Raw genomic sequence first — 57,671 nt, forward strand, 5'->3', positions numbered from 1 at the left:
GGTCTTCTTCTCCTGTTTCCCTTTTGGGGTGTGGAGGTGGGAGGCCTGCGTCGTTGTGGACTTCCCCAACGTGGGGACGCCCAAGCTCTCCCTCCCCCCCCCCCCCCCCCCCGCCCCCCCCCCCACCGGCCTCAGTGGCCGCGCAGCCGGCCCATTGCCTCCAGCGTCCGTGCCGCCGCGCCGGCCAGGCGGGGCCGGCCGCGGACGAAGCGACGGGCGGCCCGGGCGGGCTCCCGGCCTAGCCAGTGGGCGGCTCCGCCCGGCACCGGGCGCACCACCGCCCCTTCGTGGACCCGCAGGTCACGGGTCTTGAGCGAATCCTTGTAGCGGGCCGGTCCGCTACCCAGATCGACCGTAAGCACTCCGTCGGCAGCCGCGGCCTCCAGCATTCTCAGCTGCAGCACCAGACCGGGGGAGTACTTGGCGTACGCGCGGTCGTACGCCGGGAACCACCAGGACAGCACGGTGCGCGAGCGCAGACCGAAGTGCGCGGCCACGGGCCGGTCCGCGGCGTACAGCACGGACAGCACCCCGCGGCACTCCGGCTCCTCGCTCTCGCCGAGCAGTCCCACGAGCCGGGTGATCCACTCCTGCGCGAAGCGGTCCCGCCGGCCGGTGCGCCGGTACTGCGCCGACTTCCACTCCATCAGCGCCCGCAGCGCGCCCGGGTCCCGGACGTCGTACACGAACCGCACCTCGCCGACCTGCCGGGCCAGCCTGCGCTCCTTGGCCAGGGTCTGTCTGAGGAAACTCGGCGAGTTCTCCCGCAGCCACTGCGTGTACCGCTCGAACCCCCCGCCGATGTCGACGACGGGCGAGGCGAGCTCCTCGACGGCGTGCGGCACGAACACGTCCTGACCGGCTTCGAGATTGTCGAACTCCCAGGACGACAGCCCGCAGGCCCGTAACAACCGGCGGGCGTCGAGGCGGATGCCGGGACGTAACACGGCCCCCTGACTGTCCGACACCCCGAGCCCGATGGCCCGGCCCCGTCCCAAGGCCCCACTCTCGTACGGGAAGAATCCGGCGGGGGAGCCGTCGTCCTGCAGCACCGCGACTCTGGCCCCCGGCCTGACCTGCCCCACGGCCAGGGTGAACACCGGGTCGAGAAAGGGATTGGCCGGCGCACCGGACTCCGTCCGGATCTCCCGCCACATCTTCTGGTCGCTCTGGCTCAGTTGGTCCGGCCGCAGAACGAGAACGTGCTTTCCAGGCAACTCTGCCTCCTGTGTCGTCGGCATGGGACACACGAAGGCCTGCACATCACCGCGTACGGGCGCCCGGCGGTACTCGGGCCGCACGGCGCAGGCCTTGATCGGTACCGCCGTTCTCAGCAGCGGAACGTCCGCAGCCCGACGGCGTCCGGGGCCGTTCCGGCCACCCCTGGACACCGCACCGCTGTCGCCGCCCGGACGTCCGCGCCACCCCGGTCCGCCCCGGGCGCCCCGGCTGCGACGGCACCCGCCCCGGCCGCCCCCGCGGCTCGCGGCGTTTGCGCCAGGAGCCGCCGGACCGACGGTTCCTCCGTGAACGGACACGGCTCCCCGGCCTCTTCGGTCTCGCCGCCGGCAGCCGCGCCGGTGACTGCCGCGCCGGTGACTGCCGCGCCGGTGGCTGCCGCGTCCGCCACCGTGACGGCCACCGCCGCGCGCCCGTCGGCCGCGAGCCCCCGGCACGAGGGGATGCGGCACCAGCAGGCAGGCCACGATCCCCACCGCCGCCGCCCATCTTCGCCGCACCATCAGACCCCTGACCTGCGTCCCGGTGGGGGAGTACGGAGCGGACACGGCCCCAGGACCGGCACCGGACCAGACCCCCCACTCGGCCGGCTGCGCCTTCCAGTAGGCCGAGCGCATCCCGCCCAGTCAAGCCCCGGTGAGACGATTCGACCGACTCGGCCGAGCGCATCAGGAATGCGACGGAAAGCGCTCTCGCCGGAGAGGACGTCAGCCGACCGCCCACGCCCACGCTCAGCACCTCCCCCTAGGCACGGAGCCTACCGGCGGGCCTTCGCGCCGAGTGCAACTGACTGCGAGTGCCTGCCTGCCTGCGTGGGCGGAACCGCGCCGGTGGCGCCGCGTACGCTACCGATGGCTCCGCTCGCGCGGATCTTCACGTCCGACGAGCCCGTCGGCGGGGGAGCCGGCAGGGGTGGCAGTGGCCGAGCCGACGGGTCGGCGGGCACCATGTTCACGGCCGGGCGCGAACGCGAAGGTGGCGCCCGCGCCGGCCTTCGAGCGGAGGAACGCGATGGGATCGGCGATGAGCGAGCGGTTTCACCGCCGGCAGAGATGGGCGGCCAGGGGTGCCCTGGCCGCGGCCGCCCTGGCGGCGTTGCTGCCCCTCTTCTCCGGCGGCCTGCGGGGGTTGCTGCTGCTCGTGTCCGCCCTGGCGGGCCTCGCCCTGGCCGCGGCCGCGTTCTGGTGGGTCCTGTCCCGGCGGGGAGCGGCCCGCATCGCGGCCGCCGCGCTGGCCGTCGCCGCACCCGTCGGCCTCGTCACCCTCTTCGCCACCGCGAATCTGCTCTGGGTGGTCTTCCTGTCCCTGCTGCTGTGGTGCGGGGCGGTCTGGAGCGGCCGCTACGCCCTGCGCAGCACGGGCCTGCGGTCCGTACGGGTCAAGGAGTACCGCACACCGCCGCCGTCGCGCCCCTTCCTGCTGCTCAACCCGCGATCCGGCGGCGGCAAGGTCGAGAAGTTCCACCTCCGGGAGAAGGCCGAGGCGCTGGGCGCCCAGGTCGTCCTGCTCGACCCGGAGCAGCACCAGGACGTCACCGTCCTGGCCAAGCAGGCAGTCGCCGACGGAGCCGACCTGCTGGGCGTCGCGGGCGGCGACGGCACCCAGGCCCTGGTCGCCGCCGTCGCGGCGGAGCACGGCCTGCCGTTCCTCGTCATCGCGGCCGGCACCCGCAACCACTTCGCCATGGACCTCGGCCTGGACCGGGACGACCCGGCCACCTGCCTGGACGCCCTCACCGACGGGGTCGAGCTCCGCGTCGACCTCGGCTTCGCCGACGACCGCCCGTTCGTCAACAACGCGTCGTTCGGTGTGTACGGATCCGTGGTCCAGAGCCCCGGCTACCGCGACGACAAGGTGGGTGCGGCGCTGGAGCGGCTGCCCGAACTCCTCACCCGGCAGAGCGGCCCGCGTCTGACGGCCAGGGCCGACGGCACCACCATCGCCGACCCGCAGGCGATCCTGGTGAGCAACAACGCGTACCGCATGGACGACCCGTTCGGTTTCGGCCGGCGCGAGCGGCTCGACTCCGGGCGGCTGGGCGTGCTCGCCCTCCGCGTCGACAGCGCCGTGGAAGCGGCCGAACTCCTGCTGTCGCCCAGCCCCGAGGGGCTCACGGTGCTCACCGCCCAGCACGTCGTCGTCGAGGCCGACGAACCACAGCTGGAGGTGGGCCTGGACGGCGAGGCGCTCACCCTGCCCGCCCCCGTCCACTGCCGTATCGCACGCCGGGCTCTGCGGGTCCGGGTGCCCCGCAACCGCCCCGGAGTCCCCGAGGCGCCACCCCGCCTGGACTGGCGCCGGCTGCGCAAACTGGCGGCCGCGGTCGGCCGTACCGCCGCACCCGCGCGCTCCCGGCGCACCTGAGCGCCGCCCCGCCCCCCTGTGCGAGGTCCCCCGCGCTGGTGCGCGCACGGGGGACCTCGCGTGTGTACCGCGGCGGGTCAGGCGCCCTTCGGCCCCGCCTGCTGCACGACCTCGAAGGACCACAGGGTCGAGCCGCTCGCCGCGGGCCTGGGGCGCTCGCCGCCCTCGCCGCCGCCCTGGTGAGCGGCCTTCATCGGGCCCTCCATCCAGGCCTGGAAGGACGCCTCGTCACGCCACCGGGTGTAGACGAGGTAGGTGTCGGTGCCCTCCACCGGGCGGAGCAGCTCGAACCACTCGAAGCCGTCGGAGTTCTCCACGGCGTGCGCGCGGGAGGCGAACCGCTTCTCCAGCGTCTCCCGCTGCTCGGCGGGCACGGTCAGTACGTTGATCTTGACTACGCTCATGGGCCCCATCTTGCCCGATGGCGCATCTGCGCAGGCCGAGTCCCACGCCCTGGAAGTTTTGAACGCGTTCAAATGTGAGCTAGGATCACTCCCGTACGTCGAGGGGGAGACCTTCATGAAGATCGTGATACCCGGCGGGACCGGACAGGTCGGCACCGTCCTGAAGCGTGAGTTGAGTGCCGCGGGGCATGACGTCGTGGTGCTCAGCAGGCGCCCTACGGGCCAGGGCGAAGTGCACTGGGACGGCACGACCCTGGGGCCCTGGGCGGGGGAGGTCGACGGCAGCGACGTCGTGATCAACCTGGCGGGGCGCAGTGTGAGCTGCCGCTACACCCCGGCCAACCTCCAGGACATGATGGACTCGCGGGTCCACTCCACCCAGGTCGTGGGCGAGGCGATCGCCGCGGCCGCCCGGCCGCCCCGGGTGTGGCTGCAGATGAGCACCGCGACGATCTACGCCCACCGCTTTCGACGCGCCCCACGACGAGGCCACCAGGGTGATCGGCGGCACCGAACCCGACGCCACCAACTACTGGGCCTACAGCGTCGACATCGCCAGGGCCTGGGAGCGGGAGCAGGAGACGGCCCGCACCCCGCACACCCGGAAGGTGGCCCTGCGCGCCGCCATGGTGATGAGCCCGGACCGCGGCGGCGTCTTCGACATCCTGCTGCGGCTGGCCCGGTTCGGCCTCGGCGGCCCCGTCGCCGGCGGCGCACAGTACGTGTCTTGGATCCACGACCGGGACTTCGTCCGGGCGGTCGAGTTCCTCGTGGCCCGGGACGACATCACCGGGCCGGTCAACCTCGCCGCTCCCGGGCCCCTGCCGCAGCGCACCTTCATGCGTGAACTGCGCGCCGCCCGAGGTGTCCGGTGGGCCTGCCCGCGACGCGCTGGATGGCCGAGATCGGAGCCCTCGTCCTGCGCTCGGACACCGAACTGCTGCTGAAGAGCCGCCGCGTCGTCCCCGGCCGCCTCCTCGAAGCGGGTTTCACCTTCGACCGGCCCAACTGGCCGACGGCCGCGGACGACCTCGTGCGGCGGCTCCGCGGCCGTGGCGTGAGCTGAACTCGCCTCAGCCCTGCCGCTTGCCCTGTTCGAGGGCCTTGCCGGTCATGTCGGTGACCTGCCCGGCCGGCGGCTCCTCCGCCTCGACCTCGGTACCGAAGTCGGAGAAGTCCATGACGGTGCGCACCGTGACCTTCCCGGGCGAGGACGAGGCGTCGCTGGAGGACCGTTCCGCCGACTGCGGGGCCTTGACGGTCATGTCGATCTGCTGCCGCCGCATCCGGCCCTCGTCGTCGAGCCACACGTCCATCGGCAGGGCCGGGCCGACCTGCTTGCGCAGGGTGTCGCCGCCCGGCAGTTCGGCGACGTCGACGCTGACGCGGTAGTGCGTGGTCCGCACGCCGTCGATCGTGGCCGTGCCCTTCCTGGTCACGTCCTTGTCGGTGATCGCCTTGGCGTACGCCGCGGACCGTGCCGGGTCGCTCATGCTCTGGTCGCCGGCACCCTGCTGGGCGGCTACCTTCCCCAGGTCGATCTTGATCCAGGGCTTGCCGCCCGGCGCCTGACCCTTCGGCATCCTCTGGTAGAGCACCTGGTCGATCACGCGCTGCTCGATCCGCTGCCCCTGTACCGTGAGCGTCATGACGCTGTCGCCGTCGTCCAGGTCCACGGCGCCCTGCCCGTTCGCGCTCTCCGAGCGGCCCTGGGCCGAGGTCTGCACCCGCAGCTCGACCTTGGCGGTGTCCTCCTCGGCCGTCCGGTCGTAGGCCGAGCGCACCGCCTGCGTACCTTGCTCCTCGGCCCCGGCGCTCGTTTTCGCCGAGGAGGCCCCCGCCCCGTCCTTCGTGTCGCCGTCGTCGCCGCAGCCGACCAGCACCGTGCCGGCCAGGACACCGGCGACACCTAAGGCACCGAGCTTCCTGCCGTTGCCTGCCCTGTGCATCGAACCAGCTCCTCTCAGGTGTGCGATGCGACCCAAGTGCCCAAGCCGGGCATGAACACACCTGTGGGTACGAGGAGTTGGATACCGGGAGGAACGGTCCTTCCGGTCAGTGGCGGCGGCCGCCGCGGAGTTTGCCGAGCAGGCGCTGTGCCTGAGCCCGCTTGCGCGGGTCGGACGCGGCCCGACGGGCCTGCTCCGCGGCCCGCCGCCCCTGCGGGCTCCGGGCGAACTGCTTGATGCGGTTCAGCATTCCGGCCATGACGCACCTTCCTTCGTGTCGGACTGGGTGTGTGTCTGTAGCCCGCCTACCCCTTCGACGCGGTGCTCAGGCACGCACCGCCCGGTCGGCGCGCGACCGAACGTGTTTGCCGCCGGAGTGAGAGGCAAAGCGGTGTCACATGACTGAAGAGAACAAGCGCACGAATCAGAAGCCGACGACCGTACGGGCGACGGAGTCCAAGGCCCGCCGCACCGCGGACAAGGCGACCGCGCCGGCGTCCCAGGCTGCGAAGGGCGCGGCGGACAAGGCCGGTGACGCGGCGTCGGCGGCCAAGTCCGGCGCCGAACGCTCCGCCGAGACGACGAAGGCCGCCGCGCAGACCGCGGCCAAGGGCGTCGAGGCGGGCCGCCAGGCGGTCGTCACGGCCTCGGGTCACGTCGCCACCACGGCGAAGACGGCCTGGACGGTCATCGCCCAGCGCAAGCTCGTCGCCGCGGGCGTCGGAGCAGGTCTGACCGCCCTGAGCGCCGCGTCGTACGCCGTGGGCCGCCGCGCGGAACGCGGCGCGCACGGCCCGCTCACCCGGCTCACCGGCGGCCGGATCTGACCACGGCCGGCGCGCGCGGCGTGCCGGCCACGAGGGGAGCAGGCGGCGCGGCGTATCACCGGGCGTCCCGGTGGTCCGTAGCGCCGCCCTCTCGTGTGTGTGAGGTGTCCGCGTGCGTGGCCTGGCGCGCATCCGCCCCACACCGTGATGCCCCCCCCTCGCGCGGCACCGCTGTGACGAGGAAGGATGAGACCGCAAGCGAAGGATCAACCCATGCGGAGGAGCGGGCCCATGCAGCACGAGCGAGCGGGCAGTCCGGCCGGACCCGAGGATCTCGTCGACGTCGCTCGGCTGGTCACCGCGTACTACGCGCTCCACCCGGACCCCGACGATCCGGGGCAGCGCGTCGCGTTCGGGACGTCCGGACACCGTGGATCGTCACTGGCGAGCGCGTTCAACGACGACCACATCGCCGCGACCAGCCAGGCCATCTGCGAGTACCGCGCCGAGCAGCGCACCGACGGGCCCCTCTTCCTGGGCGCCGACACCCACGCCCTGTCGGAGCCGGCGCGTGTCACCGCCCTGGAGGTGTTCGCCGCCAACGAGGTGACGGTGCTGATCGACGACGCGGACGGCTACACGCCGACCCCGGCCGTCTCGCACGCCATCCTCACGCACAACCGTGGGCGTACCACCGGCCTCGCCGACGGCGTCGTCGTCACGCCCTCGCACAACCCGCCCGCCGACGGGGGCTTCAAGTACAACCCGCCCAGCGGCGGCCCCGCCGCCTCCGACGCGACCTCCTGGATCCAGGACCGTGCCAACGACATCATCCGGGGCGGCCTGAAGGACGTACGGCGCGTCCCCTACGCCCGGGCCCTCGCCGCTCCCACCACCGGCCGCTACGACTTCCTCGGCACCTACGTCGGCGACCTGCCCGGCGTCCTCGACCTGGACGCCATCCGCGGCGCCGGGCTGCGCGTCGGGGCGGACCCGCTGGGCGGCGCGTCCGTCGCCTACTGGGGCCGCGTCGCCGAACAGCACGGCCTCGACCTGACCGTGGTCAACCCGCACACCGACCCCACTTGGCGGTTCATGACGCTGGACTGGGACGGCAAGATCCGCATGGACTGCTCGTCTCCCCACGCGATGGCCTCGCTCATCGAGCAGCGCGACCGCTTCCAGATCTCCACCGGCAACGACGCCGACGCCGACCGGCACGGCATCGTCACCCCGGACGCGGGCCTGATGAACCCCAACCACTACCTGGCCGTCGCCATCTCCTACCTGTACTCCCACCGCGACCGCTGGCCGGCCGCCACCGGCGTCGGCAAGACCCTGGTGTCCTCCGCCATGATCGACCGGGTCGCCGCCGACCTGGGCCGGGAGCTGGTCGAGGTGCCCGTCGGGTTCAAGTGGTTCGTGGAGGGGCTGGCCGGCGGCACCATCGGCTTCGGCGGGGAGGAGTCGGCCGGGGCGTCCTTCCTCCGCCGGGACGGCTCCGTGTGGACCACCGACAAGGACGGCATCCTGCTGGCGCTGCTCGCCTCGGAGATCACGGCCGTCACCGGCAGGACGCCGTCCGAGCACTACGCCGGCCTGACCGCCCGCTTCGGCGAGCCGGCGTACGCGCGGATCGACGCTCCGGCGTCCCGCGAGGAGAAGGCCCTCCTCGCCAAGCTCTCCCCGGCCCAGGTCAGCGCGGACACCCTGGCCGGGGACGCGGTCACGGCGGTGCTCACCGAAGCCCCCGGGAACGGCGCGCCCATCGGCGGCATCAAGGTGACGACGGACAACGCATGGTTCGCGGCCCGCCCCTCGGGCACCGAGGACGTCTACAAGGTCTACGCCGAGTCGTTCCTCGGCCCCGATCATCTCCGCCGGGTCCAGGAGGAGGCCAAGTCCGTGGTGCTCGCGGCTCTGTCCGGCTGAGCCCTCCGGGCACGGCACGGCCCGGGCCACCGTCGCGTGGCCCGGGCCGCACGGGCGTCAGCTGCGCAGGCTGTGCGGGCAGCACGACGCGCACCGCCGACGTGAGCACGTCCTCGTCGGAGGTGAAGGCGGCCAGCCTCTCGACGTCCCCGGGTTCGGCGCCCTCCGGCCACGGTCGGGTGGTGATGATGAGGTAGGCGCACCCGAGTTCGGCCACGGCCTCCAGCCAGGTCTTCGGGGGACGAACTGGGACTTGAGGTGCTGGATGGTGAGGACGGCCGACCCGGGCACGACGAGCAGGCTGACCGGCAGGCTCGGCCGCTGGGTCGCGTGGACGAGGCCCTCGCCCAGCGGGAGCCCGGCGCCGGTCAGCAGCTCTTCGATGGCCTTCGCGGTGGCCTCCGGACCGTTCGCACCGTCTCCGAGGGAGCAGACCAGGAGGTAGGGGGCGTACCTGTCGGGGGTGGTACCCCGCCAGGACTGGACGACGAGGGAGCCCAGGTCGTCGGTGTGCGCGGACTGCGTTTCGGGTGAGATCGAGGTCACCGCGGCACCGTATCGGCGAGTTCGCCGGCAACCGGCCCGCTCACCCGCTTGGACCACGCGCGGCCGGGCTCTCCACACGAACGAGGGGCACGCGCTCCGGACATGCCCGCGATACAGGACACTGGATGAAGATCCGACCCGGGAGGACCGACACATGATCATCTTTGGCACCAAGGGATACCTGTACCAGCTGGCGATACTGACGCTGGTCTGCGGCCAGTGCGGCAACCCCGCCGCGCACACGCTCAGGAAGCGCGTCACGAAGTTCACGCTGTTCTTCGTGCCGCTGTTCCCGGTCTCGACGAAGTACCTGACGCAGTGCACCTTCTGCGGAGCGGAACAGAAGGTGACCGAGGAACAGGCGGAGCAGTTGCAGGCACAGGAGGCGGGCGGGCAGGGCGGCCAGGCGTACGGGCAGCCCCAGCAGCACCACCGCTTCTGATCCCGACGGCCGACCGGGTCCAGCCGATCGTCAGTATCTCGTCAGCCAGGAACGGGTGCCGCCGGAGGGCGTCCCGTCCCGGGCCCGTCCGCCGGACGACGCGTGAACTGTCGCCGTCCACCGGCCAGGACGCCTCCAGCGCCCGATGGAGGAGGGCGGCGGCCACCGCGCCCGCCGCCCGACCCGCGGCGCGGCCGATGGGCATGCCCCGGACCGGATACGGCGATCAGTTCATCGGCCGGTCGCGGTCGCCGGTGCGCCGGCCCTGCGGCGGTCGAACCGCAGTGCGGCAGCCGTCGCGACCGCCCCCAGGCCTTCCCACACCCCGACGCCGACGAAGGCGCCCGGTGCCCGTCCGCTGAGTGCGGCGACGACGAAGACCGTGCAGGTGAGCAGCCGGAACGGCACGGTCCACCGGAAGAAGGCCCGCCAGTCGGCGAGCGCGGCCAGCACGTAGTAGACGCCCATGTTCAGGGCCGCCATGGACGATGCCGTCATGAATGCGGGGGTGAAGTCCCCGGCGGCGCGCTCGTCCGGAGCGGCGAGACCGAGCAGCGACAACTGGGCGGCCGGCGAGACCAGGCCCAACGTCCCGAGGCCGGCGGCGAGCACGCCGAAGACGGCCATGGTCCAGCCCGGGGCGGAGCGGGGAAGGCGCACGGCGGGAGCGTATCCATGGCCGCCCGGCGCGTGCGGCCGGTTTCCGTCAAGGATTCCGTCCAAGGCGCTACTGATCACATCCTATGTGGCAACCGCGGCATCCCGGGTACTCGTCCGCCGCGGGCCCGGACCTGTGTGGGCCGATGGGCCTCCTGCAGTCGATCAGAGAAAACGGAGGCATACGCATGAGCACCATCAAGGAAACCGTGGAAGTCGACGTCCCCGTCCATACCGCCTACAACCAGTGGACGCAGTTCGAGGAGTTCCCGAACTTCATGGAGGGCGTCGAGGAGGTCAGGCAACTGGACGACCGCCGCAACCACTGGACCACGAAGATCGGCGGAATACGCCGCGAGTTCGACACCGAGATCGTCGACCAGCTCCCCGACGAGCGCGTCACCTGGCGCACGACCAGCGGAGACACCAACCAGCGGGGATCCGTCCGCTTCGAGCGCGTGGACGACACCCACACCAGGGTGGAGCTCGTGCTGGACGTCGAACCCAGCGGCATGGTGGACAAGGCCGGGGACATGGCGGGCACGATCGACCGCCGCGTCAAGGGCGACATGCAGCGCTTCAAGCAGTACATCGAGGAGCGCGGCGCCGAATCCGGCGCCTGGCGCGGCCGTGTCCAGCCGGGCGGCGGCAGCGGCGCCACCGCCTGACACCCACGGCTCCACAGGGACCCGGCCTCCACGAGGGAGGCCGGGTTCTTCTTTGCCCGCATGTCCCCGCCGCGGGGAGAGTGCGTGAAGTTTCGGCCATCGTCGTGTCATGCACCTGTCCATATTGGCCTCCTGGTGGCACGCTGCCCTCTGACTGTCCGCAGTGACACCCCTGCCTGACCGGGTGGACGGCTCTCCCGCCGCCCGGCCCCCACAGCAGAAGGAGACCGCGTGATAGGAAGACCCCGCAGCCTTCGCTCCCGCAGCAGCGCCTCCGTACGCCGCACCCTCCTGGGCGCACTCGCTGGCGTCGCCGCACTCCTGGCGACCGGCGTCACCGCAGCACCGGCGAGCGCCGCACCGGAACCGGGAATGATGACCCCCTCGGCGCAGGAACGCGCCCTGGCCTACTGGACCCCGCAGCGGATGCGCGCTGCCACCCCGCTCGACGTCCTTACCGTGGACCGCTCCGACGTGCGGGCCTCGGACATCCGCAAGGGCAAGGCGACGGTGGTGGCGCCCAGCACGCCCGCCTCCGACCTCGGCCCCCTGGCGCTCCCGCACGGCGGCGGCCCCTGGACCGGCGGGGGAGCGGTGACCAAGACCGCGGGACGGGTGTTCTTCACCTACCAGGGACGCACCGCCTCCTGCTCCGGCAACGCCGTCACCAGCGCCAACAAGAGCACCGTCATCACCGCGGGCCACTGCGTGAAGATGCAGGGCGCCTGGCACACCAACTGGGTGTTCGTGCCCGGCTACCACGACGGACAGCGCCCGTACGGCACCTGGACCGCGTCGAGGATCCTTTCCACGCCGCAGTGGACGGCCAGTGAGGACATCAACTACGACATCGGCGCCGCCGTCGTCGCCCCGCTGGACGGCAAGAAGCTGACCGACGTCGTCGGCGGCCAGGGCCTGGCCTTCAACACCGGCTACAACAAGGCCATGTACTCCTTCGGCTTCCCGGCCGCCGCGCCGTACGACGGCGAGAAGTTCATCTACTGCAGCGGCACCACCTTCCGCGACTTCCTGCTCTCCAGCGACCACGGCCTGACCTGCAACATGACCGGCGGCTCCAGCGGAGGTCCCTGGTTCACCCAGTTCGACGAGGCCACCGGGACCGGCCTGCAGTCCTCGGTGAACAGCTTCAAGTACAACTTCCTGCCGAACGCCATGTACGGCCCCTACTTCGGCGCGGACGCCCAGAACCTGTACCAGAGCGCCCAGTCCTCCTGATCCATCGCCCCTGATCCATCGCTCCACCGGGAGCCGGGTCCTCCGCCGAGCCGTGGCGGAGGACCCGGCTCCCGGCATCCGCACGACGGCCACAAACCCGTTGCCCGTCCCGCCGGTTCCGACGCCGACGCGCCCCTCCTCCACGACGAGCCCGACTCCGGCTGCCGGGGCGTCAAGGCCGGCCGTGGCCGGAACCGGACCGGCCGTCTCCTGGAACTCGTGCGTTCCGAAATCCTCGCCAAGCAGGCGGGTATGGCGACCATCCTGCGGATCCGGCCGTCCTTCCGGCTCACCTCCCCGGCACCGCGGCCCCAGGCCGTGGTCACGGTCAAACCGGACCGCCTCACCATGGAGTTGCGCCGGACGACGGCCAGGGCGCAGCGGGGGCGCGGCAACCCGGCCCGCCGCGCGGTGGCCCCGGACCCCGACACGGACACCAGGCCGTCACCGTCCGCCGGTTGACGCCGAGGACCGATCGCGGCACCCCACGAGACGAGTACACCCGGCAGGACGTACGGCACCTCCCGCCGCCTGGACGACCCGCACGGGCCGTCCGCTACCAAGTCGTCCTCGGCCCCGGACGCTGGGCGGAGGCCACCGGTCCGCTGCCGCCGGGCGGCGAGCAGGCTTGCAGCCGGCTGAGCGTGCTCACGACGGCTCCCCACGGTTGCGCCAGGCCGCCACCCGCCGCTTCGACCCCTGGACGGCGGAGCGGCCGACCGGGCCCGTGGTCGGCCGCCCCGGTCGCTCCTCCACCGCACCGGCGAATCTCGGGCACGTCCGGCCGTACGCGGTGTGTCGCCCGCCCGGCCGGTCCACACTGGGACCCATGCGGGTGGTGATCATGACAGCGGGATCGCGCGGTGACGTCGCGCCGTACGCCGGGCTGGGCGCGGGCCTGGCGCGCGGCGGGCACGAGGTCACGCTCGCCACTCACGGGGTGTTCGAGTCCCTGACCGCCGGTACCGGGGTGCGGTTCCATCCGACCCCGGTCGACCCGCACGCCGTGTCCCACTCCGACCGCGGCCGCACCCTGCACGCCAGCACCACTGGAATCGGCAAACTGCTGCGCGCGGCGTCGATGGCCCGCTCGGTGGCCGAGGAGATGACCGACGCCCTGGTGCAGGCGGCCCGCGACGCGGACGTCGTCCTTGCCGCCGGTGCCGTGGCACCGCTGGGCCGCGCCATCGCCGAAGGACTGCGGCTGCCCAGCCTCGGCCTGTTCCTCCAGCCCCAGCACCCCACGCGCGCGTTCGGAGCGCCCATGCTCGGCGGGCGCTCGCTCGGTACCGTGGCCAACCACCTCGGCGGACGGGCCGTCATCGCCGCCGTCGACGGGGTGTTCACACAGGCCGTGCGCAGACTGCGCACCCGGCACGGCATGCCCCTGCGCGGCCCCGCCGCGATCCGCCGGGCCCATGAGCGGTCCCACTGGCCCGTGCTGCACGGGTTCAGCGAGCTGGTGGTGCCCCGCCCCCGGGACTGGCGGCCCGGTCTGGAGATGGCGGGGTACTGGTGGCCGCACGACACCCGTGCCCTGCCCGCGGAGGTGGAGGAGTTCCTCGCCGCCGGGCCGGCGCCGGTGTTCATCGGGCTGGGCAGCGCCACCGTGCCCGAACCCGAGCGGGTCAACGGAGAGCTCGTGCGTGCCCTGCGAGCGGCGGGGATGCGCGGGATCGTCCAGCAGGGATGGGCGGGACTCGCCGTACGGACCGACGACGTCATCACGGTCGGGGACGTGCCGCACGCGCTGCTGTTTCCCCGTACCGCCGCGGTGGTTCACCACGCGGGGGCCGGCACGACGGCCGCCGGCCTGCGCGCGGGTGTCCCGGCCGTGCCGGTGCCGGTGCAGTTCGACGGAGGTTTCTGGGCGGCGCGTCTGGTCGCCCTGGGGGCCGCTCCGTGCGCGGTACCCCTGCGGTCCCTCACCGCCGAGGCACTCGCCTCCGCCCTGCGCCGCGCCACCGGCGACCCCGGTCCCCGCGGCCGGGCCCAGGAGCTGTCACGCCGCCTGGCCGAGGAGGACGGCGTGGCACCGGTCCTGGGCGCGCTCGACCGGCTCGCGTCGTGAGCGGCTCCGGGACGGCGGCGCCGCGAATCGGCTGACCAACTGTTCACGGAGCACGGCCCGCGCCCCCGCGGTCGCCGTCCACTCGGCACCGGGTCATGCCCCGGTGCCGGCTCGTGACCTGGCTTCCGGCTCATGACCCGGCACCGGCCATGTCCCAGCCCGCCGCCGAGCCTCCCGAAGCGGCGTCCCAGGGCCGGGGGCCGGTGCCGTCCGTCCAGGCCTGCAGGGCCTCGCGGCCGGCGCACACGATCCCGCACTGGTCGGCGTACTCCACCGCCGGCGCGGTGAAGTCGCTCGTCGTGACCAGCACGGCGACGTCGGCCTCGTGGACGGTGAAGCACGTGCCGCCGAAGCGCTGGAGGTCCTGAGAACCGACGCGGTGGGAGTCGCCGTAGTGCTTGCACTGGATGACGACCCGGAGCCCGTCGGGAGTCACGGCCACGACATCGGCGCCCAGGTCGCCGGCGCCTCCCACGACCTCTACGGCAGAGCAGCCGTCGCGTTCGCAGAGAGCGGCGATCGCCTCCTCGAACTCCTCGGGCGTCAGGGCGTCGTAGTCGATGGCGGCCTCAACCGCCGGGCGCTGTACGGGTATCGACACCGCCTCCAGCTCGTCGGCGGCTTCCCTGGCCGCGTCGTCGAGCGCTGCCGCGGCCCGCCGCGCCGCTCTCGCCAGGTGCACACGGCGCCCCAGACCCGCGAACCCCGCGACACCGACCACGACCAGCACGAACACCCAGACGGGGCGCCGCTCGGCGGCGTCGGCCACCATACGGGCCGCGAGGCCAAGGACGCACACGGCCACGGCGAGAAAGACGAAGAACAGCGCGGTCGAACGAAGGTCGAAGCCACGCCGGCGGTTCACACGCGGTGCGGGACGCGCGGGTGCGGTCACGAAGAGTCCCCCCTCATGGGATCAAGGTAAAGATCGTCTCCACCGTCTTCCCAGCATCGGGATCTTCATCGTTCCCTCCGCCGCGCGGAACCCAGGGACGCGTGATCCGTGGCGTGTGAGCGCTTCGAAATCGCCAAAACCAGACCGGAAGTCGTCTAGACCACTCTTCCGTTCTTGAACGCGCCCGTCCGGTTCTGCTTGGGTGACGGACCAATGGCTGCCGTCCGGCGGCGTATTGGGGGGAATGGTTTCTGTGCTGGTCCGGCATCAGGGCATGAACACGCCGTGCGGCGGCGGTGCACACCGACACGCCTGCGGGCGACCGTGCCCGGGCCCGCCGGCCGCCCGGACCCCGTCTCGCCCCTGAGCGGACGGGCAGGGCGCCGGATGTCCCGTCACTCACCCCCTTCATGCGGACCAGAGGAAGGTGCATGAGGTACTTCCGTCTGCTCGTCCTGGGCAACGGCATCTCGGCGTACGGCAGCTACCTGAACATGGTCGCGCTGAACGTCTTCGTCTACGACGCCACCGGCAGCGCGCTGGCCGCCGGCCTCTTCATGGCCGTACGCCTGGCGACCAGTGTCGTGTCGGGCTGGGTGAGCGGCCGGCTCGTCTCGCGCTTCGACCGCAAGCGCCTGATGGTCGGCGCCGACCTGTGCCAGGCCGTCGCCCTGCTGACGCTGCTGCTCGCCCCCGACGGCGTGCGCCCCGGGCTGCTCTACGCCCTGGCCGTGGTCACGGGCGGCTGCTCCACGCTCTCCCAGGTGGCCCTGCGCACCAGCATCCCCGAGATCGTCGGCGCGGAACACCGGATGCGGGCCAACGCGCTGCTGGTGACGGGACGTTCCCTCGCCATGATCGCCGGCTTCGCCTCGGCGGGCGTGGTCGTGGCGCGACTCGGCTACTCCGCGGCCTTCGCGCTGGACGCCGCGACCTTCGTGGTCTCGGCGACGGTGCTGTTCCTGCTGCCCGTCCGCACCAGGGCGGCCGCCGCCACCGCCGCTGCCGGGGGCGGCTCGGCGAAGGCTGCCGGCGCCGATCGCTGGACGGTCCGGGTACTGCTGGGCACGGCCCCGCTGCTGATGGCGATGATCGCCATCCGGGCGGTGGACGGTCTCGGCTCCTCGTCCCACAACGTTGCCCTGCCCATCTACTCCAGCGGCCTCGATCCCGATCATCCGGCCACGTTCATCAGCCAGTTCTGGGCGACCTGGGCCATCGGCAACATCGTCGCCCAGCAGGTGATCGGGCGGGTCACCAAGAGGACCGGGCGGACACCGGGGGAGCGGGCGTTCGCGCTCGGCGCCTGTGTGATGTCGGCCGGATTCATCGTGGTCTTCAGCGGACTGCCGACCGCGCCCGCCGTCATCGCCGCGCTCGTCGCCGGAGCCGCCGACGGGTTCACCGAGATCGTCTACGTGTCGAGACTGCAGACCGCCCCCGACGACCAGCGCGGTCGCCTCTTCGGGCTCTCCGCCTCGGCCGAGAACACCGGATTTGGCCTCGGCATGCTCGTCAGCGGCGCGCTCCTGGAGACCTTCTCGCCGCTGCAGGTGGTGGCGGCCTTCCACGGCCTCGCCATCGTCCTCTGCGTGGGGCTGCTCCTGATGCTGGTCGTCCGCGGCAGGAGACCCCCCGCCCCGCCCGCGGAGGACCGGGCCGGGCATGACCCGTCGACGGTGACGGAGGGACGCGGCTGATGGCCACGAGCGACACGGACCCGAGGATGGCCGTCATCGGCATGGCCTTCCGGCTGCCCGGCGCCGACACGCCCGAGGACTTCTGGCGGATCATCCGGGACGGCACCGACTGCGTCACCCGCTTCACCGACGAGGAACTCGCCGCCGCCGGAGTCCCCGCCGAGGAGTACGAGGCGGAGGACTTCGTCGGCGCCTCCGGCGTCCTGGACGACATCACCGGCTTCGACGCCCAGCACTTCGCGATGAGCGCCCGCGAAGCCCGGCTCACCGACCCGCAGCAGCGCATGTTCCTGGAGTGCGCCCAGCACGCCCTGGAGAACGCCGGCTACCCGGAGGAACGGGACGGCACCCGCGTCGGCGTCTACGCCAGCGCCGGATACCACCTGTACACCCTGCAGAACTACCTCCTGAACAACGTCCTGGCCGGCGGGCCCCCGTCCGACTGGATGACGGGCATGCAGATGACCGTCGGCAACTACGCCGACTTCACGGCCACCCGTGTCGCCTACCGGCTGGGCCTGACCGGCCCCGCGGTCACCCTCCAGACGGGGTGTTCCAGTTCCCTGGTCGCCGTCCAGACGGCCGCGCAGTCGCTGCTCATGGGCGACTGCGACATCGCCCTCGTCGGCGCCACCGCCGTCCACGTGCCGCAGGTCCTGGGCTACCGCTACGTCAAGGGCTCGATCCTGTCCAAGTCCGGCCGCCTGCGGGCCTTCGACGCCGGAGCCGACGGCACCGTGGGCGGCACGGGCGTCCTGGCCGTCGTACTGAAGCCGCTGGCCCGGGCCGTCGCCGACGGCGACACCGTCCACGGCGTCATCCGCGGCTGGGGCATCGGCAACGACGGCGCTCGCAAGAGGGCGTTCACCGCCCCGAGCGCCGAGGGCCAGCACACGGCCGTCCGGCAGGCTCTGCGGCGCGCCGGCGTCGGCGCGGACACCATCGGCTACCTGGAGACCCACGGCACGGGCACCCTCAAGGGCGACCCGATCGAGTTCGACGGCGCGGCCCGCGCCTACCGCGAGGACACCGACCGCACCGGCTACTGCGCCCTCGGCTCGGCCAAGGCCAACATCGGCCACCTCGACGCCGCCTCCGGCCTGGCGGGTCTCGTCAAGGCCCTGCTGGTCCTGCGGCACGGCGTGATCCCGCCGATGGCGAACTTCACCGAGCCCAACCCCCGCATCGACCTCGATCACAGCCCCTTCTACATCCCCCGGACCGCCGAGCCCTGGCCGGCCGGCGACGTACCGCGCCGCGCGGGCCTCACCTCACTCGGTGTCGGTGGCACCAACGTCCATCTGATCCTGGAACAGGCCCCCGAACCGGCGCCCAGGACGGACGCGGCTCCCCCTCCGGACGTGCTGCTGGTCTCGGGCAGCACCCCCCAGGCTCTCGCGGACAACGCCCGCGCCCTCAGCGACCGGTTACGCCGGTCACCCGCACCGCACCTGGCCGACCTCGTCACCACGGCAGCCCTCGGCCGCACCCACGGCCGCCACCGCCTCGCCGCCCGCGGCTCAGCCCCGGCAGCCCTCGCCGACGTCCTAGACGCCTGGCTCGCCGGAACCGCCCGAGCGGCGGTGACCACAGGGACGGCACCCCCGGAGGGCGCCCCGCGCGTGGTCTTCCAGTTCACCGGCCAGGGAAGCCAATACCCCGCCATGGCGGCCGCCCTCTACGCGCGCTTCCCCGCCGTACGCGAAGTCCTCGACGCGTGCGAGCACCACTACCGCGACCTCACCGGCGAAGCGCTGCTCGCGGCGCTGACCACGGAGAACGAACCGGGGGAGGGGGCCGCAGGGGACACGGACACCGCGCAGCCCGCGCTGTTCGCCCTGCAGTGCGCCCTCGTCCGGCTCTGGCACGACACCGGCGTCGCACCGTGCGCCGTGACCGGACACAGCGTGGGGGAGTACGCCGCGCTGTACGCGGCCGGTGCCCTGTCGCTCGAGGACGGTCTGCGCCTCACCACCGAACGCGGCCGGCTGATGCGGCAGCGCTGCGCGCCGGGCGCGATGGTGGCCGCACCGATCGACCGGGCGGCCGCTCTCGCTCTGGCCGCCGAGGTCCCCGGCCTGGAGCCGGCCGTGACCAACGGGGAACGCGCGCACGTGCTCGCCGGGCCGGTCGAAGCCGTCGAGAGGGCATGCGCCCTGCTGGACGCCCGCGGCACCCCGGGGCAGCGGCTGCCGGTGAGCCGCGCCTTCCACACCGCCTTGATGGAACCGATGCTGGAGGAGTTCCGGAAAGCCCTGGACGACGTGGAGTTCAGCCCGGTGCGGATCCCGTTCGTCAGTGCCCTGGACGGTGCGACCCGCCCGCCCGGCTGGATCCCCGGCACGGACTACTTCCTACGGCACACCCGCGAGCCCGTCCGCTTCGACGAGGCGATGCGGGGCGTCGGTGCCGGGCGGCCCGACGTCCTGCTCGAGATCGGGCCGCACACCACCCTCAGCGGCCTGGCCCGCCGCGCCCTGCCCGGCGTACTGGCGTGGCCGTCCCTGCGGCGCGGCGCGGGGCTCGGCGCCCTCTGGGGTGCGGCCGCGGGACTGCACTGCGCCGGAGCGGACCTCGGCTGGGAGCCGCTCCTGGCAGGCAGCGGCGGCAGGCGCATCCCGCTGCCCGGATACCGATTCCAGCATCAGGACCACTGGACGGGGCCGCAGCCCACGCCCCTCAGCACGGGAACAGCAGCGAGAAAGGGAGCCGAAGTGGTTCAGCAAGAGACAGCCGTCGCGCGCGCACTGCACAGCATCGTCGAGGCGACCGCCCGGCACCTCGGCGGCGATCCGTCGGCGATCCCCGGCGACGCGAACTTCTTCGACCTCGGCGCCGACTCGCTGCAGATGATCAGCGTGCTGCGGGAACTGGAGCAGCAGCACCAGGTCAGAGTGACGATGCGTCAGCTGTTCGAGGAGACGGGCACGCCGCGGCGGCTCGCTGAGTTCATCGTGGCGCGCATGCCGGGGGCGGCCGGGACGGCGCCGGCCGAACCCCCGGTGGAGCGGACCGGGGTAGCGGAGCCGGTCGCGCCCGGGCCCGCGGCCCCGCCCGCACCGGGCCCCCAGCCTGCGTCCGCGCAGTCTCCCCGGCCTGCACCCGCCTCGGACTGCCAGCCCGTGCCCGGGTCGGACCTCCGGTCCGCATCCGCGCCCGCATCCGCGCCCGAGTACGCGACCCGGGAGGAGCTGGAGGATCTCGCTGACAAGATCCAGCAGATGTCGCGGATACAACTGCAGATGATGTCCCAGCTCTCCCAGCTGCTCGCGCTCCAGACGGCCTCGGTGACGGACCGGCTCAACGGCGAGGTGGCGAAGTGACCGGGCTGGACGGCATATCCGCCGCGCTGGACCGGGACCTGGCGGAGATGACGGAACTCTCGCAGCGCATCGCGGAACAGATGGGCGGCAGCGGGGCAACCGCTCCGGCCCCCAGGACGCCTCACGTCCACGGGCCCCGGGTGACGGTCGGGCGGAGTTCCGGCATGGTGCGGGACACCGCCCCGCACTCCCAGCAGGAACACCTGGACGACCTCGTCCGCCGCTACACCGCCCGGACCCCGGCCTCCAAGCGGATCGCCCAGCGCTACCGCCGCGTCCTGGCCGACAGCCGGGCCGTCGTCGGCTTCCGCAGCGGCACGAAGGAGATGCTGTACCCGATCGCGGGCCGCAGGGCGAGCGGGGCGCGGCTGGAGGACGTGGACGGCAACGAGTACGTCGACATCACGATGGGCTTCGGTGTCCTCCTCTTCGGCCATGAGCCGGACTTCGTCACCGAGGCTGTGCGCGAACACCTCTCGCGCGGTATCCAGCTCGGCCCCCGCGCCATCGAGACCGGCGAGGCGGCCGAACTCCTCGCCGGCATCACCGGGCTGGAGCGCGTGGCCTTCGCCAACTCCGGTACGGAGGCGAACTCCGCGGCCATCCGCCTGGCCCGCGCCGCGACCGGCCGCGACAAGATCGTCACCTTCCTCGGCGCGTACCACGGCCACGCCGACAACGTCCTCGGCCGTGCCTCGGGCAGGGACGCCGACCGGTTCACCGTGCCCGTCTCCCGCGGCATCCCCCAGGCCGCCGTCTCCGACCTGCTGGTCCTCGACTACGGCAGCGACACCGCCCTGGAGACGATCGCCCGGCACGCCGGCGACATCGCCGCGGTCGTCGTGGAGCCGGTGCAGAGCAGGCACCCCTCGCTCCAGCCGGTCGAGTTCGTCCGCAAGCTCCGGGAACTGACCCGCCGCCACGGCATCGTGCTGCTCTTCGACGAGATGCTGACCGGTTTCCGCCCCGCCCTGCGCGGCGCCCAGGAGCTGTACGGCGTCACACCCGACGTCGCCACCTACGGCAAGCTCCTCGGCGGCGGGTTCCCCATCGGCGCCGTCGCCGGCCGCGCCGACATCATGGACGGCGTCGACGGCGGTCACTGGTCCTACGGCGACGACAGCTACCCGCCCGCCGACACCACCTTCTTCGGCGGCACGTACATCCAGCACCCGGTGTCGATGGTCGCCGCCCGCGCCGTACTCACCCACCTCAAGGAGCACAGCCCGCGCCTGCAGGAGCGGCTCAACGCGCGTACCGCCGAACTGGCCGCGACACTCAACGGGTTCTTCGAGGCCGAGGAGTACCCGCTGCGGATGAGCCACTTCGGCTCGCAGTTCCGCTTCGAGCACCGCGCCGACATGGAGCTCCTCTACCACCACCTGATGCTGCGCGGCGTCCACGTCTGGGAGTGGCGCAACTTCTTCCTGTCCACCGCCCACTCGGACGGCGACATCGAGTACGTGGCGGACGCCGTACGGGAGTCGCTGCGCGAGCTGCGCTCGGCGGGCTTCTTCCCGGGCGGGCCGGTCGTGGCGCCGAAGGCCGCGCCACCGAGTTCGGAACTCAAGCCGGAACCCATGCCGGAACTCAAGCCGGAACCCATGCCGGAAGCGAGCCCGGTACCGCATTGGGAGGCGAAGCCGGAACCGGAACCGGAGCCACAACCGGCTACCGCCCCCGCGCCGTCGCCCGCCCCGGTGGCCTCCATGGCCTGGAACGCCGCGGCCGTCGCCGCCTCCACCACGGGCCCGGCTCCCCGCACGGCCGACTTCAGCGTCTACTTCTTCGGTGACTATCCGCAGGACGCCACGGCACCGCGCCACGGCCGGTACGAACTCCTCATGGACGTCGCCCGGTTCGCCGACCAGCACGGCTTCCACGCACTCTGGATGCCCGAACGGCACTTCCACTCCTTCGGCGGTCTCTTCCCCAACCCGGCGGTGCTCGCGGCCGCGCTGTCCCGAGAGACGCACCGCATCCGCCTCAACGCCGGCTCCGTCGTCCTGCCCCTCCACGACCCGATCCGGGTCGCCGAGGAGTGGTCGATGGTCGACAACCTCTCCGGCGGGCGCGTCGGCATCGGCGTCGCCGGCGGCTGGAGCTCCCAGGACTTCGCCTTCTTCCCCGACCGCTTCGGCCGGCACAAGGAGCTGATGTACGAACAGCTGGCAGAGCTGCGTACGTTCTGGCGCGGCGACGCCCTGCGCCGCACCACCGGCGACGGCGAGGCCGACCTGCGCCTCTTCCCGCGGCCGGTGCAGGACACTCCGCCGATGTTCACCGCGGTGGTCGGCAACCCGGCCTCGTACGAACTGGCCGGCCGCCATGATCTGGGCGTCGTCACGAACCTGATGACGCAGACCGTGGAGCAACTGCGCGAGAACATCGCCCGCTACCGCGACGCACGGGCGAGGCACGGCCTGGACCCGGACGCCGGGCGGGTGGCCGTCCTGCTGCACACCTACCTCGCGGACGACCACGACACCGCGCGGACCGAGGCGTACGCACCGCTGTCCCGCTACATGCGCGCGTCCCTGTCGCTGTTCAGCGGCGTCACGAACAGCCTCGGGCACAGCGTCGACCTGGCCGCCCTGAGCGAGGACGACCTGGAGACGGTGTTCCGCCGCGCCTACGGCCGCTACTGTGACCAGCGGGCTCTGATCGGCACGGCGGACAGCGTCCGCCCGGTGGTGGACGCTGTGACCGCGGCCGGAGCCGACGAGATCGTGGCACTCGTCGACTTCGGTGTCGCGGCGGACGAACTGCGCGAGGGCCTGCCACGCCTGGACGCCCTGCGCCGCCACTACCTTCACCGCCCCGTCGGCGCCCCCGCGCCCTCAGCGGCCCGCACGCAGGCCTCCGCATCCCCCGCCTCTGCCATCGACGCACCGCTGTCACCCGGTCAGGAGCGCATCTGGTTCCTGGAGCGACTCCTCCCGGGACGCACCGCCTACAACGAGGTCAAGGCGATCCGCCTCACCGGCCCGCTCGACGTAGCCGCCCTGCGCACGGCACTGCGCGGCCTCGTGGCCCGGCACGAGGGCCTGCGTACCGTCTTCCGGGAAGCCGCGGGCGAGCCGCGGCAGGTGGTACGGGCCTGCGCCGAGCCCGACTTCGAGGTCGTGGACGGGACCGGAACCACGCTGCGGGACGTGCTGTCGGCCGAGAGCACGCGCCGCTTCGACCTCGCGGACGGCCCCCTGTTCGTGACCCGGCTGGTCAGGCTCGCCGACGCCGAGCACGTCCTCGTGCTGTCCCTGCACCACATCGTGGTCGATGCGGCGTCGGCGACCGTCCTGGCCCGTGACCTGTCCGCCCTCTACCGGGCCGAGCGCGAGGGCACCTCCGCGAACCTCCCGGCCCTCACGTTCACCTACGCCGACCACGCCAGGGAGCAGGCGGCTTCCGCGAGCCCCGGGGCGGCAGAGGACCTGGCCTACTGGCGCCGCACCCTCGCCGGCGACCTGCCCGCCCTCGCCCTGCCCACCGACCGGCCGCGCCCGTCCCCGATGACGTCCGGCGGACGGGCGGTCTTCCACACCCTGGACCCGGAACTCTCCCGGCGACTACGGGAGTTGAGCCGTACGCGCCGCAGCACGCTGTTCATGACCCTGCTCACCGGGTACGCGGCCATGCTGCACCAGGTCACCGGACAGACGGACATCGTCGTCGGCACCCCGATCTCGGACCGGCCGGAAAAGGCCCAGGACCTGCTCGGGTTCTTCGTGAACACCCTCGCGCTGCGCCTGGACCTGTCGGGCGACCCGGCGTTCGAAACGCTCCTGGACCGAGTACGCACGGTCGCCCTCGACGCGTACGACCACGCGCGTGTGCCCTTCGAGTCCGTGGTGCGCGAACTCGCCCCGCCCCGGGCGGTCGACCGGACGCCCGTCTTCCAGGCCTTCGCCGAGTTCCAGCGCACCGAGCCGTTCCGCTTCGACCTCCCGGGCATCGAGGCGACACCGCTGGACGCCGGCCCGGACAAGTCCCTGACGGATCTGACGGTCTACTTCACCGACCAGCCGCACGGCATCCGCTGCCACCTGGAGTACAACACCGACCTGTTCGACGAGCGGACCGTCGACGGGTTCTTCACCGTCTTCCGCGACCTGCTCGCGGCCGCGGTCGAAGCTCCCGGCACCCCGCTGTCGGGACTCGTCCCGGCGGCCGTGCCCACAGCGGCCGTGGGCGACCCGGTACCGCATTCCTGGCAGCACGGCCCGTCCCGCCCGCCCGAGGACACCACCGTCCACGCCCTCGTCGCCCGCCGGGCAGCCGCACAGCCGCACAGCACCGCGGTGATCAGCGGTGACAGCCGGCTGACCTACCGCGAACTCGACGACCGAGCCGAGCGGTTGGCCGCCGCCCTGCGAGAGCGGCACCCGGGCGGCGACGAGGCGGTGGCCCTGTGGCTGCCGCGCTCTGCCGATCTCGTCGTCGCCATGCTCGCGGTGCTGAAGGCGGGCCGCGCCTATGTGCCGCTCGACCCGTCGCTCGGCCGGGGCCGCGCGGAGCAGGCCATCGCCGGGTGCGGAGCGCGGATCGTGGTGTCGACACCCGCCGCCGCTGCCGCCCTGACACTGCCGGCGGGGGTGACGGTCGTACGGCCCGACGCGTCCGCACACCCCGCAGCGGGTGCCACTGATCCTCAGCCCGCGTGCTGTGTCCTGTACACCTCGGGCAGCACCGGCACACCCAAGGGCGTCGTGATCACCCACCGCGGCGTCGTCGACCTGTGCGCGTGGCAGCACCGGCGCTTCGCCGTCACCCCGGCCGACCGCAGTGCGGTGGTGTGCAGCCAGAGCTTCGACGCCTCGCTCCTGGAGATCTGGCCGGCGCTCACGGCCGGAGCGTCCCTCACGATCGCCGACGAGGACGTGCGCCGGGACCCCCTGGCTCTGGCCCGGTGGTACGCGGCCCAGGGCGTCACCTTCTCCCTCCTGCCCACCGCCCTCGGCGAGCAACTGCTGCGCCTCCCCGCGGCCGACCAGCCGCCACTGCGGCACCTGCTGCTCGGCGGCGACGTGCTGCGCACCCGGCCCCGGCCCGAGGCGCCGTACGAGACGGTGAACGTGTACGGACCCACCGAGGTCACCGTCCTGTGCACCACCCAGCCCGTGCCCGCGCCCGCGGGGGAGCCGGCCGGGCCGATCGCGATAGGCCGCCCGGCCGACAACGTGACGCTGCGCGTGCTCGACGCCTCGGGAAACCCTGTGCCCGTCGGCACGGTGGGGGAGCTGTACGTCGGCGGCCCCGGTGTGGCCCTCGGCTACCTCCACCGCCCCGAACTCACCCAGGAGCGCTTCGTGCCGGACCCGGACGGCGGCCCGGGTGCGCGCAGGTACCGCACCGGCGACCTGGTCCGCTGGAGCGAGGAGGGGAGGCTGGAGTTCTGCGGTCGCGTCGACGACCAGGTCAAGATCCGGGGCTTCCGGGTCGAGCCGGAGGAGGCCGCCCGCGTACTGAACACCGTGGACGGTGTGCGCGAGGCGGCCGTCCTGGGCCGCCGCAACGACCGCGGTGAGGCGTATCTGGCGGCCTACGCCGTCCCCGCCGACCCGATCGGCGGGGCGGCGGACGACCGGCAGGCGTTCGCCGACCTCCTGGCCGAGCACCTGGCCACCCGCCTGCCCGAGTACCTGGTACCGCGCGCCTGGCGCATCCTGCCCGCCCTGCCCGTGACAGGCAGCGGCAAACTGGACCGCACCGCACTCCCGGCCCCCGACCTGGTCACGACGGCACCGAGCCACGGACCGACCGCCACCACCGACGACGGGCCCGGACCCGGCCATCCCTCGGACATCGAACGGCGCGTACGCGCCCTGTGGGCGGCCGAGTTCGGCATCGACGCCGACGGCATCGCACCCGACGCCTCGTTCTTCGAGCTGGGCGGCCACTCCATCACCGCGATGCGGCTGGTCAACCAGGTCCGCGAGGAGTTCGCCACCGAGTACCCGATGCTGAGCTTCTACCAGGACCCCACCCTGCGGGCCATGACGGCTCAACTGGCCCAGACAGCAAGCGAGATGCCGTCCGGCGTCGACGAACCCGGCAATGTGGTGGAGCGCCGGGCGCCCGCCACCGCCCAGCAGTCCCGCTTCGCGGCGGTGCACGCCGACCACCTCCTCCCGCAGGTGTTCAACGTCGCCCTGCGCATCACCCTCACCGGCACCCTGGACGTGGCGGCCCTGCGCACCGCGCTGAACCGGCTGGTCGAACGGCACGAGGGCCTGCGGACCCGCCTTGCCCGCAGCGGGGACGGCTGGGAACAGCAAGTCCTGCGTCCCGGGCCGGTCGAGCTGCCGCTGGACGACCTCACCCCGCGGCCCGCGCACGAGCGGCGGGCCGCCCTGGAACGAGCCACGGCCGAGGCCACCGAGACCCCGATCGACCCGGCCGCGGGGCCGCCGATGACCCTGCGCCTCGTCCGCACCGGCGACGACACCTGGGTGCTGCTCCTGGTCCTGCACCACTCCGCCTGCGACGGATGGTCCGTAAGCCTGCTCCTCGAGGAACTGGCCACGCTGTACGCCTCCGCACGGCAGGACGAACCTCACTGCCTGCCGCCCGTGGAGTGTCAGCCCGTGGAGTACGCGCGCTGGCAGCAGGCCCGGGCGGACGACGTGGCGGCCGAGGAACGCAAGCTCCACTTCTGGCTGCGCGAACTCGACCAGGTGCCGTTCACCGTCGGCCTGCCCCTGGACCGGCCCCGGCCCGATGACCCGAGCGGCCGGGGCGGCGCCGTGATGTTCACCGTGCCGGCCGCGGTACGGACCGCCGTAGAGCGCCTGGCGAGGCAGCGGGGCACGACACCGTTCGTGGTCACGGCCTCGGCCCTGGCCCGGCTGCTCGCGCGCAAGGCCGGGCAGCCGGACGTCATGTTCAACGTCTCCTACGCCAACCGTGAGCGCCGGGAGTTCGAGTCCCTGCTGGCCTGCACGATCACCGGCTTCGCCCTGCCCGTCCGGGACGGCGCGACCGGCCCCTTCACCACACTCACGGACCGCGTCGCCCGCACGGCGGCGGCGTGCATGGACAATGCCATGCCGGTACGCCGTATCGCTCCCGCGTTGCAGGAGCGCACGGGCGCCGACGTCCCGGACCGGCTGGATGTCGGCTTCGCGTACCAGAGCTCCCTGGACGCGGAGATCGAACTGCCCGGCCTGACCACGGCCGTGGAGGACCTGGCACCCGCCGCGTCCCGCACGGAACTCACCTTCGGTCTGGTCCCGGCCGGGGACGAACTGAAGGGCTTCGTCGAATACTCGGCCGACCTGTGGGACCGCACGACGATCGAGTCCTGGTCCCGCGACTACGTCACCCTCCTGAGCGAGGAGACCGCCCGGGCACTCGAGGACTGACCCGTGCCGGTGAGGTACCTGGAGGCGTCCGGCATCCCCGTCGAATCGACCCGCGAGGATGCCGGCGCCCTGCCCGGCCCCTCCGGGACCTCACCTGCATCGCGCCCGTATCGCCGCCCTCCCGGGCGCCTCGGCCGCGCCCGGCCCGACCGCGGGCGGTACGCAAGGCCGGAACCGTTCGCCGGGCGCGTCACGCCGCCGCCCAGGCGCTTCCCGGCGGCTAGGCCGGCTGCGCCGTCGCCGGACCGTCCGCCGCGTCCTCCCCCGACGCGTCCGCCCCCACCACGCTCTCCTGTGCCGCGCCCGAGAGGGGCGTGGGGGTGACGGTCCCGCTGACGGAGCCGGCGTCGGCGTCTTCGGGGGCCAGGCTCAGGCAGGCGGTGATGTGCTTCCCCTCCGCGGAGGAAACGACGTCGACGCTGCTGCTGATCATGTGCACGACGCGCATGCCGTGACCACCGAAGGCGTACCGGTCACTCTTTCTCAGCACCGGCCTCTCGGTGGAGCCGTCCCACACGGTGATCTCCAGTTCGTCTCGGGACAGGCGCAGGTGCATCCCGCAGGGGCCGGGCGCGTGGCGGATGGCGTTGGTGACCAGCTCGCTGACGACGAGCGCGGCGTCCAGGGCCACGGGGGCCGGCACGGGAGCGCGGCCGATGTGTCGGGCCTGGGCGAGCACGGCGTGCAGCGCCAGGCGTGCTTCGACCGCGCAGGCGGCCCTTTCGGTCCAGACAGCAGTGAAGCGCAGGGTGACGTGCTCGTCCCTGCCCTGTTCATCCGCCTGCTTCATAAGCGGAATGACCATGTCGTGTCTTTCGTTGATGTGCGGTGTCCTCCGGCGGCATCGCCGTCGAACGTTTACCCGGGCGCGGATCGTACATACTGGGGTTTCCTGCCGGTGCCCGCCTGCCCGGTCGTTCATTGTGCCGCTGTGGTGGATGCGCAGCCGCTGACCTCCGCTGAGACGGGCCGCCCCAGGAGTTCCGCTGCAGGGCCGGGTCGGCTGTAGTGTGGTCGAACTGACGATAAAGGCGGGTGTGGCGATGGAGTGGCGGGAATTCGCCGAGGAGATGGCCCTGCTCGCGCGGACCTTGCTGAAGCAGGACTCGGTACAGGGGACCCTGGACGAGATCGCGGCCTCGGCGGTGAAACTGGTGGAGGGCTGTGACGCGGCCGGGATCCTGGCCGTGCGCAAGGGCCGCGCCGTCACGCTGTCCTCCTGCGGAGACATGGTCGAGGAATCCGACCGGCTGCAGGGTGAGCTGGGAGAGGGGCCGTGCTTCGACCTCGCCCGCCACGCGGACGACGAGCGTGTCTTCCGGATCGAGGACATGTCCGAACCCCGGCCGGACTGGCCGCGGTACGCCGAGGCCGCCCGCGACCTGGGCATCGGCAGCATGACCGGGGTGCTGCTCTACACCCACGACGAGGACTTCGGCGCGCTGAACCTGTACGCCCGCCGCCCGGGAACCTTCACCAAGGACATCGCGACCGCAGGCTGGCTGCTGGCCTCGCACGCGGCCGTCGCCCTGTCCGACGCCCGCACCATCGACCAACTCCAGCACGCCCTGGAGACCCGGCACGCCATCGGTGAGGCCATGGGCATCCTCAGGGAGCGCCACCGGATGAGCGAAGAAGACGCCTTCAACGTGCTGCGCAGGATCTCCCAGCACCACAACGTCAAGCTGCGTGACGTCGCCCAGCGCGTACGCACCGACGCACCACTCAAACCCGACGCCTGACCCTCGTCCGCCTGTTCGTACTGGACAGCCGGAGAAGGCGCCGCCGCTTCACCCGCGACGGCGAACGAGGAAAGGAGCGGCGCGGCGGCGAGGCTGCCCCGGAGGGCGGCCGGGCCATGGGAACGCCCTCCGTGTCGTCAGCAGCCCTCGGTGTCGTCAGCTGCTCGCCGCGGCCGTCACCGTGGCGGGATCCACGCCGGTCAACTCCACGATGCGGTGCGGTGCCACACCCGCGGCCAGGGCGCGCCCGATCAGGCCGTCCCGGCCGTCCGCGCAGTCGCGGTAGGCGAGCAGCTCCTCCTCGAGGCGGGCGAGGGGCTCCGGCGTCATGCTGCGGCGGAGGCGGTTCAGTTCCTCCTCGCTGAGCGGGACGGGCAGCCGTTCCGCGTCCTCGGGCACGGCCGCCGTCTCCTCCGGCGGCAGCAGGCGCAGGCGCGGGGAGTCCGGCGCGCTGTTCTGGGCGTCCAGCCATGCGCGTACCGCGGGAGTCTCCATGCACGCGAGATCGCCGACGGCGGCCGGGGGCACGCCGAGCGGCGCGGACGCGTCGTCAAGCAGGAAAAGGTAGGCGTCGTCAGTCATCCTGGGCTCCTTCCAGCGGGCGCTGATCGACGTCCCTTTACCCCGCAGCGCCCGGATTAGCGCCGTGCCGCCCTGGTGGTCGGGCCGGGGCGGACCCCGGCCGCGCAGTACGGCCGGTCCATGAGGGACACGGCCTCACCGCCGTCAGCACGCGCTTCCACCAGGCCCTCAGGCCTTGGCGGTTGGTGCGGCACAACGCCTGCCGCCGCCACGCCGCCGCCACGCCGGACGGCGGCTCCGGGCCCGCGAGGTCCGGCAAGACCGGTGACATTGCCGGTCCGCGCGCGGGTGCCGGACCCCGGCAGTGGCACGGCCAGCCCGATGGCGGTGCCCTCCGCGGGCACGCGGCGGACTCCCCAGGTCCCGCGTGCCCGCGGCACGAGTCGCCGCCATGACAGAGAGGACGACTCGTCGTGCGACTCCACCCCCACACCGCCTCACCCACGCATGCCGCCGGCTCCCTCCGGCGCCGGACCGGGGCGACTGGCCGGCACCGCGGCGGCGCTCGCCGTCCTCGTCGGCGCGGGCCCCCTGACCAGCCCGGGGGCCCACGCGGCCGACAACCCCTACGAGCGCGGCCCGGCCCCCACCACATCCAGCATCGAGGCACTGCGCGGCCCGTACGCCGTCTCGCAGACGTCCGTCTCCTCGCTGTCCGCCACCGGATTCGGCGGCGGCACCATCTACTACCCGACGAGCACCGGCGACGGCACCTTCGGCGCGGTGGCCATCTCGCCCGGCTACACCGCCTACGAGTCGTCCATCGCCTGGCTGGGACCGCGCCTGTCGGCCGGGGGCGCGGTTACCGCAGCACAGACACCGTCCCCGCCGACGCACGCGTCGAGCAGGGCACGACTGTGCCCTGCTCACCGGAGCGACATCCGCCGTCAGGAGCTGTGAGGAACGTGTTCCGAATCCGGCAGCGCTCGACCGCCGGGTTCGGCCCCGCGGGCACCGCTTGCGTGCCCGGACCGCAGGAGTGACCACTCAGGGTGCCTGAGAGGCACTGCACTGAGCCTCGCAGCGAATCGCGACACCCTGTGTCACGTATTCCTCTAGGGTTTTCGTATGCGCGCCGACCGGCTGGTCTCACTGGTTCTGCTGCTGCGCCAGCGCGGCCGGCTGTCCGCCACCGCGCTGGCCCGAGAGCTGGAGGTGTCCACCCGAACCGTGCTGCGCGACATCAAGGCGTTGTCCGCAGCAGGCGTCCCGGTCCACGCCGAACGCGGCCGGCACGGGGGTTTCGCTTTGCTTCCCGGTTTCCGGACCGAGCTCACCGGACTGAACCACGACGAGGCCCTTGCGCTGCTGGTCGCCGGATCGCGGCGCGGCGCGCAGGCGTTCGGCCTGGGTTCGGCGCTCGCTTCGGCCATGCTCAAGGTGGTCGACGCGCTCCCCGAGAGCCATCGCGACACCGCCGCCGGTGTGGCCGAGCGAATGCTCATCGACCCTGAGACCGACCTCCTCTCGCGCCGACTGGTCGCCGAGGAGGTACCTGACCCCATAGCGGCCGAGGCCCCACGCGCCGTGTTCGCCGGACACAAGCTGCGCATCCACTACGCGGCGGTCGAACAGACCCCGAAATGGCGCACGGTGGACCCGATCGGCCTGGTCACTGTGCGCGATCAGGGGTACCTGCTGGCCACGAGGTCAGGCGTGGACCGCACCTATCGGTTGTCCCGGATCCTGGCCGCCACGGAACTGCCCGAACCCGCACAGCGACCGGCCCGGGTCGATCTGGACCGGGCCTGGCAGGAACGCAGCACGCGGTTCCGAACGGGCGGCGGCCAAGTCACCGTGCTGGTACGAGTGGACCCGGCGCGGCGGGAGGAACTGGTGAGCACCGCGCTGGCCGTCCTCGCCGAAGAGACCGACGCAGAAGGCCGGCTGCGGCTGGAGGTGACCTTCCAGGATTCGAGACACGCCGAATGGGCGCTGTGGCATCTCGCCCCGCACGCGGAAGCTCTGGCCCCGCAGTGGCTGCGCACCGCCCTGCGCAACCGGGCCGCCGCGATCGCCGCCCGCTACGAAGCGCCCTCCTGAGCATCGAAGGGCGGTTCCGCAGGCGCGGCCCTCACCAGCGCGACAGAGGCGGCGTCGTGGAAGCCGGGGCCGCCGAGGGCTGATGGAGAGCGCGGATCGGGGTACCTGCGTCGGCATGGCACCGGAAATTGATCACGCTGAGTCCGTACGAGCCCTGCGGCAGCTGCGAAGGATGCGCACCTTCTACGCCGGGGGTTCGGTGTTGTGGGCCGCTGTGGCCGCATCTGCGGGGTGGGACGACCCCGGAAGCCGACAGATGTGGGTATCGGTGGTCCTGCTGGTGGTCTTCGCCGCCTTGCTGTCCATGACGTCCCTGTGGCTGCGGCGGCGGCAGGGCGCCCGTGCGGATGAGCCCGTGCACCATGCCGCTCCGCGGAGGACGGTCTGGCGCCGCCACGCCAACGCGTGAGTGCTGGAACCTGGCGCCGCGCCGTGCGGATGGGTGGCTCGCCGTGCGGATCGGCGGCTCACCGGCCTTCCGCGCCACGTGAGCGGTGCGGTGCTTGAGGGGCGGGCTGAGGGGCGGCCCTGCTGCCATCGGGCGTCCCGGGCGCGGCGCTTGGACACTCCACCGCCCCACGGAAGTTCCGCCCCGGCATGCCTCGGAATGACGGTTCACTTCCCCCCGCGGCTGGGCAATGGCCAGAGAATGTCATGAGCACGACTGCATGGCTGTCCTTCCCCCACAAGGAGGTCGATCATGCACGACTCTTCACCCCGTCTCGGACGACGAGCTGGAGGAACTGATTCGGGAGAAGAAGATCGACAGCGGCCTGTGAATCCGCCGGCGTTCCCTGGGGGTGCGCTCGCCGGATCGGCATCGGCGGGGCGGCTACGCTTGGCGACGAGCTGTGTGACGGCGCTGCATGGCCCCGTTCGTGATCGGTCGTGCAGGGCCGGAGCTCACGGGACGAGGCCTCACCCGGCCCGGCGGCCGGACAAGGTGCGTGTGCCGGCTGACAGCCTCGTCCCATAACCTCCTGGATGGAGACGTCGGATGCGATGTCTGTCCACGGTGCTTCGGGGAGGCGATGGTGTTCGGAAGGGGCGCGCGATTGCTCGCGGGCGTCGTAGCCGTGGTCTGCGTGGTGCTCGTCGGCCCCAGTGCACCAAGCGGTGCCGGGTCAATGCCCGTCGAGGCCGTCAGGGATGTCGTACCGAACCGGGTCATGACGTGGAACATCTGCAACCCCTGCGAGGTGAGCAACGTGGACCGGGCAGCGGAGATCGCCACGTATGCTCCCCAGGTCATCGGCCTGCAAGAAGCGTGCGTGCGTGACGTCAAGAGCATCCGGGACTATCTGAAGAACCTTCACGGGCTGGTCTACCACGTCAAGTACGGCAGCGTTCTTCGTAATTGGGGCCGCTGCGGGGGAGCCCCATGGAATCCCGGGGCCTTCGGCCAGGCGGTTCTCTCGGCGGCACCGATGACCGACGTCGTCAAGGTGGAATACCCCGACGGCGGTTCCGAAGACCGGGGGTACATGGCAGTCACCACCACCGTGGGCGGCGAGCCCGTCCGGGTCTTCAACACACACCTCGCCCAACGACGTCAGGAGGCAGTCCGAGCAGACCAGACCGGCGTACTCGCCCCAGAGATCGCCCGGCACGACCGCGCGATCGTTCTCGGCGACTTCAACGCCGTGCCGGACGCCCCCGAGCTCACCGGGATATGGGCACTGGCCACGGATACGGACCCCGAGTGTCATCCCTCGCCCACGGGCAGCTGCCAGCCGACCACCGACTGGCAGAGCAAGTTCGACTACGTCTTCCTGCGAGGCCTCGTCCCGCTCAAGCACCGTGTTCATCCGTCCCCGTACTCGGACCACCACCTGGTGCACGCCGACGTGCGGTTGGACTAGTGCCGCAACAGACCGGCGCGTGAAGGCCCCGGCAGCACGACGTGGAGCGGAACGCTCCCACGCATCAGCCGTCCGGGTCGGCGCCCTCGTTCCACTGACCATGCCCGGCTGGTTCGAGGCAGACCGGCACTCGCTCGCTTGACTCGAGCCGGCCGTCGGCGAAGTCAATGGCCGGAGGAATCGGCGGAAGTCCCCTCGAGTCGGTGATCCGTGACGCGGCCGCTGATCCGCAGGGGGACGCGGCGGCCGTGGACGAGTCGGCCCGCCTGGGCGTGGCCGCCTCGGCGGGGGAGTACCACAGCGTCGTCGCCCGCGCCGCTGCCGCCAGCGCCGACGTGCTCGGCCTGGTCGCGATCCCGTTCCTGTGCTACCTGCCCGACCGCCTCACCCCACTCGGTGAACGAGTCGAGACGGCCCTGCGCGAGCGGCTGGCCGAAGCACCCTCCTTCATCGCCTTCGAGGGCTACGACACGATTGTCACCCCTCGCGGACATGCGGTCTCACGGCTCGGATCGGACGCGTAGGGCCGGGTCCTGGGCACGTCCCGCAGTCGAAGGCACCCGCGCGCGGATCCGCTTCTCGCGCCCGCCCGGCATCAGCGTGTGGCAATGGGCCTGAACGCCGACCCACGTCGTGGAACGGGATCCGGCAAGCACGGGCCGCTCCCGAGTCCTCCACGCCGGCTGAGAGAGCACGCGGGTCCCGACCGTCTGGACCGGATCGTCGCCGAGCACGCGGACCGGGCAGACCCGCTGGACCATGTACGCGACCTGGCCACCGTGCCGTGCGACCTCGCCGATCCGCTCACCGAGGAGGCCGCCTCGGTCCTGGTGCCGTCGCCCATGCGTCCAACGACACCCTGGTACCGGCCCAGCCTGTTCCGCCGGCGCGAAGGTCGGGATCGCGGGGGAAAACGCCTCCGGGACATCCACGCCCAGCCGTCCCCCGGCGCCCCGCCCCCCCGGGGTCATTCCGCACCGGCTCCGCTGCCGGACGCGCCCGTTCCACCGGATGGCCGGACCACCCCGTGTGAGCGGGCGGGCAACGTGGCACCGATGCTGCATGCGCAACGTGAGCACCGGTGACGAGGGGCTGTGGTCCCGGGTGACCGGAAACGCAGCGGAGGGGCGCAGCACAGGCACCGTGCCGCACCCACGCACGGTGTCCGGCGCCCCCGGTGAGGCGACCCGCCGAGCGCTCGACGCGGTGGGGCGATGCCCGTGACCGCCGACACGGCCCCGGCACGCCCCGGACCGCCGCGTGCCCTCGCGCTGCTCGCCGCCGCCCACGGCGGGCCCGCTCTGGCCGTCACCGCCATCACGGGCCTGCTGGCGTTCCGCTGCGGCCTGCACCCGCTGGACGCCGTCGCCGTCACCGCGGCGGTCTTCACCGGGCAGCTGACGATCGGCTGGGGCAACGACCTGCTCGACCTCTCCCGCGATCGCGCCGTGGGCCGCACGGACAAGCCGCTGGCCGTCGGTTCCCTCCCAGCCGACTGGGTGGCGCGCGCCCTGGTCGTCGCCGCTTTCGCCTCCCTCGTGCTGTCCACGCTCGCCGGCTGGCGCAGCGCCCTGGTCAACGTCGTCCTCGCCACCGGCGCGGGCCACGCCTACAACCTCGGGCTCAAGGCAACCTCCTGGTCCTGGGTGCCGTACGCGTGCGGCTTCGGGATGCTGCCCTCGGTCGTCACCCTCGCCGCCTCGCCCCCTCACTGGGCGCCCTGGTGGATGACCGCTGCCGGCGCCGCGCTCGGCGTCGGAGCGCATCTGCTCAACGTGCTGCCCGACCTCGCCGACGACGAGGCCACCGGTGTCCGCGGCCTGCCGCACCGGATCGGCGAACGTCCCTCGCGTTTCCTGGCCGCCGCGCTGCTCACCGCGGCCTCGCTGCTCGCGGTGACCGGTCCCGCCGGATCTCCTCCGACGTGGTCATGGACGGCCGTAACGCTGGTCACCGTCCTCGCGGTGCTGACCTGGTTCGGCCGCGGGCGCGCTCCCTTCCGTGCCGCGATGACCATCGCCCTGCTCGACGTCGTGCTGCTGATGGTCGTTTGATGGCACCGGCAGACACCGCCGTGGCCGGCGCCGGCGCACGCCCGTCCCGCGCCACGAACCCACCGCCAGGCCCGCCCCATCCGCCGCGCTCACCGTCACGGTCGAGCTCGCGCCCGGCCTCGGCCGGGTGCTCCTCGCGCCCCACCGCCCGATACCAGGAGCCAGCATGACCATGCGCGTCCTCAGCGTCCGCGGCACCCTGCCCGAACACCGCAACCGGCAGGAGGAGATCACCGAGTCCTTCGCCACCACGCTGGTCGGGAACACGGTCGACCGCGGCGTCGTCGAGCGGTTCCACCGCAACGTGTGCGTCGAGACCCGGCACACCGTGCTGCCGCTCGAGGAGTACGGCCGGATCGAGGACTTCGGCCAGTCGAACGACGTCTTCATCCGGGCCGGCGTCGAACTCGGCGGCCGCGCGGTCGTCGACGCGCTCAAGAGCGTCGGCCTCACACCCGCCGACGTCGACTACATCGTCTCGTGCACGGTGACCGGTCTGGCCGTGCCGTCGCTGGAGGCCCGGGTCGCGGCGGAGATCGGACTGCGCGCCGACGTGGTGCGCATGCCCCTCGTCGGCCTCGGCTGCGTCGCCGGCGCGGCCGGCATCGCCCGCCTGAACGACCTGCTGCGCGGGCGCCCCGACGCCGTGGCGGTGCTGATGTCGGTCGAGTTGTGCTCGCTCACGCTCCAGCGCGACGACACCTCGGTCGCCAACGCCGTGGCCAGTGGCCTGTTCGGGGACGGTGCCGCCGCCGTGGTCGCCGTCGGGTGCGAACACCCTCTCGCACAGACCGACGACCCCGCCGTTCCCGAGGTGCTCGCCTCGCGCAGCCGTCTCTATCCCGACTCGGCACGCATGATGGGCTGGGACATCGGCTCCGGCGGGTTCAGAGTCGTCCTCGACTCCGCGGTCCCCGACCTGGTGCGCCGGTACGTCGGCGACGACGTCCGCGGCTTCCTCGCCGATCACGGCTTGACCGGCCGCGACCTCGCCTGGTACGTCGCGCACCCCGGCGGCCCCAAGGTCCTCGAAGCGCTGCAGGACGCCCTCGGCGTCGAGCGGGACGCGCTGAGCGTGACCTGGGACTCGCTGCGCCGGATCGGCAACCTGTCCTCCGCCTCGGTGCTGCACGTCCTGGCGGACACGCTCGCCGACCGCCCGCCCCCACCCGGCTCCTACGGGCTCATGCTCGCCATGGGCCCGGGCTTCTGCTCCGAACTCGTACTCCTGCGCGCCCCGGGCGGTGGACAGTGAGCAGCGAGACCTGGTTCACCGTCCTGGTGCTGGCCGTGGGCCTGGAGCGGGTCGCCGAGCTGGCCGTCTCCCGCCGCAACGCCGCCTGGAGCCTCGCGCGGGGCGGCGTGGAGTCGGGGCGGGGGCACTATCCGTTCATGGTGGTGCTGCACACCGGCCTGCTCATCGGCGCGCTCGCGGAGGTGTGGCTGCGCCGGCCGGGCGTCGTACCGGTCCTGGCCTGGTCGATGCTCGCCCTCGTCGCCCTCGCGCAGGGGCTGCGCTGGTGGTGCATCGCCACGCTGGGCCGGCAGTGGAACACCAGGGTGATCGTCGTACCCGGCGCCGCGCGAGTGACCGGCGGCCCCTACCGCTGGATTCCGCACCCGAACTACGTCGCCGTCGTCGCCGAGGGGCTCGCGCTTCCTCTCGTGCACTCGGCCTGGATCACGGCGGTCGTGTTCACCGCGCTCAACGGGCTCCTGCTCGCCACCCGCGTCCGCGCCGAGGACGCCGCCCTGGCGGAGCTGGCCTGAGGAGGCACGCATGGATCTGCTCGTCGTCGGCGGGGGACCCGCGGGCCTGGCCACCGCCCTGCACGCGGCCCGGGCGGGCCTCGACGTCACCGTCTGGGAGCAGCGCGCCGGCATCGTCGACAAGGCGTGCGGCGAGGGTCTGATGCCGGGTGCCGTCGCCGCGCTGGCGGCACTGGGCGTGCATCCGCCGGGGCACGACCTGCGAGGCATCCGCTACATCGCAGGGCCCCGCCGCGTCGACGCCCGCTTCAGAGTGGGCACGGGACGTGGAGTGCGCCGTACGACGCTGCACGGGCTGCTGCGTGAGGCGGTGCTGGCGGCGGGCGTACGCATCGACCAGCGCACCGCGCGTCACGTCGACCAGGACCGGTACGGGGTGGTGGTCGACGGCACCCGCGCCGGTCACCTCGTAGCGGCCGACGGCCTGCACTCGCCGATCCGCCGCGCCCTCGGGCTGAACGGAACACGCCGGTCCTCGCTGCGGCACGGACTGCGGCGCCACTACGCGCTGGCCCCCTGGAGCGACCACGTCGAGGTGCACTGGGCCCGCGAAGCGGAGGCCTACGTGACCCCGGTGGCCGACGACCTCGTGGGCGTCGCGGTGCTCACCACCGCCCGCCGCTCGTACGACGACCACCTCGCCTCCTTCCCCGAGTTGCGGGAGCGGCTGGCCACGGCACGCACCGCGGGACAGGTGCGGGGGGCGGGCCCGTTGCGCCAAGTGGCGAGCGCGCGTACAGCCGGCCGGGTGCTGCTCGTGGGCGACGCCGCCGGGTACGTCGACGCGCTCACCGGCGAGGGCATCGCGCTGGCCCTCGCGCAGGCGCCTGCCGCGGTACGGGCCGTCACCAGCGGCGATCTGGCGGCCTACGAGCGGGAGTGGCGGCGGCTCACCCGGCGCTACCGCTGGCTGACGCACGCGCTGCTCGGCGCGACGCGGACACCCCCGGCGCGCACCGCGCTGGTGCCCGTCGCGCAACGGCTGCCGTGGCTGTTCTCCGCGACCGTCGCCATGCTGGCGCACCCAGCTTGCGAGCTTCCTGAAAGCGATGACGAGAGGGGTCGTCCGTCGAGACACGGCCGGGGGTGAGGCGCACAAGCGGAAGAACTCGTAAGGGTAAGGCGGATGATCTTCCGCTCGGTGAGGTGCACCATCGAACCGGACACCCCTGAACGGCCCTCGGGTCTCACAGCATCGCCCTACGATGCCCGGATGCAGCCACATTTCACCGGCACCTGTCTGATCACCGACGATGTTCCAGCCCTGGCCGCCTTCTACGCTGAGGTCCTTGACGCGGAAGCCGAGGGCGGTGACCTCTTCGCACGGGTGACGGCCCCCGGCGGCGTTCTGTCGTTCTTCTCCACCCAGGGCATGGAGTCGATGGTGCCCGGTTCGACGGCCGCCTCCGCGAGCGGGGGCTTCACCTTGGAGTTCCGGGTCACCGACGTGGACGCACGCCATGAACGACTGCTGGCTCGGGGCGTTGAGATCCTCAAGCCGCCGACCCCCCAGCCATGGGGGCGCCGATCGGTGTGGCTGCGTGACCCGGACGGCAACATCGTCAACCTCTACCAGCAGGCGTGACGGCCCGCTCTCCCCGAAGCGCTTGACGGGTCGGCCTCCACCACCCCCACGCGCTCCGCACCCATTTCTGCTGCCCGGTGCCGGCGGTTGCGGCGTGTATCTCGGATCCGCCACCGACGCACACACCGCCGTCCGTCACCGCTGGGATCGAAACGGCCCTGCGTCCAAAGAGGAACGCCTGCACGATCAGGTCCGGGAGGCACGGCCCCGCAAGATCCGCCGATCGTCGACGCCGGCCGGCTCGGGTGGGTGTGCCACGACCCCGGAGGCCGTCACGGGATGCAGGTGTGAACGACGACGTAGTAGGCCACCCGGCAGGGGAGGGGTTGGGGAGACAGCCTCTCGGGCTCTTCGCCGTCCATGGTCGGCGAAGGGCCTACCACGCGCCCACGTGGCCCGAGCGCGGGCGGCGCCCATGGTCTACTGCCGGTCATGCCGCTGCTGCTCCTGGACCTGGACAACACCCTGATCGACCGTGGCGCCGCCTTCCGGGCCGCAGTCGCCGACTTCCTCGCCGAGCACGGACTGCCCGCCTCCGACCTCGAGTGGGTGATGACCACTGATGCCAGCGGCTATACGCCGCGTCACGAAGTCGCCGCAGCCCTGACCGATCGATACGGGGACATGGTGCCGACAGCCGCGGTACGCGCCCTCCTCGACCACGGCGCCGCCGACCGCGTCGTCCTGGGGCATGCCTCCCGCGAGGCGCTCGGCACAGCACAGGGGGCAGGCTGGACCTGCGTGATCGTCACCAACGGCCGAGCCGCTCAGCAGGAGGCGAAGATCCATCGCGTCGGACTCGACCGGCTCGTCCAAGGCTGGGTCATCTCCGAAGACGTCGGCCACAAGAAGCCGGACCCGGAGATCTTCCAGGCGGCAGCCGAGAGCGTCGGCGTGCCTCTGCGCGGCGCGTGGGTCATCGGGGATTCACCGCACGCGGACATCGCCGGCGCCGAAGCCCTCGGCCTTCGGAGTGTGTGGGTGACGGACGGCCGACCTTGGGTCCAGGGCTCCTACGCGCCCACGTACGTCACTCGCGATGTCGCTGCCGCGATCGGCCACGTCATCTCGGCACCGGCATGAGAGAACGTGCGGCGGCCCGGGGGGAAGCGCTGCTCGAGCCATGGCCGCTGCGATCACGATCGCACGGCCTCCTGGCCGTTTACGGTGATGCCCAGCCGGTCCGCCACGGTGGTGAGGGCCGGTCCCAGCGGAAGCGAGACCCGGGTGAGGGCGTGCCGGTCACCCCTGGTCGGGTCCCGGTTGACGATCAGCACCGGCTTCCCGGCCTGAGCCGCCTGGCGGACGAAACGGAGCCCGGACATCACTGTCAGTGAGGAGCCGAGGATCAGTACCGAGGTCGCCTGACGGACCAGCTCGCGGCAGTGCTCGACGCGCCGTGGCGGAACGGCCTCGCCGAAGAACACCACGTCCGGTTTGAGGACGCCGCCGCAGCTCGCGCAGGGGACGACGCGGAAGTCTCCGACCTGTGCGTCGGTGAGGTCGGCGTCACCGTCCGGGTTGATCCCGGCGGCCACGGGAGCGAAGCCCGGATTCGCCTCCTCAAGCCGCAGCGCGAGTTCGCTGCGCGGGCTGAAGGCGCCGCAGGCAAGGCAGACGACCCGGGCCAGGCTTCCGTGGAGTTCCACCACGCCTTCGCTGCCGGCGGCCTGGTGCAGGCCGTCGACGTTCTGCGTGATGACCCCCGAGAGCAGGTCGTGCCGCCCGAAGGCGGCCACGGCCCGGTGGCCGGCGTTGGGACGGGCGCGGCCGAAGGTGCGCCAGCCTAGGTGGCTGCGCGCCCAGTACCGGCGCCGGGCCTGGGCAGTGGCGGTGAAGTCCTGGTAGGTCATCGGTGTGTGCCGGCTGAGGCTCCCGCCCTCGCCCCGGTAGTCGGGGATGCCCGACTCCGTGGAGATGCCCGCTCCGCTGAGCACCAGCACCCCGCCGGTGCTCAGCGCGTCAGCGACCGGCTCCGGATCCGTCGTACCCGGCGGCAGGTCCGCGGTGGGCGTCCAGCTCACAGTGGGGCGCATGCGCATGCCGTCAGGGTACGGAACGGCTGCCTCTGGCGCGGCTGTGCCGCCGATCGGGCCGGATGCCCGCCCTGCGCGTCGCGTCGCGATGCCGCCCGGGCGGGACGGCTGAGCGCGAGCGGTCCGCTCACCCGCCCCGCTGTGCAGGTGCGGCGGGCGCGGTCGTGTCCTTTTCTGCCGGCCGGCCGGTGCTGAAAACCTCTGAGCGGGACACACGGTCAGGCAGCGGCGCGCACCTGTCGCGCGCCGTCCGACGAGAGGAACGAGGTGGGCGATGCGTGCGCTGACGGTGCGGCCTGGCGCCGAGGACTCCGTAGAGGTGAGGGATGTGCCTGACCCCGCCCCGGCCGCGGGTGAGCTGTTGGTCGACGGCCTGGCGGTGGGGGTGTGTGGAACGGACAAGGAGATCGCCCGAGGCGAGTACGGCTGGGCCCCGCCAGGCCGTGCTTGGCTGGTCCTGGGGCATGAGTCCCTGGGCCGGGTGCGACAGTCGCCTCCCGCAAGCGGCTTCTCGCCCGGTGACCTGGTCGCCGGGGTGGTGCGCCGCCCGGATCCCGAACCGTGCGGGGCCTGCGCCCGCGGGGAGTTCGACATGTGCCGTAACGGCCGCTACACCGAACGCGGCATCAAGGAGGTCGACGGCTATGGGGCGCAGACGTGGTGCGTGGAGGCCGACTACGCGGTGAAGCTGGAGCCGCACCTGGACCGCGCCGGTGTGCTCATGGAGCCGGCCAGCGTGGTGGCGAAGGCATGGGAACAGGTCGAGCGGGTCGGCGCCCGTTCGTGGTTCGAGCCACAGCGCGTGCTGGTGACGGGTGCGGGTCCCATCGGTCTGCTGGCCGCCCTGCTGGGCACACAGCGCGGACTGGACGTGCATGTGCTCGACCGGGTCACCGAGGGGCCGAAACCCGCCCTGGTACGGGACTTGGGCGCCACCTACCACGCGAAGGACATCGAGCAGGTCATCTCCGCCGTGTGCCCGGATGTCGTCATCGAAGCGACCGGCGCGAACGAGCCCGTGCTGGCCTCGCTGACCGGCACCGCGCCCTACGGAGTGGTCTGCCTCACCGGTGTGTCCCCCGTCGGCCGCAGGACGACCGTGGACGCGGGTGCCGTCAACCGGGAGATGGTGCTGCAGAACGACGCGGTGGTGGGCTCGGTCAACGCCAACCTGCGTCACTACCGTCAGGCTGCCGACGCGCTGGCTGCGGCCGACCTGTCGTGGCTCGAGCGCGTGGTCACCCGGCGGGTGCCGCTGGAGCGCGCGACGGAGGCGTTCACGCCGCGACCGGACGACGTCAAGGTGGTCATCGATCTCTAGACGGCAGGAACCTCTGGACGGCAGGGATCCCCGGACAATAGGGACCTCTGGACGGCACGAATCGAAGGGAAGGTTCTGGATGTCTCACCACACTGCACCGCCCCTGGTGGTGGTCATGGGTGTGTCAGGCTCGGGGAAGACCACGGTGGGCCGACTGCTGGCACAGCGCCTCGGTGTTCCTTACGCCGAGGGGGACGACTTCCACCCCGCGCCCAACGTGGCGAAGATGCGAGCCGGTCACCCTCTGGACGACGAGGACCGCCGCCCCTGGCTGGACGAGATCGCACGATGGCTGACCGGGCACGCGGACAGCGGAGGGGTGGTCGCCTGTTCCGCGCTGAAGCGGCGCTACCGCGACCGGCTGGCCTCCGGCGCGCCGCACGTCTTCTTTCTTCACCTCGACGGCTCGCCCGAGCTGATCGCCGCACGGATCACCGCCAGGCAGGGCCACTTCATGCCGCCCGAGCTGCTCCGCACCCAGTTCGCCGACCTTGAACCGATGGGCGAGGACGAAGTGGGCGCGGCCGTCCCGATCGACGGTACGCCGGAGCAGACCGCCGCCCTCGCACAGACCGCCGTCACCTCCCCTTGAGCAGTTCGGCAGCATTCGCCGGACGGCCGGGCAAGCGGAACCTTGCTCAGTGCCGAACGCCTCAGGAGCCCTCGTGTCCGAATCCGCCAGGGACGCAACCGCCGCGCCGGGAAGAGGGGATGACACGCCGCTGCGACGCGTCATCGGCCCCAGACTGCTGGTCCTGTTCGTGATCGGTGACATCCTCGGCACCGGCATCTACGCCACCACCGGTCAGGTCGCCGGCAAGGTCGGCGGGGCACTGTGGCTGCTGTTCGTCATCGGCTTCGTCGTGGCCATCCTGACCGCCGCCTCGTACGTCGAACTCGTCGGCAAGTACCCGAAGGCGGCCGGGGCGGCGCTCTACACCCAGAAGGCATCGTGCTGCGCCACGACCGCGTCGAGCACAAGCACTTCCGCACGCCGACCGCCCTGCCGGTGCTCGGCGCCGTCACCGCCCTGATCCTGGCCAGCCCCCTCTCCGACCGGTCCGCCGACGTCTATATCCGCGCGGGTGTGCTGCTGGCCATCGGAATCGGGCTCTGGGCGCTCAACAAGGCGGTGCTGAAAGCCCACGGCGTCGGTTGATCGCGGCGCGCGACAAGGAACCGCCGGCCGTCCCGGTCCCCTCCCTCGCCGCACGTCCCGGCCGGCAAGTCCCTACGAGTTGTGGCTTATGGGCGCTCATGGACGGACCGCCCAGACGTGGCCAGAGGCCCCGTCATCAGGTCATCTGTCCCGGACCCTTGACTAGTTACGCGGTAGTAGTCATCCTCGTCGCACATTGAGCGAGGTCATGACAACCAGGCTGTCGCTCCCGGCCCTCGGGCCCGGGACGGCCCGATACGTCGGCCACGCCATCCCGCCGACCGAGGGACGTGGGCTGTGACCCGTGCCGAACGCCCGTACCGCCCACGCAGGAACGTCACCCTCGTGTCGCTCCTCCTGCTCGTGCTGGCCGCCGCGCTGGGCCCGACGCCGAGTTCGGCCGCCGGCACCGACTGGTGGACCCCGACCGCACGGCCCGCGCCGGACTCGGAGATCAACGTCACCGGCGAACCCTTCACCGGCACCGACGCAGGCGGCGAGGTACGCGGCTTCGTCGACGCTCACAACCACATCTTCTCGAACGAGGCCTTCGGCGGACGCCTGATCTGCGGCAAGCCGTTCTCCGAGCGGGGCGTGGCCGACGCGCTCAAGGACTGCCCCGAGCACTACCCGGACGGCTCGCTCGCGGTCTTCGACTTCATCACCAACGGAGGCGACGGCAAGCACGACCCGGTCGGCTGGCCCACCTTCAAGGACTGGCCCGCGCACGACTCGCTGACCCACCAGCAGAACTACTACGCCTGGGTGGAGCGGGCCTGGCGCGGCGGTCAGCGCGTCCTGGTCAACGACCTCGTCACCAACGGCGTCATCTGCTCCGTGTACTTCTTCAAGGACCGCAGCTGCGACGAGATGACGTCCATCCGGCTCCAGGCCAAGCTGACGTACGACCTGCAGGCACACATCGACAAGATGTACGGCGGCACCGGCAAGGGCTGGTTCCGGATCGTCACGGACAGCGCGCAGGCCCGCCAGGTCATCGAACAGGGCAAGCTGGCGGTCGTCCTCGGCGTCGAGACCTCCGAGCCCTTCGGCTGCAAGCAGATCCTCGACATCGCGCAGTGCAGCAAGGCCGACATCGACAAGGGCCTGGACGAGCTGCACGCCCTGGGCGTGCGCAGCATGTTCCTGTGCCACAAGTTCGACAACGCGCTCTGCGGTGTCCGCTTCGACTCCGACGGCCTCGGAACGGCCATCAACGTCGGCCAGTTCCTGTCGACCGGCACCTTCTGGAAGACGGAGAAGTGCACCGGGCCGCAAGCCGACAACCCCATCGGCAACGCCCCGGCGCCCGAAGCCGAGCAGAAGCTCCCGGCAGGCAAGGAGGTCCCCTCGTACAGCGCTGACGCGCAGTGCAACGTCCGGGGACTCACCGATCTCGGCGAGCACGCCGTCCGCGGCATGATGCAACGCGGGATGATGCTGGAGATCGACCACATGAGCGTCAAGGCCACCGGTCGGGTGCTCGACATCTTCGAGGCCGAGTCCTACCCTGGCGTGCTCTCCTCGCACAGCTGGATGGACATGGACTGGACCGAGCGGGTCTACGGCCTCGGTGGTTTCATCGCCCAGTACATGCACGGCTCCGAGGACTTCGTAGCGGAGGCGAAGCGCACGAAGTCCCTGCGCGACAAGTACGGCGTGGGCTACGGCTACGGCACCGACATGAACGGCGTGGGCGGCTGGCCCGCCCCGCGCGGTGCGGACGCCCCCGACAAGGTCACCTACCCGTTCAAGAGCGTCGACGGCAACTCGGTCATCGACCGGCAGACCACCGGCGAACGCACCTGGGACCTGAACACCGACGGAGCGGCCCACTACGGCCTCGTCCCCGACTGGATCGAGGACATCCGCCGGGTCGGCGGCCAGGAGGTGGTGAACGACCTCTTCCGCGGCGCCGAATCCTACCTCGACACCTGGGCTGCCTCGGAGAAGCACGAGGCCGGAGCCAATCTCGCGACCGGCGCCACCACGTCGGCCAGTTCCTCCGAGTGGAGCCTGTTCACGGACTACAAGCCGCACCGGGCCGTCGACGGTGACCGCGGCACCCGCTGGGCGAGCGACTGGAGCGACGACCAGTGGTACCAGGTCGACCTCGGGGCCACAGCGCTCGTCAAGCGGGTCACCCTCGACTGGGAGCGCGCGTACGCCAAGTCGTACCGCGTCGAACTGTCCACCGACGGAGTGAACTGGCGAACCGCCTGGTCCACCACAGCCGGCGACGGCGGCCTGGACACGGCCGCATTCAGCGCCACCCCGGCCAGACACGTACGCATCCAGGGACTGGAACGCGGCACCGACTGGGGCTACTCCCTCCGCGAGGTCGGCGTCCACACCAGCTGACACCCACGAGAGGGACTCCATGGCACGGTTGCCGTCCGCCGAGCGGCGGCGACAGCTCACCGAAGCGGCGATCAGGGCGATGGCCCGGGACGGCGTCTCCAAGACGACGACCCGGTCCATCGCCGCCGAAGCGGGCGTCTCGCTGAGCGTCGTCCACTACTGCTTCGACTCCAAGCAGGAGCTCATCGAGTCCGTCATCACCACCATCACCGGGCACTATGTGACGGTGGTGAAAGAGGCCCTCCGGCCCAGAGCCACCCTCGAGGAGACCGTCCGGGCCGGCTTCCAGGCCTACTGGGACCACGTCCGCGCCCACCCCGACGAGCACATGCTCACCTATGAGCTCACGCAGTACGCCCTGCGCCAGCCCGGCTTCGACCATCTGGCGCGCCGCCAGTACGAGTTGTACGCCGAGGCGTACCTCGAGCTCATCGGCCAGTTGCGCCGGACCATGGACCTGGGCCTGCGCGTACCCGCCCCCGTCCTGGCCCGCTACCTGGCCGCCATGACCGACGGCCTGACCCTCAACTACCTGGTGCTCGGCGACGACACCGCCTGGACAGGCATCCTCGACACGGTCACCACGCACATCACCGGCCTGGTGTGCGAACCCTGACGAGCTCCCGCCGCCGGGCCGGTCCGCAGCTCACGGGGCACACCGGGCCGATGCCGCGCAGCCAGGACGCACTTCGGCAGCGGCGTTCGCACTTCCTCGCCATGTACGGCGAGCCCTTCGCCGATCGTGCCGAGCACCCCGTCGAAGCCGGGCAGACCGCCGCTTTCGACGGTGACGCGCCCCACACCTGCCGCGGCGCGGGCACCGAGGCCTGCCACCCGACCATGACGGTGCACCTGCCACCACCTGCCACCTGACCATGACGGTGCACCTGCCACCCGGCTATGACGGTGCACCTGCCACCCGGCCCCGCACCCACCACCTGGCAGCCGGTCTCCAGCTGACACGGCGGTCGCCACCCATCCGGAGCTGTGCCGCGAGAGCCTGGCGATGAAGATCCTCGGCGCCCGGCGGTTCCGGCAGCAGCCCGCGGGCATCGCCACCTGACCGCCGTCGGGCCGACGACGGCGGTCCGAAACGGTCCTGACCACGCGCTGGTGCTTGCCGGATCCGGGCGGTGCCCCGGGGCATGCTGGTGGCGTGACCCGGGGCACCGCGTATCGCGCGCCCCGCGACGACCGAGCACGACGCGCGCTGCGCGTCCCGTGACAGCTGAGGGGCAGTGGTGGACGACCGGCGAGCGGATCCGCCGCCCGGCACGGAGGCCGGTGTACTGACGGACCGTCTGAAGGAGCGCATCTACGCGACCATCACGATGATCGCCGTGGTGGTCGGTCTGTCGCTCGGCGAGGTCGGCGCTCTCGGTGCCGTCGCCACGGTCCTCACGACCGCGCTGGGCCTGTGGCTCGCGGCGTTCGTCGCCGACCAGCAGGCGCACCGCACAGTGCACCGGCACCTCGCCACCGGGCGCGAGCTGCGCCGCATGCTGTACGTCAGCAGCCCGCTGCTGTCCTGCGCCGTGGGGCCGGCCGCACTGATCGCTTTGGCGGCGCTGGACGTCCTGTCCTTGCACGCCGCGTTGCTGGCGGCGGCGGGCGTGAGCGTCTTCTCCCTCTTCCTGTGGGGCTGTCTGGGCGGGCTGCGCATGGGGGGAGGCGTCCTCATGGCGGTGGTGGCAGGTCTCGCGGACGCGGCGATCGGTGTGACGGTGGCCCTGGTGAAGGCGGCCGCCGGTCACTGACATGCCAGGGCCGTGCCCGATTGCGGGTGCGCAGGGTCGTGCACCGCCCCCGCTGCCCTGCGAGGGCCGGCAGCCGTCCGGCAGGCGTACCTGGAGGACGCCTCGTAGGTTGGCGGTGGAAGCAGCCCGTGCTCGTAGAGATCGGCAGGGCACGCGCGTGACGACAGCGGAGGTCGACTTCGAGAAAGGGGCGCGGGGGAGGCGGCGCTTCCTGCACCGCCCAAAGACCGCAGGACGAGCACCGGACCCCGCCCGCGGCCCGCTTCACGGCAACTGCCGGAGCCGCCGCGCACAGCTCCACATGGGGCGGCTCCGACGACAGGCCCGGCAGTGCGCCATGCGCCGTCAGTGATCAGTGTCCTCGGGCTGCGCCTCGGGCGCAGCCGCCGGCTGTGACGCAGGAGCGGTGTAGAAGACGGACCTGCCTTGCTTGGTGCGCTCGGCCTGGCTCTTGGCCACGAGCCCCTCGAGCGTGATGCGTACGACCTTGGCCGTGATGTCGCGATCGGGGTGTGCCTGGCTGAGCGTGGTGGCGACCTCCGCGGCGGAGCGCGGTTCCTTCTGCTCGGCGAGGTGCCGGCGGATGAGCTCGACCAGGGTGGGCTGGGCCGCCCTCGTGGTGCCCGCGGTCTTGGCGGGGGACTTCCCGGCTGCCTTCCTGGCCGGCGCGGCGGTGGACTTGCGGGCCTTCTGCTTGCCGCTGGGCGCGGTGCCGGCCTTCTTCCGTCGTGGAGAGGGCACTACGGAACCCTTGGGCTCGGCTGCGGGTTCGGCCGGCATGGTGATGCCGAGTGCCTGCTGCATGCTCACCAGAACGCTGTGGTCGTGCTGCAGAGCGACGAGCTGCTCCTGCAAGGAGGCGATGTCCGCGCTGATGCGTTCCTGCTCCTTGAGGTTCGCTTCGAGATCGCCGGTCACCTGAGCGATGTACTGGGATGCCAGTTCAGTGGAGGGATTCGTTGTCTCGGGCATGCTGCTGAACCTTTCCTTGGCGTGTGACCGTGCTGTGGGTGACGCATGTCTGGGGCGAGGTCTCGGTGACCAGGCCACGGCGCCGCACGTGACGCGAAGATGCCTTGGTGCAGCCATGGTACGGACAGGCGGAGCGGATTGTTCCAGCCAAGTGGTGTCCTTCGCCCAAGCCGACGACGGGGCTGGACGGTTCAACTCTCACGAGGCACTGCGCAGACAGGAGTTCGTGTCTGTGTACTGAGGCAGTTGCCACAACAGCTCGCTTGCCTTCCGGTGGTGCTGCCACGCCTCCCGGGTGCCTGTGTTCACCGGCCGTTCGAGGAGTCCTTCGGTCCGCAGGGGGAGTTCCCGCACAGGTCGCTGAGGACGCCCCTGTCGGTGCTGTGCTCGGTTTCGGTGGGGGAGTGCGGCTACCGAGAGGGCCGTGGGTCGCAGGGTGTGCGCTGCGGTCGGCAGGGCCGAAGGGATAGGGCGTCGGTTATCCGTTCCTGCACCGGGCGATCGGTGAAGCGTTCGATCAGGAGCCTGGCCGGCAGGTAGTCGCAAGTCGATGCTCTTCTGGAGAGGTGACGTCGACGGCGAGAGCCCGCCACCGGCCGCGGTGTGGAAGACCAGGCCTTCCTGGGCACTCGTGGCCGGCACGGACGGAGCCATCACCCCGGAAGCGGAGCGCTTCGGCGCGAAGCGGGCCGGAGCGACGGTCGTCGAGATCGACGGTGCCTCCCACGCCGTCGCCGTCTCCCAGCCCGGGGAAGTCGCCCAACTGATCCGCGACGCGGTGCGTGCGACCACCTGATGCAGCCACAGCCGGTGAGCGACGCGAACGCCGCGCGGACGTGCGTCCCCAGCGGACGTCAACCGGGCAGGTCACATCAGCCGGCCTGCCGGATGCCCGCCGGGATCGTCGGCCAGCACGATGGTGGCCTTGACGCGCTTGCCCACCGGCTCGCGGCGGATCTCGAAGCTGCGGCACACGGCCATCACGATCTCCAGTCCGTGCTTGCCGACCCGGTTCGCATCGGCTTCCTGAGGCACCGGCAGGGCCGGATCGCTGTCCCAGACACTGATCTCCACGGCACCGTCGCCGACCTCCAGATCCAGCAGGCACGGGCCGGGCGCGTACTTGTGCGCGTTGGTCACCAGCTCGCTGACGACCAGCTCCGCCAGGCCCATCGCACGCTCCGACACTGGGATCCCGTGGACGGCCTGTACCTCGGCCATGAAACGGCGGGCCGCATCCCGAGCCTCAGCGATCCGCCCCCCGCCCTTCAAGGCGACGGCGGACAACAGGAGACGCCCGGCCAGCGGTTGATCCTCGTCTTCGTGCACCACTGGCCCACACCGCCACCCTTGTCCTGAGCAACCCGGCTAAGGGCGTTCAACTACCCCCGAATCCCGACCACACGCAACCGTCACATCACGGTTGCGTCACCCCGGTGCGGCGGCTACGGCAGACGAGTGCCGAAGTCACCCGGCGTCACCTTCACGGCGGCTGCTGGACTCGTGGACGCAGGGGCGGCCGGCCGTCGCCGGCGCGTTCCCGCGTGGCCGGGAGCGTCCGTCCGAGACGTGCGAGCGGGGACAGAGCCATCACCACCGGGGCAGCATCATGCCCGCAGCCGTCCCCCGGAATCTGGTGCGCAGCCCCACTCCTCGGCGAGGAATCCGCCGAGCAGGATCGGTCCTTGCCCCACCACGCGCAGAACGACCAACTCGCCGGCACCGGCGTGGAAACGTCAGGACGGCGAAGAGCGCGAGAACGATCAGAGGGGTGTTCGCCGAATTGGGAGGCGGTCTGACCCACCCAGAGTGTGCGGAAGTCGCGATCCCGCCTGCAGCGCTGTCGCGGCCGGCAGTTGGGCTGCTCCTTGAGCGCAGCACCACCCGCCCCGGTGTGGAGGGAGACGAGTGAACGACAGTTGGCAGGTAAAGGCCTCTTCTGTGATCACGCGTACAGATCACAGTCTCCTGAGCGCAAGGTTCTCCCCTCACGATCGACATGTCCTCGACATCGACGAAGGAAGTGCTTGTGAGAACGCACCGCACTCCGTGCAGAACCGCCGCCCTCGTCCTGGGCACCGCCGTGCTCGCCGTCCTGATCCCCGCCCAGGCAGGGGCCGACGACGAGGGTCTGCCGACGGTCACACCCGTCAGCGAGACCCCCGCCCTCTACGATGACGAGGCGGGCGGCAACTCCGACGCGGATGATCCGGCGATCTGGCGCAACGCGGCCGACCCCGGCCGCAGCCTCGTCATCGCGACCGCCAAGGAGGGCGGTCTGCGGGTGTACGACCTGGGTGCCCGCTTGGTGCAGTCGCTGCCCGCGCCCCGCCCGCCCGCCGAGGACGACGCTCCGGGCAGGTACAACAACGTCGACCTCGTCACTGGCCTGCGCACTTCCACCGGCCGGGCCGACGTCGCCGTGGTCAGCGACCGTGGCAAGGACCGGCTGCGGATCTACCGCATCGACCCGTCGAAGCCCGGCGGCCCGCTGACCGATGTCACCGACCCGGCCGCCGCCCCGGTCTTCTCCGCGGACCAGGCCGAGATCAACGACCAGCGGACCGCTTACGGCCTCGCCACCTGGCAGGACAAGTCCACCGGGCGTTCCTACGCCCTGGTCAGCCAGCGGGAGCGGACCCGCCTCGCGCTGATCGAGCTGAAACCGACCGCGAGCGGCACCGTCGGCTACAGCAAGGTCCGCACCCTCGACCTCCCGGCGTCCTTCCGCCTCCCGAACGGCACCACGTGGTCTCCCTGTGCCGAACCCGGCGAGCTGCCGCAGGTGGAGGGCATGGTCGTGGACCCCGCCACCGGCACGCTCTACGCCGGCCAGGAGGACATCGGCATCTGGCGCGTGCGCGCCGACCTCACCACCAAACCGGTCCTGGTGGACAAGGTCCGAGAGTTCGGCGTCCCCGGCGTCTATGACGAGGCGACCGAGGAGTGCACGGCAGGCGCCGACCCCGGCTACGGGGGCGAGCGGCTGTCCGCGGACGTCGAGGGCCTGACACTGCTCCAGGAACCGGACGGCGACGGCTACCTCGTCGCCTCCAGCCAGGGCGACGACTCTTTCGCGCTGTACGACCGCGAGGTGAGCGAGGACAACGAGTACGAGGGCGGCTTCCGTATCGGCGCGGCCTCGGCGACCGTCGACGGGTCGGAGGAGTGCGACGGCGCCGCCGTCCTGAACGCGCCGCTCGGCAGCCGCTACCCGAACGGCCTGCTGGTCGTCCAGGACGGTCACGAGACCCCCGGGGTTCCCGACGGCGAGGGCGGCACGCGCACCGCGACCGGCTTCAAGTTCGTCGACCTGGACGACGTGGAGGACGCCGCCGACCTGTGATCCCCTGCGGCGGGGAGATCTCTCCGCTGCCGGGTGCCGCACCGCACCCGGCAGCGGAACTCCGGCCGGGGCCACTGACATGACGCCGTTGACGCCGGCGCTCGCTCAGCGGTGGTGTCTGCCGAGCAGAGTGCAGACCGCGTTCTCCTCGATCGTGCGGAGTTGCTCAAGGAGAGCGGGGTTGAGCGTCCTGTTCACCTGGGTAGTGAGCGAGAAGGTGAGGGACCTGCGGCCATCGGGGGTCGCGGCGATCAGCTGGGTGTAGCCGGGGAAGTTCCCGGTGTGGCCGAGTACGGTCCCGCAGCGGGTGTCGTAGCGGAAGATGCCGAGCCCTGCGGTGTTGCGGCCGGGGCCGGCCGGTTCGGAAGCCCCCTCGACCCAGCGGCGCTGCTCGCGCAGCACGGCTCTCGACGTCAGCCGTCCGGCGGCGTAGCCGCGGACGAAGCGCGTCATGTCACCGGGAGTGGAGACGATCCCGCCCGAGGCCCACACACCGGACGCGCTGAGCGCCTCACTGACGTCCTCCGGCGGCGCGGGCGGCTCGACGGCGTAACCGTGCATGTACGGCTCGGGCATCTCGTAACCCAGGGGGAGGCTGGTGTCGCGCAGACCGAGCGGCCCGTAGACGATCCGGCTCAGGAGGTGCTCGTACGGCCTGTGGGTCGCGGCCTCGGCCATCAGCGCGACGGCGATGTTGTCGGAGTTGGAGTACCGGTACTGGGAACCTGGGCGAAAGCGCAGCGGTTCGTCCGCGACGAAGTCCAGCAGCCGGCGGGGGTCGAAGATGCGTCGCGGATCCGCCTGCAGCAGTTCCAGGAACTCGGGGTCCTCGCTGTAGTCGGGCAGCCCGCTGGTGTGGTTCAGCAACTGCCGCAGGGTGACCGACCGCCAGGCGTGCGGCAGCCGGGGCAGGGTGTGGCCGATGGTGCTGTCGAGGCCGAGTGCGCCCTGCTGCACCAGACGCAGTGCGACCGCGCCGCTGAACGCCTTCGCCGTACTGGCGATCCGCATGTGGTCGGTGGGCTCGATCGGGCGGCCGGTCTCCAGGTCGGCGACACCGGCGCGCAGGACGTGCCGGCTGCCGTCCCGGTGCAGTACGACGATCACGCCCGGCGGTCCTCCGGGCGTGGCGACCAGCTCCTCGAGCTGCGATTGCAGGGCGCGTTCGCCCCCGCCACCGGAATCGCCGGCAGCGGCGCCCGCCGCCGGCGCGAGGAGCAGCCCGCCGAGGCAGGAGGCGCCCAGAAGACCGACGAGGAACAGACGGAGGCGAAGGCGGGAAAGCTGACGGGCACCGGGGCGGATACGGGTCCGCGGGCAGGGGACGGGCATGAGTGGCATGAGGGTCCCGAAAGGCTCGGCGGGCGGGCAGGGGCATCCTCAGCATCGGCGGGACCACGCTCACGCACTCGGCAAGTTGCTCCGTCCGGCCGCATGGCTGATCGGCCACTTCCTGGTCGCCGTCCTCACCGGAGGGCGGGTATGCCACCGTGATGAAGGCGAACTGGATTCCGTGACAGTTGACGTGGCACCATCAGGGTCGCCGGACACCCGCGTGCCCGTGTCCTCGGCCCGTCTGTCCGCAAGCCGGTGCAGGAGGCCGACGCGAAGGCCACAGGCAGGGCGAAACGGCGGAGACGACGACCCACAGCAGCAACTCCTCGAAGGATGTGTCCATGCGGCTGGCCCCGAAGGCGCCGGACCCTGCGCGTACCCGGTCCCTGCGCAGGGTGCTCATCACCCTTCTGGTTGCCGCTGTCGCCGCCATCCTTGCGATCGGCGGCACCGCGGTGGCCAACGCGGTGAACCAGCCGGAGCTCCGGATACGCGGCATCCCCAGCAGCGGCGTGCTGAACGCCGCCACGCTACCCGAGGCCAGGCTCACGCTGGACACGGTCTTGGTGGACACGGTCGGCCCCGGCGACGGTGAGGCGCAGCGCAATGAGGCCCTGCGCAATGTCGAGGCCAGGCTGAACGGCGAGATCGTCCCTACCCTGTGGGTCGGAAGCCACAGGGTGCTCGACCTGAGCGCCTTGCGGGACGGGGAGTACGAGTTGACGGTGACCACCGACCTGGGCCTGTTCTCACGCCAGATCAGTCTCAGTCGCCGCTTCATCGTGGACACCAACTGACCCTGACCTCAAAGGGCCCCGGATATCGACGCAGTTGACATCCTGGCTGTCGGTAAAGGTTCTCCGACAGACCGAACCTCTCCCGGGCATGGCGCGTCTTCAGGTGCGCAGGCGCGCACTGACCTCTCGCGCCGATGGGTATGTGAGGGGAACCTGACACTTCAGAAGAGCAAGCTGGCCTCCGTGGCCCTTGCGGCCGTCGTGGTCGCGGGCACTGCCGCTGCCGGCATCCCTGCCTCGGCCGCCCCCGCGTGGCGCGCTCGTCCAAGGCACCCGTGAAGACGGGCCTGGAGCAGGGGGACACGGTGGATTTCAGCATCAACCTGCTGTAGGTGGCCGGGCCGGGCGGGTGGCGCCGTCCTGCTTGAGGATCTGGCCACCGAACGGCCGCCTTGCACGCGCCACACAAGGGCAGCTCGCACGACACGAGCGGGGGAGGGGACAGAGGCGGAACGGACGGCTGGGGCGCGAGCATCGAGGATCAGGCTGTGCTGCGCGCGCTCACCCGCAACCGGACCGCCTCCCCCTGTGCGGGGCCCGCCGCGACGCTCGCGCCCTGTCCCGGCCGCGGCACTCCACCGCCTGGCTGTGATGACGACGCTGAGGACCGTCCATCCGGTGCACCCCGCGGTGTCGTGCACCGCTTGCGATGCACGACACCGCGATCTCGACGCCCTCGTGGCCGCAGGCGGAGAGCTGGGGCATCAGGCGGCTCTGTCCCACTGTCGGGGAGAGTCGTCGTCTTTGCCGGATTGCTGAGCGGCCTTCTCGCAGGCACGCAGGACCGCCCAGAGTGGGATGGACAGGCCGGGGAGGTACCAGGGGATGGGCCAGAGCGCGGTCCACCAGGTGGCCTGTGGTTCGAGGACCAGGTCCGCGGCGGCTGTGGCCATACCGGTTGCCAGGCTCCAGCACGTGAGGCGTCCAGCGGTGCGGACTCCTCGGGTGAGCCGGTCAGAGACGGGGCTGGTGCGGCAAGAGGGCAGCGGTCTGCCCGGTTCACTCATAGCGGTGGAGTCCTTCGCAGTGCGTGGAAGGTGCCGGACGCCGCAAGTGTGCATGGAGTGAAGCTGCGCCCCCAGCAGCCCCGTCGGCTGTGCGCTGGCTCTGAGACAAGTTGTGCCGGTGTGGGTTTGCGCTCAAGAGCCGGTAAGCGCTCTCTGTGGGTATCCGAGCTAGGCCTGAACTTGACCGAAAAGTAGTCATTAGTGGCACGAGATGCGCTGATGGTTCAGCGCCACCTTCGTCACCGTCGGCGCCGTGCTGGTGGCCGTATCGCCGTGGCTGCTGCTCACGCTCGTCGGGCGAGCCGGTCAGACGGCGGGCGGCGCGGGCATGATGGCCATCGCCATGAACCTGGCCGGTACCCCACGCCGCATGGGCGGGATCAGCGCCGGGTCCGGAATGCGCACAGCTGTGGGGCTGCTCGGCGAGCGCCTCACCGACGCGGTTTGCCGGCGGCCGACGCTGTCCATCCTGGGGCCTCCGCCTCCGCCTCCGCCTCCGCCTCCGCCTCTGCCTCCGCCTCCGCCGTCCCGCTGCGACAGACAACAGCAGCGGGGCGCTTCCCATCCGTGTCCACGGCATCATCTGGCCTGTCCCGGACACGCTGATACGCAACTGGCGGCTGCCGCGCCGCGCCTGATACGCGGGAGAGACCCTCCGGAGGGCCGCGGAGTCCAGGCTCGCTGCAGGCCGGGACGGCCGACTGCTGTCCCCCGCACCAGCCCGCATGAGCGATGGCCGGCAACAGACGCAAGGGGAGCCACACATGCACACCTCGACAGGCCGAAGGGCGGTCGCCGCCCTGACGACGGGGATCGCGCTGACCGCGGCCCTTGTAGCACCCTTACCGGCGCAGGCCGTCGTGGGTGGCACCGAGTCCACCCGGGCCTACTCGTTCATGGGCTCGTTCCAGCCGTCCTACCCCGCCCCTCCGCGCCCGGACAAGCACGGCTGTGGGGTGGAGGTCCTCGCGCCGCAATGGGTCCTGACCGCCAGCCACTGCGCCGGCAGGAACCCGACCAACGCGAAGGCTGGTGTCCCGCGTGGCTGGAAGGTCCGGGTCGGGTCACTGGACACCACCTTCGGCGGCGAGGTCGCCGAGGTCGACCACTACTACCGGCTGGCAACCAGTCGCGATGAGGGAGGGTTCTGGGGCCGCGACCTCGCGTTGATGCACCTGCGGACCCCGGTTCGGGCCAAGCCGGTGCGGATCGCCTCGACCACACCACCGGACAACACGCCCGTCCGCATCATGGGTTGGGGCATGACCTGCGACGACACCAGCAACGCGGCGTGTTTCCCCAAGCGGCTGCGGGAGGCCGACACCGTGGTGCAGCCGATCTCGATGTGTCCGTCAGCCGCGCCCGGCGGAGAGTTGTGCATCGGTAGCCGCGACAGCAGAATCGCCGCGTCGAACATGGACTCCGGTGGGCCTGCGCTGGTCCGCGACGGAGACCAGTGGGCCGTGGCCGGCGTCGTCAGTGGCCCCGACGAAAGCGGCAAGACGCTGTACTCCGATGTCACCAAGCACGCCGACTGGATCAACGGCATCATCACGGGCACCAACGTGCCCCCCGATGATCTGATCCCGGACATGGAAGGCTCGGTGGACCTGAGCGGCTGTGCGGGCTCAGTGGTCCGCACCTCCGCCTCCCGGCCGCAGGACCCGGCGCTGTTGTTGACCAACGGTCACTGTGTGCAAGGACAGTGGCCCGCGCCCGGAACTGCGACAGTGGACCAGCCGGCCGATCGCGAGGTGCCTGTCGCCGACCGTCAGGGCTATCCGCACATCACCGCTCGTGCGAAACGGCTCGTGTACGCGACGATGACCGGCACCGACATCGCGCTCTACCGCCTGGACAAGACCTATGCGCGGTTGAAGGCCGAAGGCGCGAAGGTCTTCCAGCTCACCTCCGTCCCCGTGCGCGCGGGCGACCCACTGACCGTGGCGTCCGTCGGCGCCCGCTACACATGTACCGCCGAGGCCGTAGTCCCGCACCTGCGGGAGGGCGGCTACCAGCTGAACGACTCAATCCGCTACACCACCAGTGACGACTGCGCCCCCTGGCACGGCGACTCCGGTTCGGCGCTGCTGGCCCCCGACGGCACCACGGTCGTGGGAATCCACAACACCCACAACGACGACGGGGAGCAATGCACCGACAACAACCCCTGCGAAGTGGGCCGGAACGGGGAAGTGACCTCCACGAAGGGCCGTAGCTATGGCCAGCAGGTTCACATGATCACGGACTGCCTGGCCAAGGGATCGAAACTGGACCTGTCCCGCCGAGGCTGCACCCTCACCGGTGCCACGCCTCGTCCCGGCCACCGCGACGGCCTCCCCGGTGACCAGGACCGGCGCAGCAGCCCCCAGACCCGCGAACCCT

General features: G+C 71.8%; 44 protein-coding genes and 6 pseudogenes (1 of these 50 cut by a window edge). 36 read left to right on the forward strand and 14 right to left on the reverse strand.

Features of this window, described 5'->3' with window-relative positions:
• Positions 1-131: 131 nt before the first annotated feature.
• Positions 132-1,241 carry a GNAT family N-acetyltransferase gene (locus tag ACZ5TL_RS29615; RefSeq protein WP_468593615.1) on the reverse strand — a complete coding sequence of 370 codons (1,110 nt, stop codon included), beginning with the start codon at positions 1,239-1,241 and terminating at the stop codon, positions 132-134.
• 1,009 nt (positions 1,242-2,250) lie between these two features.
• On the opposite strand from ACZ5TL_RS29615, the gene ACZ5TL_RS29620 reads away from it, so the two are divergent.
• Positions 2,251-3,603, forward strand: coding sequence for a diacylglycerol/lipid kinase family protein (locus ACZ5TL_RS29620; protein ID WP_468593616.1), 1,353 nt, complete (start codon positions 2,251-2,253; stop codon positions 3,601-3,603).
• A gap of 77 nt (positions 3,604-3,680) precedes the next feature.
• On the opposite strand, the gene ACZ5TL_RS29625 is transcribed toward ACZ5TL_RS29620, so the two are convergent.
• Positions 3,681-4,007 carry an antibiotic biosynthesis monooxygenase family protein gene (locus tag ACZ5TL_RS29625; protein WP_468593617.1) on the reverse strand — a complete coding sequence of 109 codons (327 nt, stop codon included), beginning with the start codon at positions 4,005-4,007 and terminating at the stop codon, positions 3,681-3,683.
• A gap of 115 nt (positions 4,008-4,122) precedes the next feature.
• Between ACZ5TL_RS29625 and ACZ5TL_RS29630 the strand changes: the two are divergent.
• Positions 4,123-5,073: pseudogene (locus tag ACZ5TL_RS29630) on the forward strand (TIGR01777 family oxidoreductase).
• 7 nt (positions 5,074-5,080) lie between these two features.
• On the opposite strand, the gene ACZ5TL_RS29635 reads toward ACZ5TL_RS29630, so the two are convergent.
• The gene (locus tag ACZ5TL_RS29635) at positions 5,081-5,956 is read right to left on the reverse strand and encodes an SCO4651 family lipoprotein (RefSeq protein WP_468593618.1); all 876 of its coding nucleotides are present in this window, start codon (positions 5,954-5,956) and stop codon (positions 5,081-5,083) included.
• Between the two features lie 106 nt (positions 5,957-6,062).
• Positions 6,063-6,215 (reverse strand): hypothetical protein, encoded by a 153-nt coding sequence (locus tag ACZ5TL_RS29640; protein ID WP_468593619.1) that lies wholly within the window; start codon positions 6,213-6,215, stop codon positions 6,063-6,065.
• A gap of 139 nt (positions 6,216-6,354) precedes the next feature.
• Here ACZ5TL_RS29640 and ACZ5TL_RS29645 point away from each other — a divergent pair, with 139 nt between their 5' ends.
• Complete coding sequence (locus ACZ5TL_RS29645) at positions 6,355-6,783, forward strand: hypothetical protein (protein WP_468593621.1); 429 nt, start codon at positions 6,355-6,357, stop codon at positions 6,781-6,783.
• Positions 6,784-7,014: 231 nt separating this feature from the next.
• On the forward strand, positions 7,015-8,655 hold the full coding sequence (pgm, locus tag ACZ5TL_RS29650; protein ID WP_468593622.1) for a phosphoglucomutase (alpha-D-glucose-1,6-bisphosphate-dependent): 1,641 nt from the start codon (positions 7,015-7,017) through the stop codon (positions 8,653-8,655).
• 82 nt (positions 8,656-8,737) lie between these two features.
• Here the strand turns inward: pgm and ACZ5TL_RS29655 are convergent.
• Positions 8,738-9,363 (reverse strand): annotated as a pseudogene (locus ACZ5TL_RS29655) (DUF5949 family protein); the annotation flags it as partial.
• On the opposite strand from ACZ5TL_RS29655, the gene ACZ5TL_RS29660 reads away from it, so the two are divergent.
• The gene (locus ACZ5TL_RS29660) at positions 9,356-9,643 is read left to right on the forward strand and encodes a zinc-ribbon domain-containing protein (protein ID WP_468593623.1); all 288 of its coding nucleotides are present in this window, start codon (positions 9,356-9,358) and stop codon (positions 9,641-9,643) included. The pseudogene ACZ5TL_RS29655 and the gene ACZ5TL_RS29660 sit on opposite strands and share 8 nt — an antisense overlap.
• 231 nt (positions 9,644-9,874) lie before the next feature.
• Here ACZ5TL_RS29660 and ACZ5TL_RS29665 read toward each other — a convergent pair whose 3' ends face one another.
• A complete protein-coding gene (locus tag ACZ5TL_RS29665) occupies positions 9,875-10,270 on the reverse strand; it encodes a hypothetical protein (RefSeq protein ID WP_468593705.1) in 396 nt (131 codons plus the stop codon).
• A gap of 218 nt (positions 10,271-10,488) precedes the next feature.
• Between ACZ5TL_RS29665 and ACZ5TL_RS29670 the strand changes: the two genes are divergently transcribed.
• The 4 genes from ACZ5TL_RS29670 (at position 10,489) to ACZ5TL_RS29685 (ending at position 14,275) form a co-directional block, all read left to right on the forward strand.
• Complete coding sequence (locus ACZ5TL_RS29670; RefSeq protein ID WP_468593624.1) at positions 10,489-10,968, forward strand: SRPBCC family protein; 480 nt, start codon at positions 10,489-10,491, stop codon at positions 10,966-10,968.
• A gap of 231 nt (positions 10,969-11,199) precedes the next feature.
• Entirely contained in the window at positions 11,200-12,204 is a 1,005-nt protein-coding gene (locus ACZ5TL_RS29675) for a trypsin-like serine peptidase (RefSeq protein ID WP_468593625.1), read from the forward strand.
• Positions 12,205-12,423: 219 nt separating this feature from the next.
• Entirely contained in the window at positions 12,424-12,666 is a 243-nt protein-coding gene (locus ACZ5TL_RS29680; RefSeq protein ID WP_468593626.1) for a hypothetical protein, read from the forward strand.
• Positions 12,667-13,033: 367 nt separating this feature from the next.
• On the forward strand, positions 13,034-14,275 hold the full coding sequence (locus ACZ5TL_RS29685) for a glycosyltransferase (RefSeq protein WP_468593628.1): 1,242 nt from the start codon (positions 13,034-13,036) through the stop codon (positions 14,273-14,275).
• A gap of 130 nt (positions 14,276-14,405) precedes the next feature.
• Here the strand turns inward: ACZ5TL_RS29685 and ACZ5TL_RS29690 are convergent, their stop codons facing one another.
• Positions 14,406-15,170: a restriction endonuclease gene (locus ACZ5TL_RS29690; RefSeq protein ID WP_468593630.1), complete on the reverse strand. Its 765-nt coding sequence runs from the start codon at positions 15,168-15,170 to the stop codon at positions 14,406-14,408.
• A gap of 431 nt (positions 15,171-15,601) precedes the next feature.
• Here ACZ5TL_RS29690 and ACZ5TL_RS29695 point away from each other — a divergent pair, with 431 nt between their 5' ends.
• From ACZ5TL_RS29695 to ACZ5TL_RS29705, 3 genes are read left to right on the forward strand one after another with little or no spacing between them, the layout of a single operon-like run.
• Positions 15,602-16,870 carry an MFS transporter gene (locus ACZ5TL_RS29695; protein ID WP_468593632.1) on the forward strand — a complete coding sequence of 423 codons (1,269 nt, stop codon included), beginning with the start codon at positions 15,602-15,604 and terminating at the stop codon, positions 16,868-16,870.
• Entirely contained in the window at positions 16,870-20,193 is a 3,324-nt protein-coding gene (locus ACZ5TL_RS29700) for a type I polyketide synthase (RefSeq protein ID WP_468593633.1), read from the forward strand. Before ACZ5TL_RS29695 ends, ACZ5TL_RS29700 begins: the two co-directional genes overlap by 1 nt.
• Positions 20,190-27,557 carry a MupA/Atu3671 family FMN-dependent luciferase-like monooxygenase gene (locus ACZ5TL_RS29705; RefSeq protein ID WP_468593634.1) on the forward strand — a complete coding sequence of 2,456 codons (7,368 nt, stop codon included), beginning with the start codon at positions 20,190-20,192 and terminating at the stop codon, positions 27,555-27,557. The genes ACZ5TL_RS29700 and ACZ5TL_RS29705 overlap by 4 nt, the downstream gene beginning before the upstream one ends.
• Positions 27,558-27,777: 220 nt before the next feature.
• Here ACZ5TL_RS29705 and ACZ5TL_RS29710 read toward each other — a convergent pair whose 3' ends face one another.
• Complete coding sequence (locus ACZ5TL_RS29710) at positions 27,778-28,347, reverse strand: ATP-binding protein (RefSeq protein WP_468593636.1); 570 nt, start codon at positions 28,345-28,347, stop codon at positions 27,778-27,780.
• 253 nt (positions 28,348-28,600) lie between these two features.
• Between ACZ5TL_RS29710 and ACZ5TL_RS29715 the strand changes: the two genes are divergently transcribed.
• Positions 28,601-29,299, forward strand: coding sequence for an ANTAR domain-containing protein (locus ACZ5TL_RS29715; protein ID WP_468593637.1), 699 nt, complete (start codon positions 28,601-28,603; stop codon positions 29,297-29,299).
• Positions 29,300-29,455: 156 nt separating this feature from the next.
• Here the strand turns inward: ACZ5TL_RS29715 and ACZ5TL_RS29720 are convergent, their stop codons facing one another.
• On the reverse strand, positions 29,456-29,881 hold the full coding sequence (locus tag ACZ5TL_RS29720; protein ID WP_468593638.1) for a DUF6003 family protein: 426 nt from the start codon (positions 29,879-29,881) through the stop codon (positions 29,456-29,458).
• 447 nt (positions 29,882-30,328) lie between these two features.
• On the opposite strand from ACZ5TL_RS29720, the gene ACZ5TL_RS29725 reads away from it, so the two are divergent.
• From ACZ5TL_RS29725 to ACZ5TL_RS29775, 11 genes and pseudogenes are all read left to right on the forward strand, one after another.
• On the forward strand, positions 30,329-30,781 hold the full coding sequence (locus ACZ5TL_RS29725) for a poly(ethylene terephthalate) hydrolase family protein (protein ID WP_468593640.1): 453 nt from the start codon (positions 30,329-30,331) through the stop codon (positions 30,779-30,781).
• 168 nt (positions 30,782-30,949) lie between these two features.
• Positions 30,950-31,924, forward strand: a complete 975-nt coding sequence (locus tag ACZ5TL_RS29730) for a helix-turn-helix transcriptional regulator (protein ID WP_468593641.1) — start codon at positions 30,950-30,952, stop codon at positions 31,922-31,924.
• Positions 31,925-32,180: 256 nt separating this feature from the next.
• Positions 32,181-32,333, forward strand: a complete 153-nt coding sequence (locus ACZ5TL_RS29735; protein ID WP_468593642.1) for a hypothetical protein — start codon at positions 32,181-32,183, stop codon at positions 32,331-32,333.
• A 622-nt stretch (positions 32,334-32,955) separates the two neighbouring features.
• Complete coding sequence (locus tag ACZ5TL_RS29740) at positions 32,956-33,786, forward strand: endonuclease/exonuclease/phosphatase family protein (protein ID WP_468593643.1); 831 nt, start codon at positions 32,956-32,958, stop codon at positions 33,784-33,786.
• Between the two features lie 19 nt (positions 33,787-33,805).
• Positions 33,806-34,473: pseudogene (locus tag ACZ5TL_RS29745) on the forward strand (ABC transporter substrate-binding protein).
• 527 nt (positions 34,474-35,000) lie between these two features.
• The gene (locus tag ACZ5TL_RS29750; protein WP_468593644.1) at positions 35,001-35,840 is read left to right on the forward strand and encodes a UbiA family prenyltransferase; all 840 of its coding nucleotides are present in this window, start codon (positions 35,001-35,003) and stop codon (positions 35,838-35,840) included.
• A gap of 166 nt (positions 35,841-36,006) precedes the next feature.
• Positions 36,007-37,095 carry a type III polyketide synthase gene (locus ACZ5TL_RS29755; protein ID WP_468593645.1) on the forward strand — a complete coding sequence of 363 codons (1,089 nt, stop codon included), beginning with the start codon at positions 36,007-36,009 and terminating at the stop codon, positions 37,093-37,095.
• Positions 37,092-37,610, forward strand: a complete 519-nt coding sequence (locus tag ACZ5TL_RS29760) for an isoprenylcysteine carboxyl methyltransferase family protein (protein WP_468593646.1) — start codon at positions 37,092-37,094, stop codon at positions 37,608-37,610. Before ACZ5TL_RS29755 ends, ACZ5TL_RS29760 begins: the two co-directional genes overlap by 4 nt.
• 10 nt (positions 37,611-37,620) lie before the next feature.
• Complete coding sequence (locus ACZ5TL_RS29765; RefSeq protein WP_468593647.1) at positions 37,621-38,700, forward strand: NAD(P)/FAD-dependent oxidoreductase; 1,080 nt, start codon at positions 37,621-37,623, stop codon at positions 38,698-38,700.
• Between the two features lie 123 nt (positions 38,701-38,823).
• Entirely contained in the window at positions 38,824-39,195 is a 372-nt protein-coding gene (locus ACZ5TL_RS29770) for a VOC family protein (protein ID WP_468593649.1), read from the forward strand.
• A gap of 432 nt (positions 39,196-39,627) precedes the next feature.
• On the forward strand, positions 39,628-40,278 hold the full coding sequence (locus ACZ5TL_RS29775; RefSeq protein WP_468593650.1) for an HAD family hydrolase: 651 nt from the start codon (positions 39,628-39,630) through the stop codon (positions 40,276-40,278).
• Positions 40,279-40,331: 53 nt separating this feature from the next.
• Here the strand turns inward: ACZ5TL_RS29775 and ACZ5TL_RS29780 are convergent, their stop codons facing one another.
• Entirely contained in the window at positions 40,332-41,237 is a 906-nt protein-coding gene (locus ACZ5TL_RS29780) for an NAD-dependent protein deacetylase (RefSeq protein WP_468593651.1), read from the reverse strand.
• Between the two features lie 268 nt (positions 41,238-41,505).
• Here ACZ5TL_RS29780 and ACZ5TL_RS29785 point away from each other — a divergent pair, with 268 nt between their 5' ends.
• The 8 genes and pseudogenes from ACZ5TL_RS29785 to ACZ5TL_RS29820 all read left to right on the forward strand — a co-directional run bounded on the left by ACZ5TL_RS29785 (position 41,506) and on the right by ACZ5TL_RS29820 (position 47,829).
• Entirely contained in the window at positions 41,506-42,552 is a 1,047-nt protein-coding gene (locus ACZ5TL_RS29785; RefSeq protein ID WP_468593652.1) for a glucose 1-dehydrogenase, read from the forward strand.
• A gap of 79 nt (positions 42,553-42,631) precedes the next feature.
• Positions 42,632-43,144 carry a gluconokinase gene (locus ACZ5TL_RS29790; RefSeq protein WP_468593653.1) on the forward strand — a complete coding sequence of 171 codons (513 nt, stop codon included), beginning with the start codon at positions 42,632-42,634 and terminating at the stop codon, positions 43,142-43,144.
• 73 nt (positions 43,145-43,217) lie between these two features.
• Positions 43,218-43,502 (forward strand): annotated as a pseudogene (locus ACZ5TL_RS29795) (amino acid permease); the annotation flags it as partial.
• A gap of 59 nt (positions 43,503-43,561) precedes the next feature.
• Complete coding sequence (locus ACZ5TL_RS29800) at positions 43,562-43,711, forward strand: hypothetical protein (protein ID WP_468593654.1); 150 nt, start codon at positions 43,562-43,564, stop codon at positions 43,709-43,711.
• Positions 43,712-44,008: 297 nt separating this feature from the next.
• Complete coding sequence (locus ACZ5TL_RS29805; RefSeq protein WP_468593656.1) at positions 44,009-46,072, forward strand: discoidin domain-containing protein; 2,064 nt, start codon at positions 44,009-44,011, stop codon at positions 46,070-46,072.
• A 19-nt stretch (positions 46,073-46,091) separates the two neighbouring features.
• Complete coding sequence (locus tag ACZ5TL_RS29810) at positions 46,092-46,688, forward strand: TetR/AcrR family transcriptional regulator (protein ID WP_468593657.1); 597 nt, start codon at positions 46,092-46,094, stop codon at positions 46,686-46,688.
• 122 nt (positions 46,689-46,810) lie between these two features.
• Positions 46,811-46,945 (forward strand): annotated as a pseudogene (locus ACZ5TL_RS29815) (cupin domain-containing protein); the annotation flags it as partial.
• 368 nt (positions 46,946-47,313) lie between these two features.
• Entirely contained in the window at positions 47,314-47,829 is a 516-nt protein-coding gene (locus ACZ5TL_RS29820) for a hypothetical protein (RefSeq protein ID WP_468593659.1), read from the forward strand.
• Positions 47,830-48,174: 345 nt separating this feature from the next.
• Here ACZ5TL_RS29820 and ACZ5TL_RS29825 read toward each other — a convergent pair whose 3' ends face one another.
• Complete coding sequence (locus tag ACZ5TL_RS29825) at positions 48,175-48,801, reverse strand: hypothetical protein (protein ID WP_468593661.1); 627 nt, start codon at positions 48,799-48,801, stop codon at positions 48,175-48,177.
• 586 nt (positions 48,802-49,387) lie between these two features.
• Here ACZ5TL_RS29825 and ACZ5TL_RS29830 point away from each other — a divergent pair.
• Positions 49,388-49,597 (forward strand): annotated as a pseudogene (locus tag ACZ5TL_RS29830) (alpha/beta fold hydrolase); the annotation flags it as partial.
• A 71-nt stretch (positions 49,598-49,668) separates the two neighbouring features.
• Here ACZ5TL_RS29830 and ACZ5TL_RS29835 read toward each other — a convergent pair.
• Positions 49,669-50,130 carry an ATP-binding protein gene (locus tag ACZ5TL_RS29835; RefSeq protein ID WP_468593706.1) on the reverse strand — a complete coding sequence of 154 codons (462 nt, stop codon included), beginning with the start codon at positions 50,128-50,130 and terminating at the stop codon, positions 49,669-49,671.
• Positions 50,131-50,830: 700 nt separating this feature from the next.
• Between ACZ5TL_RS29835 and ACZ5TL_RS29840 the strand changes: the two genes are divergently transcribed.
• A complete protein-coding gene (locus ACZ5TL_RS29840) occupies positions 50,831-52,147 on the forward strand; it encodes a phytase (RefSeq protein WP_468593663.1) in 1,317 nt (438 codons plus the stop codon).
• Positions 52,148-52,252: 105 nt separating this feature from the next.
• Here the strand turns inward: ACZ5TL_RS29840 and ACZ5TL_RS29845 are convergent, their stop codons facing one another.
• Entirely contained in the window at positions 52,253-53,479 is a 1,227-nt protein-coding gene (locus tag ACZ5TL_RS29845; RefSeq protein WP_468593707.1) for a serine hydrolase domain-containing protein, read from the reverse strand.
• A gap of 344 nt (positions 53,480-53,823) precedes the next feature.
• On the opposite strand from ACZ5TL_RS29845, the gene ACZ5TL_RS29850 reads away from it, so the two are divergent.
• The gene (locus ACZ5TL_RS29850) at positions 53,824-54,279 is read left to right on the forward strand and encodes a hypothetical protein (protein WP_468593664.1); all 456 of its coding nucleotides are present in this window, start codon (positions 53,824-53,826) and stop codon (positions 54,277-54,279) included.
• Between the two features lie 704 nt (positions 54,280-54,983).
• On the opposite strand, the gene ACZ5TL_RS29855 is transcribed toward ACZ5TL_RS29850, so the two are convergent.
• Positions 54,984-55,172, reverse strand: coding sequence for a hypothetical protein (locus ACZ5TL_RS29855; protein ID WP_468593666.1), 189 nt, complete (start codon positions 55,170-55,172; stop codon positions 54,984-54,986).
• 878 nt (positions 55,173-56,050) lie between these two features.
• Here ACZ5TL_RS29855 and ACZ5TL_RS29860 point away from each other — a divergent pair.
• Positions 56,051-57,671, forward strand: the 5' portion of a protein-coding gene (locus tag ACZ5TL_RS29860) for a trypsin-like serine protease (protein WP_468593667.1). Its footprint extends 2 nt past the window's final position; only the first 1,621 of its 1,623 coding nucleotides appear in the window; its start codon is at positions 56,051-56,053; only part of the stop codon is in view: it crosses the right edge, with 1 base visible at position 57,671.

The sequence above is a fragment of the Streptomyces sp. NPDC033136 genome, assembly GCF_055578235.1.

Coding starts and splice junctions, on each gene's coding strand:
- ACZ5TL_RS29810 (WP_468593657.1), top strand. CDS start 46,092: ATGGCACGGTTGCCGTCCGCCGAGCGGCGGCGACAGCTCACCGAAGCG.
- ACZ5TL_RS29750 (WP_468593644.1), top strand. CDS start 35,001: ATGCCCGTGACCGCCGACACGGCCCCGGCACGCCCCGGACCGCCGCGT.
- ACZ5TL_RS29785 (WP_468593652.1), top strand. CDS start 41,506: ATGCGTGCGCTGACGGTGCGGCCTGGCGCCGAGGACTCCGTAGAGGTG.
- ACZ5TL_RS29695 (WP_468593632.1), top strand. CDS start 15,602: ATGAGGTACTTCCGTCTGCTCGTCCTGGGCAACGGCATCTCGGCGTAC.
- ACZ5TL_RS29625 (WP_468593617.1), bottom strand. CDS start 4,007: ATGAGCGTAGTCAAGATCAACGTACTGACCGTGCCCGCCGAGCAGCGG.
- ACZ5TL_RS29780 (WP_468593651.1), bottom strand. CDS start 41,237: ATGCGCATGCGCCCCACTGTGAGCTGGACGCCCACCGCGGACCTGCCG.
- ACZ5TL_RS29725 (WP_468593640.1), top strand. CDS start 30,329: ATGCCGCCGGCTCCCTCCGGCGCCGGACCGGGGCGACTGGCCGGCACC.
- ACZ5TL_RS29640 (WP_468593619.1), bottom strand. CDS start 6,215: ATGGCCGGAATGCTGAACCGCATCAAGCAGTTCGCCCGGAGCCCGCAG.
- ACZ5TL_RS29855 (WP_468593666.1), bottom strand. CDS start 55,172: ATGGCCACAGCCGCCGCGGACCTGGTCCTCGAACCACAGGCCACCTGG.
- ACZ5TL_RS29710 (WP_468593636.1), bottom strand. CDS start 28,347: ATGAAGCAGGCGGATGAACAGGGCAGGGACGAGCACGTCACCCTGCGC.
- ACZ5TL_RS29720 (WP_468593638.1), bottom strand. CDS start 29,881: ATGACTGACGACGCCTACCTTTTCCTGCTTGACGACGCGTCCGCGCCG.
- ACZ5TL_RS29730 (WP_468593641.1), top strand. CDS start 30,950: ATGCGCGCCGACCGGCTGGTCTCACTGGTTCTGCTGCTGCGCCAGCGC.
- ACZ5TL_RS29645 (WP_468593621.1), top strand. CDS start 6,355: ATGACTGAAGAGAACAAGCGCACGAATCAGAAGCCGACGACCGTACGG.
- ACZ5TL_RS29620 (WP_468593616.1), top strand. CDS start 2,251: ATGGGATCGGCGATGAGCGAGCGGTTTCACCGCCGGCAGAGATGGGCG.
- ACZ5TL_RS29740 (WP_468593643.1), top strand. CDS start 32,956: ATGGTGTTCGGAAGGGGCGCGCGATTGCTCGCGGGCGTCGTAGCCGTG.
- ACZ5TL_RS29775 (WP_468593650.1), top strand. CDS start 39,628: ATGCCGCTGCTGCTCCTGGACCTGGACAACACCCTGATCGACCGTGGC.
- ACZ5TL_RS29685 (WP_468593628.1), top strand. CDS start 13,034: ATGCGGGTGGTGATCATGACAGCGGGATCGCGCGGTGACGTCGCGCCG.
- ACZ5TL_RS29790 (WP_468593653.1), top strand. CDS start 42,632: ATGTCTCACCACACTGCACCGCCCCTGGTGGTGGTCATGGGTGTGTCA.
- ACZ5TL_RS29635 (WP_468593618.1), bottom strand. CDS start 5,956: ATGCACAGGGCAGGCAACGGCAGGAAGCTCGGTGCCTTAGGTGTCGCC.
- ACZ5TL_RS29665 (WP_468593705.1), bottom strand. CDS start 10,270: ATGGCCGTCTTCGGCGTGCTCGCCGCCGGCCTCGGGACGTTGGGCCTG.
- pgm (WP_468593622.1), top strand. CDS start 7,015: ATGCAGCACGAGCGAGCGGGCAGTCCGGCCGGACCCGAGGATCTCGTC.
- ACZ5TL_RS29850 (WP_468593664.1), top strand. CDS start 53,824: ATGCGGCTGGCCCCGAAGGCGCCGGACCCTGCGCGTACCCGGTCCCTG.
- ACZ5TL_RS29770 (WP_468593649.1), top strand. CDS start 38,824: ATGCAGCCACATTTCACCGGCACCTGTCTGATCACCGACGATGTTCCA.
- ACZ5TL_RS29660 (WP_468593623.1), top strand. CDS start 9,356: ATGATCATCTTTGGCACCAAGGGATACCTGTACCAGCTGGCGATACTG.
- ACZ5TL_RS29615 (WP_468593615.1), bottom strand. CDS start 1,241: ATGCCGACGACACAGGAGGCAGAGTTGCCTGGAAAGCACGTTCTCGTT.
- ACZ5TL_RS29755 (WP_468593645.1), top strand. CDS start 36,007: ATGACCATGCGCGTCCTCAGCGTCCGCGGCACCCTGCCCGAACACCGC.
- ACZ5TL_RS29670 (WP_468593624.1), top strand. CDS start 10,489: ATGAGCACCATCAAGGAAACCGTGGAAGTCGACGTCCCCGTCCATACC.
- ACZ5TL_RS29845 (WP_468593707.1), bottom strand. CDS start 53,479: ATGCCCGTCCCCTGCCCGCGGACCCGTATCCGCCCCGGTGCCCGTCAG.
- ACZ5TL_RS29715 (WP_468593637.1), top strand. CDS start 28,601: ATGGAGTGGCGGGAATTCGCCGAGGAGATGGCCCTGCTCGCGCGGACC.
- ACZ5TL_RS29825 (WP_468593661.1), bottom strand. CDS start 48,801: ATGCCCGAGACAACGAATCCCTCCACTGAACTGGCATCCCAGTACATC.
- ACZ5TL_RS29765 (WP_468593647.1), top strand. CDS start 37,621: ATGGATCTGCTCGTCGTCGGCGGGGGACCCGCGGGCCTGGCCACCGCC.
- ACZ5TL_RS29700 (WP_468593633.1), top strand. CDS start 16,870: ATGGCCACGAGCGACACGGACCCGAGGATGGCCGTCATCGGCATGGCC.
- ACZ5TL_RS29735 (WP_468593642.1), top strand. CDS start 32,181: ATGTGGGTATCGGTGGTCCTGCTGGTGGTCTTCGCCGCCTTGCTGTCC.